This is a genomic window from Actinoallomurus sp. NPDC052274 (genome assembly GCF_040679475.1).
GTDB classification, from domain to species: Bacteria; Actinomycetota; Actinomycetes; order Streptosporangiales; family Streptosporangiaceae; genus Actinoallomurus; species Actinoallomurus liliacearum.
Window position 1 is genome coordinate 112,418 of the sequence record NZ_JBFAUT010000007.1, and the last position, 56,076, is coordinate 168,493.

Consider the following 56,076-nt stretch of genomic DNA (forward strand, 5'->3'; position numbering starts at 1 on the left):
GACCTTCAGGAGCGTGACCAGGCGCGGCGCCTCACCGCGCGGCAGGGCCGGGCCGTTCGGGGAGAACTTGTCCACGTCGACGCCCGAGGGCACCAGCGTGATCTGGCGGCGCGAGATCCCCAGCCGTACGAGCTCGGTCCGCTCGTTCTCGGTCATGGCGACGACCGTGCGAACGCTGCGGCCGATGGCTTTCTCCAGCCGTACCCGCGTGGGCGAGCAGGGCTGCCCGGACCGGCTGAGGGCCGTCCCCAGGGTGTGGAAGGACTGCACCACCGGGATGTCGAGGCCGTTCGCACCGGCGATCGCGGCCAGACCGCTCACCCAGTGGTGGGCGTGGACGACGTCGGGGCGCTTACCGTGCCAGCGCCGCGCCAGCTCCGCGCCGAAGTCGGCGAGGTAGGGCAGCAGCTCGTCCTCGGCCAGCGGGCGGACCGGCCCGACGGCCAGTTGCTCCACCGTGACCCCGGGGGCGAACCGCACCCGCTCCCGCGGGTCCCGCCCGTCCTGCCGGGTGAAGACGGTGACGCGGTGACCCTGGCGGCCGAGCTCGCGGGCGAGCTCGGCGACGTGGGCACCGAGGCCGTCCTCAAGTCCTTTGGCGGCGCCGAGGGGGCTGTCCTGAACCGAGACCATGGCGATGTTCATCATCGAGCAACCTCCAGGAAGATCAGACGACCGGGCGCGTCGGTGTCCGCGACGATCTCGACCCGTCCGGCTTCCCGACGTACGGGACGGAAGCCGTGGGAATGATCGGGGATGGGAAGTGATGCGCGCACGCACTCACGGCCAGGACCGTTGCCTGGGACCGTGGGGGAAAGAGAGAGGAACGCCGACGTCAGGCCGTTGACCGGGCCTGAGTTGTATGTACGCATGCACACCCTCCGGAGATCGAGGACGGGTATGCCGCCCTCCGGTGGTGTGCCTGCGTCTTAGGCACGAGTTCCTGGACCCAATTATTACCTCATACGGCGGCGATTAAACAGCCGACCCGGAAACTGCGGTCCGGCCGCCGGTGTCCGCGGTGACGCGCAGGGCCAACATCGACACGTCATCGCGCAGCTCACCGCCGCAGAACTCGATGAGAGCGTGCTCGACCGCCAGCGGCATGTCGGCGATCGGACCGGCGGCGTGCGCGGCGAGGATCTCGACCAGGCGCTCGTGCCCGAAGCGGTCGCGCTGCGCGTCGGAGCTCTCCACGACGCCGTCGGAGTACAGGAACAGCGTGTCGCCGGGCTCCAGGTCGAGCGACTCGACGCCGACCTCGAAGTCGTCGGCGAACAGGCCGAGCGGGATGCCGCCGCCGCTCAGCGTGCGGATCAGCCCGTCGCGCCGGATGAGCACCGCGGGCGGATGCCCCGCACTGCCGATCATGACGGCGAGGCCCTCGTCGCGCGGCTCGACGCAGGCCAGCACGGCCGTGACGAACCGCTCCTGGTCGAGCAGCGTCTCGTTGACCATCGACAGGACCTCGTCGGGCTTGGCGTTCCACCGGCCGAGGATCCGGATGCCGTGCCGCGCGCCGGCGTTCACGGCCGTGGCGTCCTCGCCCTTGCCGCAGACGTCGCCGAGGGCCACCCCCCAGCCGGCCGCGGTCGGGAACACGTCGTAGAAGTCGCCGCCGAACCCGCCGTCCCGCGTCGCCACGACGTACCGCGCGGACACCTCGGTACCGGGGATGGCCGGCAGCTCGCGGGGCAGCAGACCGGCGCGCAGCCGCTCGGTGACCTCCATGCGGCGCCGGTAGCGTCGCCCGGTCCGGATCACCAGCGCGAGGTTGCGGGCGAGCCGCTCGAGCAGCCCGAGATCCATCAGGTCGAACGGTCCCTGCTCGCCCGAGACGGTCAGCGTGAGGGTGCCCAGCGTGCGCTCGCCGTCGTCCAGCGGCACGCAGATCAGCGAGGACGCCTCGATCAGCCCGCACACGGGCAGATCGCCCTGGGTGGTCCCGAGCGTCCGCAGGTCCTCGATGTGGGCCTGCAGGACCGACTGGCCGCTGTCGTAGACCAGGGCGGGCAGCGAGCCGGAGCCCGGGTGGACGTTCTCCAGCATCCGGGCGACCTGCGTCCGTCGCTCGTCATCCGGGCCCATGACGACCTGCCGCCGCAGCGCGCCGTTCTGCTCCAGGTCGATGATGACCCAGTCGGCGAGTTCGGCGGCGATGAGCCGCGCGGAGCGGCGGACGGCGACCGACTCGGTCAGCGAGTCGTCCTCCAGCAGCATCCCCGTGGCGGTGGCGAGAACGTCCATCCGGTGCACGACCGTGGCCACCGCGTCGTCCGTCGCCGGCACCTCGGGCGCGGGCTCCTGGGTCGCCGGCTCACGCGTCGACGGGGCGGTCGCGGCGACCACGAGCGGCTCGGGCTCGCCGCTCACCCAGATCCGGGCGAGCGTCACGTCGGCGAACACGGGGCCGTGCTTGGACAGGAAGCGCACCCGCGTACGGCGCCGCTGCCCCGAGTGGAACACTCCCGCGATGTGCGAGCCGACCGCCGCCCGCGTCGCCATGTCGCAGAAGACTGGGAACGGCTTGCCGGTGAGGTAGCCGGCGGACGAACCGAGCAGCGCGCCGGCCTGGCGGTTCACCCGTCGGACCGTGCCATCGCGCTCGAGCAGGAACAGCGGGACCGGGGCGTCCTGGAACACCGTGCGCAGCATCCGGCGCTCGCTCTCGGCGGCCTCCGATCGGGCCTCCGCGGTCGCGCGGTCCTCGCCGGTGGCGCCGAGCGACGCCACGGCCAGTTCGAGTTCGACGAGGGCCGCCTCGAGGAGCGGCCCGGGGTCTGCGTCGGGCAGGGCGGCGGCACTGCGCAGCTCGCTCAGCCGGATCTTGACCTTGGCGGTCTCCTGGAGGAGGGACTGGGTCTCCTGCTGGTCGGACATATCGCCTCCCAGCGTGACGCGATCGCTGCCCGCGACCAAATCGGACGGCTGGTTCGTACTCTAACGGCCGCCCGCGGCTCCAGCGAGGCCGGACCGCCCGGTGCCGTCGGCATCGGGCCTGCTGCCTTCGACGATCCGCCGCGCCAGTGCCGTCAGCTTGACGTGCCGGGTCTGCGAGATCCGCTTGAGCTCGTTGAACGCGGTCTCGGCGTCACAGCCCATCGCGTGCATGAGCACGCCCTTCGCCTGGTCCACGACGGCCCGCGCCTCCACGGCCTGCCGCAACTGCACCGCCGTACGGTGGGCGTCCTCGTAGTGCCGGGTGTTGGACACGGCCGCACCGCCCTGCGCGGCGAGCAGGGCGCCGATCCCGAGCTCCCGCCGGTCGAGCGCGCCGGGCACCACGCCGTACATCGTCAGCGTCATCAGGATCGGCCCGGTGCGATGCACCGTCGTGGCGAAGCACCGCACTCCGCGTTGCAGCGCGATCGGGGTGAAGGTGGGCCACCGGGTCTCGACCAGCGTGTCGGAGCAGAACACCGACGTCTCGGTGCGCGCGACGTCGAAGACCGGGCCGTCCCGGCGGGTGCACTGGACGTCGACGAGGTAGGCCAGGTCCGGATGGGTGCCGGCCAGATCCCGGGGCTCGGGGTCGTCGCCGGCGGCCCATCGGATCCCGGTCGCTCCCGCGCACCCACGGACCGTGCGGACCGCCAACTCGGTCACCCGCCGCAGCGCCACGGTCTCCGACGCCTCGTGGACAAGGCCCAGACGGGCGATCTCCACGGCGAGCTCACTACTGATCTGCGGTCCCACGCCGTCCACGGTATCCCCCTAACCGGCCAGGTGTTCGCCGCCACGAGGGGCGCCGGCGATCAGGGCGTCGCCGCCGGTCGCGACGTCCCGCAGCGAGACGATGCCCACCGCCCTGTCCCCCTCCACGACGGGCAGCCGCCGCACGCCTCGCTCCAGCATGAGGCGCACGGCGGTCTCGGTCTCGTCATCGGGCCCGATCGTCACCACGCCGGCGCTGCAGACCTGATCGAGCCGCGTGCCGTGCAGGTCGCGTCCTTCCGCCACGGCGCGAACGACGATGTCGCGGTCGGTGAGCAGCCCGCACAACCGGCCCGCCTGGGTGACGAGCACTCCGCCGACTCCTTGGTCACGCATCAACCGGGCCGCCTCGGTGAGCGGCGCGTCAAGAGGGAGGGCGACCGGCTCGGGCGTCATCACGTCGCGTACCTTCTGCGCCATTGCGAACACTTCCCTTCGCCCGTCATGCGCCGACTACCCCCGGAGGCGGGTCTTATTCCGGACAAGACGCCCCATGCATGTCGGTGCCGACGGGAGAGCGAGGTGTTCGCCGACCCTCGATCGTCAGAAGTCGAAGATCGAAGCGGTCTTGGCGCGCAGCACGCAGGTGTTCGGGTACCGCTCGCTGACCTTGACCCGCTCGCCGTGCCGCTGGCCCTCCGCGCTGACCATGACCGGCGAGTAGATCATGAAGCACGCCCGCGGGTTCTTCTCGTCGGGGGCGACCGTGAGGTCGCCGCGCGCCTTGTCGAGGTCCGCGCAGGCCTGGGCGGCCTTCGGGTGGGTGCCGCCCACCGGGTCGCACTGCAACGTCACGGTACGCGGGGCGGCCGAGCCCACCGCGGTCCGCAGCGTCAGCCGGGTCGGGCCCTGCGCGGCCGCCGGCCCGGTGGCCGGGTCCGCCGACGGTGCGGGCGGTGCCGGCGGCCGCACAGGGCCACCGTGCGGCGGCGTCGAGTCGGACGCCGGAGCCCCGGTGCCCGGCGCGGGAGGCATCCGTACGGTGATCGGCGCCTGGGCGCTCGGGGCGGCGGACAGGTCGCGGATGACCGCACCGGGTGGCGCGGGCCGCACAGGTCCCTTCGGCCACATCGCCTGTTCGCCGATGTCGGCCGCCGGAGGCGCCGGTCTGGTCTGGGCCGTGGCCGCGGAGGCCGAGAGCACCGCCGGAATGGCGGCGGCGATGGAGAACGCCAGAATAATTCGCATTTGTCTTCCCCCCGGAAAGTCCGCCTGATCAGCGGAGCTCAATCGCTCACTGTAGCGCACCGAAAGCACACCGTAACGGGCTCGCATGCTCCTAGCCGGAGCCCGCCAGGGGGCCCGCGCCGATAGGATCAATAGCGTTTTCCGCCCTCATTACGCCTGGTGTGCGCCGAGAGGAGACCGGTGTCCGAACAGCCCTGGCAGGTCACCGTGCTCACCGAGCTCGGTATTCCGCTGTCCGGGCTCATGGTCTCCGATCCGAGCGGTCGTCCCCTGCCCTCATCCGTGCCGCGCGCGGTCGGCGGCCAAGTGCCGGCCGGCGGCATGTTCGAGGTCACGTCCGCTCCACCGCCCGAGCGGCGGGACGAACCGTCCCCACCCGAGGCCCCCTCACTGAACGGCGTCGCGCCGGCCCCGCCGGCCGAGCGCACCGCCGTCGATTCGTACGCCGACGAGCCTCCGGCCGACGACGGTTCGTTCGTCGCCCATCCTCTGATCGGCAGCACGGTCCTCGACCTACCCGAAGCGGAGCCGGATCGGCCGTCGCAGCGGGACCAGAACGAGGCGTCGCCGGCGGAACAGGGCCCGATGCCGACCGAGGACCGGGCCGCGCCACCCCGCGGCGAACAGGCACCGCCACAGACGGAGCGGCCATCCGCGCCCCCGGAGTCGCCGGCCCCGCCGCAGGCGGAGTGGTCCCCGCCCCAGGCGGAACTGGCTCCGCCGCCGCAGGTGGAAGAGGCTTCGCCGGCGCAGGTGGAAGAGGCGCCGCCGGCGCAGGGGGAGTGGTTCCCGCCCCAGGCGGAACAGGCTTCGCCGCCGCAGGTGGAAGAGGCTCCGCCGCCGCAGGCCGAACCGGCGCCGCCGACGAAGGGCGAACCGGCGCCGCCGCAGGGCGAACTGTTCCCGGCGCAGACGGAGCACGCTTCGCCGCAGGCCGAACAGCTGCCGCCCGCGCAGTGGGAACGATTCCCGCCGCAGGCGGAAGAGGCGCCGCCGGCGCGGGGAGAGCGGTTCTCGCCCCAGGCGGAACAGGCTCCGCCGTCCCAGGCCGAACAGTCGCCGCCCGCGCAGTGGGAACAGTTCCCCCCGGTGGCGTGGGACCAGTCCGCGCCACCCCGGGAGGAGCAGCAGGCCCCGCCGCGGCAGGACACGGGTGGGCAGCCGTCCTGGGCCGAGGGCGGCCCGGCTCGGACCGACCGGGAACAGCCACCCTCGTGGACGCCGAACGAGGCACCCCAGTGGGAGCAGAACGCTCCTGCGGCGGCGCGGCAGGAAGCTCCGGCGGAAGGGGGACAGGGTTTGTCCCCCTGGGAGCCGCCGCCGCAGGTGCGGTGGGACGACGCCGCCCAGCCGTCCTGGGGGTCTGCGGCGGCACCGCAGGACGCGCCGAGGCAGCCGGAGCAGGAAGCATGGCCCACCGGCTCCGAGGCGTGGCGGCAGGATCCCGGCGCTCCGCGGGATCGGCCGGTGGGGGGTTCGGTTCCCTCCGAACCACCGTTCGTGCCCGGTCCCACGCAGGCCGGACCGCCCGCGACGGGCGCGCCGCTCGCCGCCCGTGACCTCGTTCGCCGGTCCGCGTACGGCGATCCCCTGGTGCGCCGGATGTCCCGTGGCGTGCGCCGGGCCGTGGGGGCCTCCGCCGCGGGCGACGTCCGCAAGGCCGCCGACGTGGAGGCGGTGCTGAGCCGGCCGGTCCCGTCCTGCCGGCAGATCGCGGTCACCAGCATCCGGGGCGGCGCGGGCAAGACCACCGTGGCGGGGCTGACCGCGACCGCGATCGCGCAGTACCGGCAGGACCGCGTGCTGGCCGTGGACGCCGACTCCGGGCTCGGCTCGCTTCCGCTGCGGATGGGCGTCGGTCCGCAGCTCTCGCTGCACGACCTGATGTCGGCGCAGCCGAGGTCGTTCGAGGACGCGTCCCGGTACCTCGCCCAGACCACCGACGGCCTGTGGGTGCTGTCCGCGACCGCCGGAGGACGGATCGCGGGAGAGCTCGATCTGGCCACCTTCCGTACGGCCGCGGGCGCGATGAGCCGCTACTTCGCCGCGACGGTGATCGACTGCGGAGCCGGGCTGCTGCCGGAGCTGCAACGTGGCATCATGACCGACGCTCACGCCCAGATCATGGTGACGCCCGGCACGGTCGACGGGGCGCTCAGCGCGCACGGGGCCCTGGAGTGGCAGATGCGGAACGGCTACGACCACCTCCTGCCCCGTACGGTGATCGCGTTCGTGACGCACACCCCGCACGTGGACGCCGATCTGACGCGGGCCGCGCAGATGCTCAGCTCGGGTGGGCTGCCGGTGGTGCACATCCCCTACGACCGCCACCTGGCGGCCGGAACCGCGGTAGAGGCCGCGCGGATCGGCCACGAGACACGGGCGGCGGTCATCCGGATCGCGGTCGAGGCGTTCGCCCGGGCGGTCGCCGCGTGACCACGACCCCTCGGCAGACCCGTGATCACGCTTCCCGATAGGAGGTGAGGCTGTTGACCAGCGACATCGTCGCCTTGGTACGGCACCGGCCCGAGATCTCGACCGTCGTCGACGGCATGATCGCCTTCGGTGAGTCGCTGGAGCCGTACGACGCCGGCGACGGGGCCTTCCACCTCTATGACGCCGGTGGGCGGCTGACCGTGTCCATCGAGACACCACAGCTCGTCGAGGTCCGCGGCGAGATCGAGCGGCTGCTGGGCCCGGAGACGGCCGCCCACGTCCAGGTCCCGGTCTGGTGGGTCGAGGTGCGCGCGGCGGCGGGCGTACCGGAGGCGGCGCGGATCGCCCGGAGGTTCGCGGACGACCTGGTGCACTGGCAGGGCGGCACCATCTGGCCGCCTCCGGTCACCCCTCCGGCGAAGGAGGGCCCATGAGCGAGCGCGGCGAGCGCATCGTGGGCGCAGCGCCTTTGGTCACCCCTCCGACGAAGGAGGCTCCATGACCGGTCCTGCGGCGGACGTGCTGACTCCCAACGCCATGGTGATCCTTCAGGACCGGCCGGTCGTGGGGTTCACGAAGTGGCTGGCCGACGGGCTGCGGTTCTGCGGCGAGACGGGCCGCGGACTGCAGATCGTCACCGGACCGGGCGCGCGGATCACGGTGCCGATGCGGCTGGTGCTCACCAGCCCGAACAGTCACTGGGTGGTCCGCGCGGACGGCGGCTACTACGACGGTCTGTCGGGGGTGCCGCTGGTGTGGGACGGCGCTGGATTCGTCATCGACCCGCGGGCCCGGACGTACGCGCCCGCGTACACGACGCCCCCGACGGAACCGGTCGGCGCGCAGCTGACGGTGACGTTCCGGGTGCGGTACACGTCGGACACCGCGATCGGGACCGCCACCGAGGAGGTCTGCACGGCGCTGACCGGCGGGCCGCCCGGCGGCTGGGGGATCGCCGAGCCCGCCACCGACGTGTGGCGGCGCGAGCGGCTCAGCGAGCTGTTCTGGTCGCGGGGCGCCGTGGCGACGTGGCTGACGATCGTCGGCGCGGGCGCGGCACCGGCCGTCGGCACGCTGCTCGTGTCGAAGGCGGGTGAGGAGGTCGAGGAGGCGGTGACCCTCGTGATCGGGTACGCCGATCCCCGTACGGTGCCGGTCGCCACCCTGCCGACCCTTCTCGGCGGGATCGCCGCCGGACGGCACCTGATCTCGCTGTTCACCCAGCTGGGCAATGGCCGCGCCGACGTGACGACGGTTCCGCGCTGGCTGGGACCGTCCGCACCGATCGGCATGGCCGTGGGAGGCGCGGCGGCGGGGCCGCCGGGCGTCCCGGCGCACCGGATCGGCGACGCCCGGTCGCCGGCGACCTGGTACGCGCTGGGGGACGGCCGGCAGCAGGAGGGCTGGCAACGGTACGAGCAACTGACCCGGCAGTTGCAGGGCGGGTTCTGAAGCAACCCTGGTCTGAGCGGGTCCGGTGGCTCGCCGCGGTGGGAGCCGACGCGGGGAGGGCCGGCCCGGTCCGGGCGAGCGCGACGGTGGCCGGCCCGGGTGGGCCGGCCGGGTCAGGCGGCGCGGACCACGGCGACGCGCGGCGCGTACTGCTTGAGCTGTTCGCGCAGCTGACGGCGGCCGCGGTGCAGCCGGGACATCACCGTGCCGATGGGGGTGCCCATCATCTCGGCGATCTCCTTGTAGGGGTAGCCCTCGACGTCCGCGAGGTAGACGGCCGTGCGGAACTCGACCGGCAGGTCGCGCAGCGCCTTGATCACGTCGGAGTCGGGCAGGCGGTCGAGCGCCTCGTGCTCGGCCGAGCGCAGGCCCGTGGACGTGTGCGACTCGGCCCGGGCGAGCTGCCAGTCCTCGATCTCCTCGGTCGCGGCGCGCTGCGGCTCGCGCTGCTTCTTGCGGTAGGTGTTGATGAAGTTGTTGGTCAGGATGCGGTGCATCCAGGCCTTGAGGTTCGTGCCCTCTTTGAACTGGTGGAAGTTCACATAGGCCTTCGCGAGGGTCTCCTGGACCAGGTCCTCGGCGTCGGCCGGATTGCGCGTCATTCGCACCGCGCTGGCGTACAGCGGGTCGATGAGCGGCGTGACGTCGCGCTCGTATCGCTCGACGTCCTGGCGGGCATCGCTCGCCACAGTCGTCATTTGCTGCTCCATAGGAAATGCTGACCTGGACGGATGTCTTCGGTCTGGGGGAGCTCCCCGCGGCTGTGCGGGGCCGGTTCGAAGGCGCCGGACACGGACGATCTCCGTGCAGCTGTCGGCTATGTGTGCCCATCAGGGGAGTGACGGGCCGGATCGCCGATGCGCCACCGACGACTGTGTCGGTTCGACCGGCGAGGAGGCTCGGCGCCTCTCACGCGGGCGCCTACCGGAGTCGTCAGTTTAACGCAAGTTCGACACGCTGCGAAATGAGCTTCGTCACACTCTGTGTCCACATGGGGCCCTCTCCTCCGCTGCTCCGCCGGGCCGCGGACCGGCCCTGGCTGGACGAATAGGGTGGTTACCCCTTTTTCGGCGGACACAACGTGCTCCATGCGCGGCCTGCGTAAAACCACAGGGCGTGGCCGCACGCCCCATGGCCGCACGCCCCATGGCCGCATGCCCCATGGCCGTGCGACCCAGGGGCGTGCGACCCAGGGGCGCGTGATCGCGTCCTGCGGCGGTGGGCGCCGCCGTGGGCGGCGATGGCCTGGTGCGGTCACCGGATGTGCCGACGCCTGCGCTGAGCGACGTAATCGCGTCGAAACGCAGCGCAGTCGGGCAACCGGTTGTAACGTCGGTCACATCGCGGGTCGGGGGGCCGTGCGCCTGCATCCTCGCTGGAGAGGGGGATCATCCCGTGGTCACTCGGCAACGCCCCGCCACGCGCCTCGCAGCCGCCGGTGCGCCACCCCGGCTGCTCGACCGCCACCTGCTCGGGATCACCCCGATGGCCGTCGTCCTGCTCGACGAGCCCGGCCGCGTGACCCGCTGGAACCCCGCCGCCGAGGACGTGTTCGGCGCCCCGTACGACGCGGTGGCGGGCCGTCCGCTGCGCACGCTGCTGCGCCTGCCGCAGGAGCACCGGTCGGCGTTCGAGTTCGGCGACCGCCGGCTGCGCCACGTCTGGACCGGGGTGTGCCTGGTCTCGCGTCTCGATGACGGCGCCGTGCGGGAGATCGCCTGGTGGGTGTATCCGCTGACCGGCCCGGGCGACGCCCGGGGACTGGCCGTGGCCGCCGACGCGCAGCGCATCAAGGAGCACGGCCACGGCCTCGCGCTCGGCGACGTCCTCATCACGCCCCCGCCGCCGGCCCCGCTCACCGCCACGAGCGGCGTCCGTATCCTTCGCGTCGAGCCCACCCTCGTGCAGTCGTCCACCGTCGACTCCGCGCTGCTCCGCCGCCGGCTCGCCGAGCTGCTGCCGCCGGACCTCGACCACCGTGAGATCGGCGACCAGGTGCTCGCCCGCGGCTATCCGGCCGTGAACGTCAGCGTCACCGTGCGCCTGCCGTTCGCCGGTCACCGCGACACGGCGCCCCGGCTCGGCGGCGTCCGCCCGACCGCCACGGCGACGTACGACCCGCCGCCCCAGCAGGCGCTGGAGCACCAGGCGGCCCAAGAGCGCCTGGACTTCCTCAACCACGTCGGCGCCCGCCTCGCCGACACGCTCGACCCGGTGCAGACCGCCGACGCCCTGTGCGACGCGCTCGTGCCCTCGTTCGCCGACTTCGCCGGCGTTCAGCTGCTCGAGTCGATCGTCACCGGCCAGGAGCTGCCCCCGGCGGAGGCGGACGCCTCGCCCAGCGTCGTCCGCGTGGCCATGCGGTACGACGAGGAGGAGGGCCACTGGGACGACCTCGTCCCCCTGGGCGAGGTGATCCGGATGCCGTCCCGGACGCCGCTCGCCGACGACCTGACCACCGGGCAGAGCGTCAACGTCCCCCGGGTCAGCGAACGCGTGTGCCGCCGCATCTCCTCCCGCGTCGGAGGCCGTGACCTGCGGCCCCTCCTGCGCGGCCGGGCGCTGCTGATCACGCCGCTCATCGCGCGCGGCAAGATCTTAGGCACGATCCTCCTGCTGCGCCGACGCGACCGGCCGCCGTTCGGCGAGCGGGAGGTCGCCGTGGCGGAGGAGCTGGGCCGCCGGGCCGCGGTGTGCGTCGACAACGGCCGCCTCTACCGCCGTGAGGCGCGTGTGGCGGAGCAGTTGCAGCACAGCATGCTGCCCGACGCCCCGCCCGACGTCGCCGGCGCGCGGATCTGCTACCGCTACGTCCCCGCCGACGAGGCCGTACGGGTCGGCGGGGACTGGTTCGACGCGATCCCGCTGCCCGGTGGCAGGCTCGCCCTCGTCGTCGGCGACGTCATGGGCCACGGCCTGACCTCCGCCGCCATCATGGGGCAGCTCCGCACCGCCGTACGCACGCTCGCCCCGCAGGACCTCCCGCCCGACCAACTGCTCCGCCAGCTCGACGACCTCGCCCGGCGGCTCGGCGACGAGTGCCTGGCGACCTGCGTCTACGCCGTGTACGACCCGGTGGCCCGGCGCTGCGAGATCGCCAACGCCGGGCACCTGCCGCCCGTACTGGTCTCCCCGGCCGGCGAGTCCTGGCTGCTGGAGGTCCCGCCCGGCGCCCCGATCGGCGTGGGCGGCGTCCCGTTCGAGACGGTCGGCTTCGACGTCGAGGACGGCAGCCAGTTCGTCGTGTGCACCGACGGCCTGGTCGAACGCCGCGGCCGGCCTCTCGACGTCGGGCTCACCGCGCTGCGGGACTTCCTCTCCGGTCCGCCGCGGCCGCTGGAGGACGTCTGCGAGACGCTCATCGAGGGCTTCGGCACGGCGGGCCGGTACGACGACGACATCGCCCTGCTGGCCGTGCGCTTCGAGGGCATTCCGAAGGAGGACGTCTTCTCCTGGAACCTCACGGCGGCGCCGGCCGTGGTCCGCGAGACCCGCCGCCTCGCCCGCCAGGCCCTGAAGACCTGGGGCCTGCCCGCCCTGGTGCCCACCGTCGAGCTCCTGGTCAGCGAGCTGGTCACCAACGCCATCGTGCACGGCGCGGGCGACCTCGGGCTGCGCCTGATCCGGGCGAACTCCCTGCTCTGCGAGGTCCGCGACGACGGCTACGACCTGCCGCACCTGCGCCGGGCCGAGACCACCGACGAGAACGGCCGGGGCCTGCAGCTCGTCAGCGCCCTCGCCGAGCACTGGGGCACCCAGCGCACCCCGACCGGCAAGGTCGTCTGGTTCGAACACCCCCTGTGAGGAGGGAAGGCGGAGCCTCGCGGTCAGGCCTGGATCTGCTTGGACCGCTCGTTGTACACGCCCGCGTACTCCTGGCGCGACAACTTCTGGATCTCCTTCATGATCTCGTCCACCATCGCGCGGCGGCCCTTGGCCGGCGGCATGTCCGCGAACGCGGTGTAGTCGATCGGCTTGCCGAACTTCACGCCCGGCCGGCGCAGCCGGGGAATCGGGATCTTCGCGCCGACCGGCATGATCTTCTCGGTGCCCTTCACCGCCACCGGCACGACGCTCGCCTGGGCGTTGAGCGCGAGCCAGCCCACACCCGTGTGCCCGCGGTAGAGCCGGCCGTCCTCGGAGCGGGTGCCCTCCGGGTAGATCGCGAAGGCGTTGCCGTTGTTCAGGACACCGAGCGCGATGTCCAGCGCGGCCACGGCGGCGCGCTGCTCCGTACGCGGCACGGGGATGTGCCCCATCGCGTCCAGGAACGCGCCGAGGATCCGCGCCACGCCCTTGCCCTCGAAGTACTCGGCCTTGGCGATGAACGTGACCCGGCGCGGCACGACGAGCGGAATCAGCACGCTGTCAACGAACGACAGGTGGTTGCTGGCCAGGATGATCGCGCCATCCTCCGGGACGTTCTCCAGCCCCACGACCACCGGCCGGAACAGGATCCGGAGCAGCGGGCGGACCACCCGGTACATGAACCAGTACAGCAACTGTGCCTCCTCGACTCTCCGTCACTGTAGACCCGCCGAGGCCAGGGAACCGCCAACGTCGTCCTAGTGGATCATCCGCGGGTCGCACTGGTACTGCCGGGTCTGCCGCAGCGGCCGGAACCCCAGCCGTTCGTTGACCGCGAGCATGTGGGCGTTGTCCTCGGCGTTGTCGGTCTCGATCTCCAGCACGGCGGGCCACTCCGCGCGCAGCCACTCGAGCATGGCCGCCTTCACCCACAGCCCGAGCCCCCGTCCGCGGTGCCCGGACACGACGGCGGTGTCGTACTGGATCGCCCGCGTACCGTCGCCGACCGGGATCACCAGCTCGGTGAAGCCCGCGATCGTCTTCTCGTGCAGCGCCGCCACCGTCAGCAGCGTGTCGCCGCGCTTCTCGACGGCCTCGGCCATGTCCCGTACCCGGTCGGTGTCCCAGGTGGTCGTGCCGTAGTTCATCTTCCCCGCCGGCATGTCACCCATCGCGGCCTTGGCCTCGGCGAACGCCTCCGCCAGGTCGTCCGGAACCACCCCGAGCCAGCGGGTCAGGCGGTACCCCGGGTGCTCGGTCCCGACGATGTCCTCGACGCCGCGCGCCTCCGCGACGTTCAGCAGCAACAGGCTGAGGGACAGTGCGCAGAGGAAGCCGTTCGCCTCCAGGAAGGCCGCGCCCGACGTCTGCGAGGACGCCTCCACCACCAGGGTGCGGCGCTGCTCGTCCCGGGCGGCCCGCGCGACCGTCCGCAGCAGGGTCGTTCCGACGCCCCGGCGGCGGTGCTCGGGATGGACGTGCAGGGTGAACTCCCCGAGATGGCGCCGGCCCGTCCCCTCGAACAGCCGGAGCCGCGCGACGCCGGTCACGGTGCGGTCCGCGCGGGCGACCCACAGCAGGTGGCGGCTGCTCAGCCCGGGCGTGGTCACCTGGCCGTGCACCTGATCGAGCGTCGGCGCCGGCTCACCGGGGAAATCGTGGGCGACCGACGCCGCGACGACCTCGTGCCACGCGGCGACGTCGGCGTCGGAGACTTCGCGCAGTCGCTGAACCTTGTCCAAGGACGCTCCTCGATCGTTGGACCGTTTCCCTGAACAAGGACCGTACGCGCCCTGGACCGACCACGTCTCTGATTCCGAACAGCCGCCCACAGCCGGTACCGCATCGAGATCCGCAGGCGTCCGACCTGGCCTTCTACCCCGCCCGCAATGCGATTCATGTCGTGAATGTCGCACCGCTCGAGCCGATTCCCCCGGCGCCCGCCGCCGTCCTCGCGTCACCGTTTGCGGCTCAGGAACTGCACCCCCCGCGTCCGGTTGCCGTTCATCGTGGTGACGTCGATCCGGCGTTCGTCCACCGGTTCGAAATCCGACAGCAGGGCGCGGAGACCGGCGAGGTCGTGATGCCGGCACACCGCGCCGTCATCGGTGGCGAACACCCCGTACGGCGCGTCGAAGCGTCGCGCGTAGGAGGCATAGCGGTCCCGGTTCCGCTGGTCGTCCTGCAGGAGCACGTCGCTGACATAGAGCAGCCCGCCGGGCGCCAGGACGCGGCTCAGCTCGGCGACGAGCGCCCGCTGAGCGCCGTCGTCCGGAACGCACGTGAGCACCGCGAACAACAGGACGAGGTCGAACCCCGCCGACGGGTACTCCAGCGCCGGCGGCGCCTCCAGCACCGCGAAGCGCAGGTCCGGCCGGGACCGGCGGCCGCGCGCGATGAGAGCGGGGGACAGGTCCACGCCGGACATGTCGGTGAAGCCGTGCTCGCTCAGCTCGGCCATGACGCGGCCGTACCCACAGCCGTAGTCCAGGACCCGCGCGTCCCGGCTCACCCCCGCCAGCCAGCCGAGATCCACCGGGTGCGTGAACGTCTTGGTGGCCCCGGCCCCGTCCCAGTAGGCGATCTGACGCCCGAGATCCTCCATGCCGGCCCAGCCTAACGACCGCCTCCACCCTCGCCATGCCCGCCCCACGCACGGTGGGGACCGCGAAGTCCGAAGCGTTGAACCGCCGTGATCTCCCGGCGCGGGCGGGGAGACCCGCACCATGGGACCCATGGATGGAGCCCCGGCCCGGGACGAGAGGACGGGGAACGCATGCGTGAGGAGAGCGGCCCGCACCTGCCCTCCCTCACCATCGCGGGGTACGCGCGGTTCCGGCTCACCGCACCGCCGCGTACCGAATACGCCGCCCTCTACGCCGCCCGTACCGAAGCGCTCCATCGGGAATTCGTCCCGAACCGGGAGGCCGACGCGATCGCGAGCGGCGGCGAGCTGCGGCGTTGCCGGCCGCAGGCGACCGACGAGGGCATGCTCGAGTAGGTCGTGGGATGACCGAAGCCGGCGCGTTCCCGGCGGATCGAAGGCGCCGGCCCCCTTCCCGGCATCCGCTCCTTCAGACGGTCGTCACTCACCGAGCAGGCGACCGTCGGCCTTCCGCCTCCAGCAGGCCGAGGTCACGCAGGCTCTCGGCCGACTCCACGATCGTCGTCTCGGCGGCGCGCGGACGCCAACCGAGCTCGTCGCGGGCCCGGTCGTTGTGGATGATCGGCCGCGGCGAATCCTCCCCCGGCGCCTCCCGCGTGGGCACGCGCGCGGCGAGCGGGCCGAGCCGCCGGCGCAGGATCTCGGCCACCTCCAGGAAACTCAGCGTCGGGCCGTCGGCGACGGCCAGGAAGCGCCTGCCCGCGGCCTCGGGCGCGGCCATCGCCCGGATGTGCAGGTCGGCCACGTCGCGGACGTCGACGACGCCGAAGCGCCGGCGGGGCGCGACGCTCATCGTCCCGTCGAGCATCGCCTTGATCAGATGCATCGAGGACCGCAGGTCGGCCGTGAGGGCGGGGCCGAAGACGGCCGTCGGGTTGACGACGACGAGCTCGGTGTCACCGCCGTCCCGCTCCACCAGGTCCCAGGCGGCACGCTCGGCGATCGCCTTGGAACGCGGGTAGGGCGCCAGTCCGGGCGTGTCGGGATCGGTCCAGTCGTCCTCGGTGAACTCGGCGTCCGGCTTGGGCGTGTATCCGACCGCGGCGAAGGACGAGGTGAGCACGACGCGCCGGGCGCCCGCGTCGCGCGCGGCGCGCAGCACCCGCAGCGTGCCCTCGCGGGCGGGGACGATCAGTTCGTCGGGGTCCTCGGGCTGCGTGACCGGGATGGGCGAGGCGACGTGATGGACCTCCGCACAACCGGCCACCGCGGCGGGCCAGCCGTCGTCGGTCATCAGGTCGGCGGCGACGAGCTCCAGGCCGGCGTCGTCGGCGTCGCCGCGGCGCACCGCCGCGCGCAGGTCGGCCTCGCGGGTCGTCGTACGCACCGTGGCGCGCACCGTCCTCCCGGCCCGCAGCAGCGCGGCGATCAGCTGCGTCCCCACGTAGCCGGACCCACCGGTGACCAGAACCGTGCTCATCGCAGCACCTCCAAGCGACCGACCGCGTCCACCAGACTCTGTATCGCCCCGGCCTCCGCGGCGGCGTCACCCCGATCGCGGGCGTCCCACATCGCCGCCTTGACCCGCAGGTAGCCGAGCCGCGCGTGCTGCGCGGCGATCTCGGCCTCGACGCGCTCCGCGTGACGCAGCAGCAGATCACGCTGCTCGGCCGCCGCCGCCCGTCCGCGTGCACGGTTGGCCAGATACGTGCGCATGTCCTCGATGCCCACCCCGACCGCGCGCAGACAGGACAGCGCCTCAAGGGTGTCGAGGTCCTCGGGCCGGTACCGACGATGCCCGCTCTTCTCGTCACGCTCGATCGGCCCGACCAGCCCGACATCTTCGTAGTAGCGCAGCGTCGGCTCACTCAGCCCACTGCGCCGGGACACATCCTGGATGGTGAACGTCGTCATGCGAGGCAGCAGAACATACTTCAAGCGCTTGAGGTCAACCGCGTGCTTGATCGGGCGCGAGAGCGCCGCCGCAGCACGGCGGCTGCACGGTCCGCGAGGCCGCGGCAGTGCCCTCTTCGTGCCGCCGCCCGATGCCTGAACGGCCGGGCTCCGCGTGCGGAGCCCGGCCGTTCTGTTCGCGTCCGCGGGCATGCCCGCCCGTAGGCGATCAGCGGGAAGCGCGGCACCACGGGCGGGCGAGGCGGTCCGGTAGCCCCTTGCCGTGCGGATCCCCGCGCCGTGCCGTGCTCCTCCGCGATCGCTCTTGGCCGCGTGCCCGCTCGCGCGTCTCCACCATGAAGTTGTTGATGAAGATCGGAGTGTCGAAGGAGATGTTCGACTTCGGGTCGCCCGCGCGCCTCAGAAGCTCGTAGCGCCTGTGGTTGCCCTGCAGGATCGCGCCGGGGTACAGCCGGTGCATCGCCAGGAACTGACCGTCCAGCGGCTGGAAGACCGACCGCAGCAGTTCGGCGTCCTCCCGGCTCGTCGCACGCGCCGTCTTGCCCTTGTAGGGAGGGTTTCCCGGCCGCAGAGCGAGCAGGTCTCCCACCGTGGCGTTGGGTTCCGGCGCGCCGTTGCGGCCGCGCGCCATGATGCGGTTGTCGAACCTGGCGAGCTGGCAGGCCAGGCCGCGCACCGGGCCCAGCCTCATCCAGTGGATGAATGCCAGACCCATGTCCCGTAACGCGGCCAGGTGAGCCGCCCGGCCGGGCTTCGCTAATGCCGGATTATTTTCCATGGGATCAATCCCGATCTCTAGGCTGAGGTTGGCCGGCGACCCTTAGGTCGCCGACCGTTGACAGTCCGGAGACACCCGCCTACAGCAACCGCCGCCGACCCGCCTTGGGCGCCGCACACTCAGCCGACAAGGGAGGCGCCGGCCAGGCGCGCAGTCGCGGAAATTCGCTGGCGGGCCGGATACCCGAGGATCACCATCGCCAGAGTGAGCGACCAACCCCAACGGTGGAGCCAGGCAACCGTCTACCCCGACATGTGGACAGACCCGGATGAGGATCCCCGCGGCAACACCGGAGTCAGTCCGGAAGGCGAGCTGGCGACGCTGCGGGACTACCTGACGAACTACAGACTGACCCTGCTGATGAAACGCGAGGGTCTCGACGCGGAGCAGCTGGCCCGTCGGTCGGTCCCGCCGTCGACCATGTCGCTGCTCGGCCTGCTCCGGCACCTCGCCGAGGTAGAGCGGGACTGGCGCGGCTGGATCCTGCCCGGCGCCCCCCACCGAAGCTGTACGGCGCGGGCGACGCCGACTTCGACGGAGCGGTCGCCGACCAGGCGGTGGTCGACGCCGCGTACGCCGACCTGGCTCGTGAGCAGGCAGCCACCGACGCCGTGCTGGCCGAGCATCCAGATCTGAGCATGCGTCTGGGGAAGGACGCCATCGCCGTCCGGGAGGTGCTGGTGCACCGGATCGAGGAGTACGCCCGACACTGCGGCCACGCGGATCTGTTGCGAGAGTGCGTCGACGGTCGCGTAGGCCAGTGAGGCGTTGAGTACGACGACACGGTGGCCGCAGCTCTGCTCCGCGGGGGCGAGCGAGTGCTCCGGCTCGCGGGGGCCTGGGGGCGGCGGAGCCCCCAGCGGTGCGCGCGATCAGCCATTGACAGGAACCCAACGCCGTCACGGCTCGTCAAAGAGGTCGTACCCCTATGGCGCCCGATGATGGTTCTGCGGGAGTGACGCGAGTGACTGAGTCGATGACTACTCGAAAGATGCCCAAGGCAATGGGGGTGGCATTTCCCTCTCCCGCAATTCTCTTAGTGAGCGTCGGGTATCCGACTCCACTCTCAAGCCGGACACTGCTGATTTCGCTGATGCGCATTCCGTGCCACAACGCTGCCGGTTCGGAGCACCGAGCGTCGCCGCCGATGACACCCGTCTTCAAGCAAGGCCGGTACGTCAATATGCCTATGAACGCAGTAGCGAATGGGTAAGTACGACGCGATCGGGAAGGGGCTCTTCGAAGCCGCTGAGCCTTATTTCAAGAAGTTCGGCGGAAAAGCATCACGCGCTGCAGGTGACGCCGCCGAAAAGGCTCCATTCAAAACCATCAAACTGAAGGAAAGCTATCGAGGCGAGAACAAGCCGGGTGGGATCATAGGCCCCTGGGGCGACAGAATAGAAGTACGCTACCTCAATGATGTGGAGCGCAGAGATTACCGGCTCACGGTCGATGAGGACGGCTTGCTGCGAGACAGCAAGGGAAGACCTTTCAACAGCGTAGCAGGTGAGAACCCTGATGCCCCCGGAGCCATATTCGTCATGGACAAACACGGCAACATCTATGCGTCCAACTTCGAAGAGTATGGCAAGTTCCACCATTCGAGTCTCCTCGGTGGTGAAGATGTGGCCGGCGCGGGAACACTCTCGGTCTCCGATGGCCGGGTTAATGCGATAAGCAACTCAAGTGGCCACTACAAGCCGAGCGCTGAAATCAATCAGCAGGTTGTTGATCACCTGCGCAGCCAGGGCGTAAGGATCGACGATGATATGATCGATTTCACATGGTGACCTGATCAGTGAGTAGGGGATGGCATAATCATGCTATGGCGCGCCATCATCAATGGGATCCTGCACAACCTTCAGTTTTCGAGACAGCTTGACGACAGGGTTGTCGAGCGTGTCGCGCAAAGGATCATAAAACGTCCGCAGTTCGACCTGACGCCGGAAGAAGAGTACACGGCGCTCACCGAAGCCTTGCGGTCAGGCGACCCATTGGTCGGCGACATTCCGCTGCGCCACGACGAACCCTCTGTACGTGAGTTTCTGATCAAAGTCCAGAACCGCCTCGATGCCCTCCGACCCTGGCCTGCCCCCCCTTACCTCTATGTGGACATCGCCAACTGGAACCGGTTCGATGGCGCACGGCCGATCGCCCGAATCCACCTCTGGTACATCGACGTGCAAGGGCGCCTGCAGCGCGGGTTCAGCAAGGTGGACGCCGGCCGTGAGGCCCTGTTGCTGCGGCTGGAGTCGGGTGCCGAGGTCGCCCTGGTAACGCCCTGGTGGATCGGCAGCGACGACATCGCCCTCATGCGGATACCGTCCGCTCTTTCGGCGGAACACCTATTGGCGGAGTTCAAAGCCGCCACCGGCTTCACCGACGACGAGGTGACCGCGCTCTGAGCCGGGTCAACACTGAACCTTTTCCATCACGCGCAGACCTCATGATTCTGTAGGGCGTGAATGGCCCTGGCGAGGTGGCCCTGCGCGGTCTGGCAGCAGAGTTCGGTCTGATGCGGGTCCGACGGCGGCCCTGCGCCCGTTCTGTGAGAACGGACCGGAGCCGATGACGCTGGGGAATCCGCGGGTGGCTCGTCGTCCGGTGGCCGCCCGCTCGGCACGGCCGGAGGGACCGGCGCCCACGCTGTACGACCGCCGACGCTCGAGGGCGGCGCCGGGGCACCTGCGACCGCCCTTCGGTGCTACGAGGCCGCGACCGTTGCGGGCGGCCGATCGTCGACGACGATCTTCGGAAGCCCCCGCTAAGGGCGCGCGCCCTCGCCTCCCGAGCGGGAGGTGAGGGCGCGCGTTACTCGAAAGCGAGTGGCTTGATGTCGATTCGATGGTCGTCTGTTCGTGTAGACGGTGAAGGGCCGCCGATACGGTCCGCAGACGCGGAAGGACAGAGGATCCATGGTCGAGTATCTGCCCCCACCTCGTACGCTGCTGACCGGCCTGGCCATGGTGGAGTCCGCCCGGTGGCACGACGGTCGGCTGTGGTTCGCCCACTGGGGTGCGGGCGAGGTCGTGGCCGTCGACATGGACGGTGAAGCCGAGGTGATGGCCGAGGGCCCGTCCAGGATGGGCTGGGCGATCGACTGGCTGCCTGACGGGCGCCTGGTGACGACCGGGCCGGCCGTCACCCGTCGGGAGCCGGACGGTGCGCTGGTGACGCACTGCGAGCGGGGCGGCAACGAGATCGTGATCGATCCGCACGGCCATATGTACGTCAACGGCTTCGACTTCGACTTCATCGGTGGTGGCACGCCGACGCCGGGCTGGATCAACCTCGTCGCGTCCGACGGGACCTACCGTCAAGTGGCCGGCGACATCGAGTTCCCCAACGGCATGGTGGTGACGCCGGATGGCTCCACTCTGGTCGTCGCCGAGTCGTTCGCCGGCCGGCTCAGCGCGTTCGACATCCAGGACGACGGTGCACTCACCGGCCGCAGAGTGTGGGCCGAGGGGCAGGGCCCGGACGGCATCTGCGTGGACGCCGAATCGGCGATCTGGACCCAGACCGCCGACACGGCCGCACACACAGGTGATCCGAACGCTCCGGCAGGCGCGTGTGTCCGGGTCCTCGAGGGCGGCGAGATCACCCACCGTGTCGAGACCGAACTGCCATGCTTCGCTGTCACCCTCGGCGGTCCCGACGGCCGCCACCTGTTCCTGCTCTGCAACGAGTTCGAGGGAGTCGGCCAGATGCAGGCAGTTCAGGCCCGCCGATCCGCCACGATCTTCGTGACCGAAGCGCTGGTCCCAAGGGCGGACTGATTCCGTCGGCCACCGGTCGCCAGGCGGGTGGGGCACGGCGTGGATGTCCTGCTCAAGCTCTACGCCAGTCGCATCGACGGCGACGATCGAGCAGCCGACCAACGGCTGGATGATGCGCTCGCCGCATAGGTCTCGACCCCGGACGATCAAGTCGGGACTTCGGATCCCGCGATTCTGGCGGGGAGACAATGGCCCCATGGAAGCACCCCGCCCCGCCGTCCAGATCGAGCGGGTGGACACCACGGGCACCGATCTCCTGGCTGTCGTCGTGCGACGTCTGGAGACCACACGGGTGGGCGCACGTTTCCACGGCGTGGGCCGGCACGGACAAGCAGTCGACCTGGCACTGACGGAGATCCGGCGATATCCCCAGGTGAAGGTAACCGAGCTGCACCCGCCTCACGGCGCTCGCCTCGTCTTCACCGGTGCAGGTGCGGAAGATCTTCAGCTCAGGGCCGGGGACGTCTTCAGGGGCACTAACCCCTGCGCCTGAGCAAGCAGCAGTCCCAGGCATACGAAGAGAGCACCTGCGTCGGAGTGAACGCCGGCACCGAGTGACGCGCGATGGAGCTACGCGCCGTCGAGGTAGCCGACGCCACCTCGCACGCCTTGCAGGGGCGGTGGACGTGTACCGCCTGACGCGTAATGAATGGCGCGGCCGTCGATTCGCTGGCATTGCGCTGGCTCGGGCTTTGTCGGGCCGAAACTAACCGTCCGCCGTGGGCGATGCCTTCTGGCCGTGGAGCTCTGTGGCCGAGGCGTACGGCGTCGCAATCCCGGGATTCGGGGAGATCTTCCAGGTTTCCCAGCGCCGCTGGTCCGGGTCGAGACGAGCGAAGAGCAGCGTGATGTTCTCGCTCTCGATCAGGCGTGTCCTGGCCGCCTCTTGAAGGTCGTGGAGTGCCGCCACATCGGTGCGGAGCACGCGGATTCGGGCGCGGAGGTGCAACCGCGCCCGCCAGGGGCGCCACAGGGTGTGGAGCAAGAGTCCGGTGGCCGCTCGCTGATACTCCTCAGCGGCCCGCATCAGCACATCGACCGACTCTCCCAGGACGCCACCGGCGCGGCGGTCGATGATTCTGATCACTTCACACTCGAAGGCACGTTCGTGGGAACCGGCGGCGAAGTCCATGACCCGGCGCGGGGTTCCGGCTGCCAGCGCGGCCACTCCGAACCCGGCGAAAGCCTTATGAAGCGCGTCTTCGGCGTCGACGCCGCCGTCGAGGGTCGCCCTCAGGCCGAGCCCGCTTGTCAGGTGCGATCGTCCGCCGACCGCCCGGCGGACCGGAGCCCACCCGATCTCGATATCACGGACCCCGGCGGTTATCTCCGCGATCGTCTGCAGTCGCTGCATGACGTCGGCACGTAGCTGCCGCCGCTCATGCTGCCTGGTCAGATAGCCGGTCGCCGTCGCCCCAACGATGCCGCCGACCGTGCTGTAGGTCAGCTCCGCCAGCCCAGGCAACTGTCCTCCGCGCTGTTTCTACCGCTCCTCGGGCGGACCACATCGTGGCAGAGTCCGTCTGCCCGCACCAGACCGTAAGGACCGCCGCAGGCCGCCCACTCCGGCACGCCCTACGGGCGCGCGGCGTGGGCACCGGTCCCGCCGGCCGTGCCGATCGGGCAGCAAGCTCTACCGGCGGCTGTACTTCGCCGCGCTGCGGCCGTCTGAGGGGGTTGCGCTGTGCGAGCAGGACTGTGAACTGCCCGAGGAAGGATGGGGCAGGCTGATGCTGTCGGTGTCGGAGCCGCAGGCGGGCAAGGCATGGACCGATGACGGGTGTTACCGCCAGGAACGGGGCTTGAAGTGGCGGCCCAGGAACGAGGTTCGCGTGGTGCCGATTCCGCCGGAACTGGTCGCCGGCTCCGCGCGCACATCGAGATGTACGGCGTTGGTCCGGGCGGCCGTCTTTTCCGTACCTCCAGCGGCAGGCCGGTCGGCTCCTCGGCGTACTGGCTGGTGTGGGAGCAAGTGCGCAAGCTCGGCGTGCCGCCGTCGCGGGCCGAGTCGCCGATTGCCGGTTGCCCGTACGACCTTCGGCACGCGGGAGTCTCGCTCTGGCTCAACGCCAGGGTTCCTGGTACCGAGGTCGCTAGGCGGACGGGGCACAGCGTTGACGTCCTGCTCAAGATCTACGCCAGTTGCATCGACGGCGATGAGCGAACAGCCAACCAACGGATAGATGATGCGCTCGCCGCGTAGATCTCGACCCCTGACGATCAAGTCGGGGGCCGTTCCCGTTGGGTGCGGAAGCCTCCGGCGCGCTAGTCTGTCTCGCGGGCCAGCACGGGCCAACCGGAGATCGCGGGCCATAGGCGGGCCAGCAGCGGTAAGCGACTCCGGCGGGCTAAGCTTCGTCGCAGGTCAAGCCCTCGTAGCTCAGGGGATAGAGCAACGGTTTCCTAAACCGTGTGCCGCAGGTTCGAATCCTGCCGGGGGCACCCACCTGATCAAGGAAAACCCCGGCTGACCAGCACCAAGGCGGCGGGTCCGCGCAGGTCGTGCTCGACAACCTGATCTCCACGGTCACCGCCGACGGCGTCGTGAAGAGCGAGGTATCGCTCTATGACATCCTGCGGACGGACGCCGAGCTTCGACGGCTGATCGACGCGGCGGTTCAGCGGCGCGGCGCCGCGTTCCGGTCCCGTGGGTGGCCGGTCCCGGGCGACGACGTCCCGGAGGCGGTGGTCGCCGAGACCCGCGCGATCCTGCGGACGGGGATGGGGACCCACGACGGCGAGCGGCGCCGCGCTCTGCGACTCCTCCGCGCTCTCCCGGGATCGCCGTGCGACGTCCTGCACACCAACACCATCGAAGTGCTGCCGGCCCACCCCGCCGGTCTCTGGTCGCAGGGTGACCTGCTGGTCTGCATGCGGGAACTCGACGCCGTCGCCGTGATCGGCCGTGCCGACGGCCGGGTGAGATGGTGGTGGGGGCCCGGCGAACTGTCGGGGCCGCATCAGCCCACCGTGCTCCCGGACGGGCGGCTCCTGATCTTCGACAACGGCAGGGGAGCGCAACGCTCGCGCCTGGTCGTCATGGACCCGGCCACCGGCGAGATCGTGTGGAGTTGGACGGCCTCCCCACCGGAGTCGTTCTTCTGCCCGCTCGCCGGCGGCGCCGAGCCACTGCCGGGCGGCAATCTCCTGGTCACGAACTCCACCGCGGGAGGCGCCTTCGAGCTGACCCCCGAGGGTCGGGTCGTCTGGGAACTGTTCCTGCCCGTCGAGGTGTACGGGGCCGACCGCGGCCGGGTCTCCATCTACCGGATGTCGGCCGTACCCACCGGTGCCCTCGTGCGGAGGGCGGCAGGCCGTACGGCGGCGGTGGTCGGGTCGACGGGAGAAGGCGGACGAACGCAGCCATGAAGACCTTGATGATCATGAGGAGCCAGACGAGCGTCCCCGGTCGCGCCGGCGTGCCCGGCGGCCAGATCGGCATGATCCAGATCGCTCGTGCGCTGCCCTCCCTCGGAGCCCAGGTGAACCTGTTCGTCGGTGGGCCGCGGATGGCCTACTTCGCGGGCCTCGACGACCTCGATCCGAGCTACCTGCGCTGGCCGGCCTGGCTCGACACCGCCATCACGGCCGCGCCCCGCGGCGTACGCACGGTCGGCCGGCGCCTGCGCCGCCGCCGGTGGCTGTCCACGGTGACGAAGCTCCCGGGATTCGCGGACGCGGACGTGATCCACGTCCAGGGCCTGGACGACGCCGAAGCGCTGCTCGAGCGGGTCGGCGGGCCGATCGTCGTCACCCACTGGGGACGGGTCGGTAAATGGACGCCCACCGGCACCGACGCGCGCGCCGACGAGGCGCTGGCCCGGCGCGTCGACCGAATCCGCGCCAACGCCGAGATCGTGGCGATCGGCCACGCGCAGGCCAAGGCGCTGGCGGACGCGAATCTGCCGGCTTCGGCCGTCATCCCACCGGGCATCGACCTGCGGCACTTCACGCCGGGCGACCGCGACGGCGCGCGCGACGCGCTGGGGTTGCCCTCCGACGAACGTATCGTGCTGTACGTGGGCCGCCTCGCCGCCGACAAGAACGTGGAGACCCTGCTGACGGCCTTCGCCGGCGTCAGCCGGCGGATCGAGAACAGCCGGCTGCTCATCGTGGGCGACGGCCCCACCCGCGAGGACCTGCAACACGCGGCCACCCGGCTCGGCATCGACGCGTCCGTGACGTTCCTGAGCTTCGTCCCGCACGACCGGCTGCCCGCGTACTACCAGGCCGCCGACGTCGCGGTCGTGCCGTCGAACCTGCTGGAGACCTTCTGCATGGTCGCTCTGGAGGCCATCGCCTGCGGCTGCCCGTTGATCGTCACCGACCAGGTGCCCGAGATCCTGCACGACTTCCCCGACGTCCCCGCGGTTCTCTCCGTACGACGTCGAGGGCTTCCAGGAACAGATGGCCGCGGCGCTGCACGGCCGGCTACGGCCGGCCGACAACACGCGCATCACCGACTACGCGTGGAGCGGAATCGCCCGCAAGTACGCCGACCTCTACCGGACCGCCCACCGCCGCGGCGGCGGTGCGGTCTCAAGCCGATAGACACGCGAGGAGCGACGAATGCACTCTGCACTGCACGAAGGGACTTCCCCCGACGTTCTCCGGGAGCGGTTGCGTCACGTCTACTGGATCGGCGGCGGCAGCGGATCCGGGAAGTCCACCATCGCCCGGCGCCTCGCCGACCGGTACGGGCTGCGCCTGTACGACACCGATGCGGTCATGCCCGACCACGCCCGCCGCATGCCCGTGGAACAGGCCCCGTACCTGGGCAGGTTCGCCGCCATGGACATGGACGAACGGTGGGTGACCCGGAGCCCGCGCGAGATGCTCGACACCTTCCACTGGTACCGGGGTGAAGGGTTCGCCCTGATCGTCGAGGACCTTCTCGCCCTCTCGGCCGACGGGCCGGTGATCGCCGAGGGGTTCCGGTTGCTGCCCGACCTCGTCCGGCCCCTGCTCGCCGAGACCGGCCACGCCGTGTGGCTGCTGCCGACGAACGAGTTCCGCCAACAGGTCTTCGAGGGCCGTGGCGGCCCGGCCTGGGGGTTCATCGCCAAGACCGGTGACCCCCAGCGCGCGCTGCGGAATCTGCTTCAGCGCGACGCGATGTTCACCGACCGGCTCACCGAGCAGACCCGGCAACTGGACCTGAACGGGCTCACGGTGGAGCCCACGGTCACCGAGGAGGATTCCGTACGGCGGGTCGCCGCGGTGTTCGGCCTTGAGAAGTAGGTCGTCACGCCGTGGCCCCTCCAGGTCGGGTGCGCCCGTCCAGCAGGCGTTCGAGGTAGACGCCGACGCCGTCCCGCACGTTGGTCAGGGTCACCTCTTCGGCCGCGGCCCGTACCTCCGGGTGCGCGTTGGCCACGGCCACCGACCGCCCCGCCCACCGCATCATCGGCACGTCATTCGGCATGTCGCCGAAGACGAGGACGTCCTCGGCCGGGATCGCCAGCTCGTCGGCGACGGCCGCGAGGGCGCTGCCCTTCGTCACCCCGCGCCGGCTCATCTCGATCAGGCCGCGGTATCCCTGCCGAGTCACCTCCACCAGATCGCCGACGGTTTCGGCGACCAGCGCGGTGAACGCTTCCGGCTCGTGCCCCGGGGCCCGGGCCTGCAGCTTCACCACCGGCCCGCCGGCCAGATCCACCGGCCCGCCGGCCAGATCCACCGGCCCGCCGGCCGGATTCGGCGACCTGTCGGCCGGATTCGGCGGCCCGGCCGGCGGACGGCCGTCTCCGGGCTCGCCGTACCCCGGCCAGCCCGGCTCGTACAGCGCCCGGCCACCGCATTCCACGTGCGCGGCGAACACCACCTCGGGCACCCGCTCGCGGAGCCGCAGGCGTACCTGGCGAACGTCTTCGGGAGCGATCGGCCGGCAGACGAGCACGCGCTCCTCGACCGGGTCGTACAGCACGCCGCCGTTGGCGCAGATCGCGAGGTACCGGGCGCCGAGTTGGGAGTAGACCTCCCGGAGCCTGGGCTGTGACCGTCCGGTCACCAGCACGACCGTGGCGCCCGCGCCCGCCGCCCGGCGCAGTGCGACGGCGTTGCGCGTGCTGACGGCGCCCCCGGCTCCCAGCAGCGTTCCATCGAGGTCGGTCGCGATCAGCCTCGGAAGTGCCGGCAGGGGGAGTGGAGGCAGGGGGGAATGCGTCACGCCGCGACGTTAACCCGAGGCGCGCCGCGTGAGGTGGCTCGACGCGCGCGAGGCGAACGCGACCGCCGGGGCACATCGTGACCGCGACGTCCTTCCGCCCCCGAGAACTCACCAGCGAGGCGTCGCTGAATCACGTCGTCCTGGGGCCGGCCGGCGGGATCGGCGGGATCGGCGTCGAAGGATGGCTCGCGGAAGACGCGTGCTCGCTGAACGCCCTGTACACCCTGGCCACCGGGCGTGGCCTGCGCGGCCTGCGGCGGGACCACCTGGCGGACGACCTCGCCGCCGCCGTGGCGTCACCGGACGCGGAGGCGGCTCGCTCGGCCGCCGGAGTACTGCACACTTTCGGGATGCGCCTCGGAGCGCTGATCGCGACACTGCGCGATCCGGCGACCGCCGACCGGCAGGGGACCACCTCGTACCACCGGGCCTTCCTCGCCCGTTGGACGACCGTCGGCGGCATTTGGCTCGCCGGCGGTCTGCTGGCGGGCAGGTGCGGACCGCTCGTCCTGGAAGGCGTGGAGGCGGCCGCCGCCCTCGCGCCGGGCATCGGCCCCGTGGCCGTGCCGTCCCGGCCGGAACTCGCCCCGCTCATCGGCGCGGCCCGGCACGCGTCCACGGACTCCGGAGAAGAGACCGCGGTGGTGGCCGACCTCGGCCATACCCGCATCAAGACCGCGGTCGCCGAGCGCCACGGCCGCACCTTGCGGCGACTCCACCGCGTTCGTGCCCGGCCCACGCCCCGACGGCCCGACGGCGACGGTGTCGAAGCGGCCGTCGGTGCCGCGCTGGCCCAGGCGGTCCGGGACGCCGCGGGCTCGACATCGGACCGGGTCCGAGTCGTCGTCAGCGTCGCCTCGTTCGTACGGGACGGACTGCCCGCCGACGACGGACAGGGGATCTACGGGCATCTCACGGAGCGGGCGCCGGCGCTACGGCGCAGGATCCGCAGCGCCACCGGCGTCAGCGCGGATCTGCGATACCTGCACGACGGGACCGCCGCGGCCGCGGCGGCGGGCGCCGCGGACAGCGCCACCATCACGGCGGGAACGTGGCTGGGCGCGGGATTCCTCCCCGAGGGCGGGCCGCCACTGCTCACCGTGCCGCACCACCTGTCCATCGCCTGGGCAGACGACACCGACACATCGCCGACCACGCTCAGGTGAGGATGGATCGAAGGGGATGGCCGACCAAGGGGCAAACGGAGACCGTCGCGACGCCATGAACGGCGATTCGGCAGGCGCCGGCGGGGAGGCGGCGGGACTGTTGTCCGGTACGGCACGGACCAATGGTGCGTACCGGCCGACCCTGGTCGTCGTGAGCGGACCGCCCGGCTCGGGCAAGACCACCCTGGCAGGTCTGCTCGCGCGGGCGCTGCCGTGCCCTCTGGTCTCGCGCGACGCCATCAACGAGGGCATCTTCCACACCTTCGGCCATGATCTCGCCGTCGCCGACAAGGAGTCCGTCGCGCGCCTGACCTTCGACGCCTTCTTCCAGACGATCGATCTGCTGCTCTCGTCGAAGGTGACGGTCGTGGCCGAAGCCGCCTTCCAGCACCCGAGGTGGCGCCTGGGGCTGGACTCGCTCAGGGCCGAAGCGGACATCAAGGTCGTCCATTGCGTGATCGATCTCGAGCTGGCGCGCCGGCGCGTGACCGAACGGCGCCGCGAACAGCCCGACGGTCCGAGTTCCCGGCGGGCGGAGCTCGCCCGGCGCGCGGGAACCGGTGCACGGACCGTCAGCCGCTTCGAGGAGGTGTCACTCGCGGTTCCCACGCTTCGCGTCGCCACGGCGGAGGGCTACGACCCGGGCATCGAGGCGATCATCGACTTCATTCGTTCACAGCGCGGATTCGGCACTCAGTGGAGGGGGACGTAGTTGAATGAATCGTCGAGAGTGGTAGTCATCGGGGGAAGCGGCTTCATCGGATCACATCTGTGCGAGCTGCTATTGGATAGGCAGTGCCGGGTCTACTGCGTGGACAACTTCGCCACCAGTACCGCCCGCAATTTGGCGCACCTCGCAGAGCGGCGTGGATTCGCACTGGTCGAACACGACATCAACGAGCCTCTCGACCTGCCGGGCCGAGTCGAGCTCGTGATAAATCTCGCCTCACTGCCCAGTCCGGTCGACTATCTCGCGCGGCCAGTGGAGACGCTTCGTGTCGGCTCCCTTGGCGCGCTCAACGCGTTGGATTTCGCCCGCGCAAAAGGGGCCCGCTGTGTGTACGCGTCGAGCAGTGAGGTCTATGGCGACCCGTCCATCCACCCTCAGGTCGAGTCGTACCACGGCAATGTGAATCCCATGGGGCCGCGTTCCTGTTACGACGAGGCCAAGCGGTTCGGTGAGGCGGCGTGCGAGGCGTATCGGAACGTGTACGGCCTGGACACCGTGGTCCTGCGCATCTTCAACACTTACGGCCCCCGCATGCGGGCGCAGGACGGCCGGCTCGTCCCCACCTTCATTCAGCAGGCGTTGGCCGGACGGCCCATCACCGTCCACGGTGACGGGCGGCAGACGCGTTCGCTGTGCCATGTGAACGACACCGCCCGCGCGCTAATTAAGGCCGCCTTCGCGGGCCATTTCGGGCCGTTGAATATCGGAAACCCCGAGGAGCTGACGGTCGTGGCCATCGCCGAGCTCATCCGGGAACTGTGCGACTCGCAGTCCCCGATCCAGCACGTCGGCGCACGGGACGAGGACCCCACCAGGCGATGTCCGGACATCGGCCTGGCCCGCCGGGCGCTCGACTGGGAACCACGAGTGGGCCTACGGGCCGGACTGGCCGAGACGATCGCCTGGTTCGCGAGCCGCTCGGCACTGGCCACCGTGAATCCCTGACGTGCGGCTCCGTGGGGTGAGCACGTCTCGACCAGGGGTTTTCACGGCCCGTGACTCGCTGTTTGCGGAAGGGTTAATGGCCGAATCCGGCCACGATTTGGGTTGCCGATCGATGCTTGACTCCGTGTGCCAGTCGTATGAAACCACTGACAGCTCGTTGCCGCCCCGGATTGACCTGGGAAAACGACGGCCCGGTCCTGCCTCACAAAAGGAGATTTCTCCAACGCAGAGCCGGGTCGCCGTCTCCCGTGCGCCCCTGCCGACGGGTGAACAGTCCGCCGCGATAAATGAGGGGCTTGCACGCCGAAAAGATTACCACTCTCTGTCGGGGCCATGTGTTAGCGTGATTCGCGCAACTCCACAAACGGGGATTAATCCCGGTTCTCGAGTTGCATCCGTTCAACGGGTGCAGCGAGGCGGACCGGGCTTGAACAACCCGGGACCTCTTCGTGAGCACCCCTCACAGAAGGAGGGGTTCCGTCGGTAAATTCCACGAGGCTCGGTCAGCTGCTCGGCGATACCTCTTCGAGGTGCCGTGGCGGCTGGTGAGTGCTCCCGTCAAGAAATCCGGGCAGTGGTTGGTCGGCGAGGTCGGCGGCCCCGTCACGCGGCGGCGGCCGGCGCTCGGCTGGCTCATGGCCGTCGTGGCCATGACGTGCGCACGGGCAACAACATCCTGCTGGTGAAGTCCGGGGCCACGGGCATGCCCGCCCTGGTCACGAGCTTCCTCACGGATGTCACGGCGTCGCTGACGCTGTGGCTGGTGGTGCGTCCCAAGCTCCGCCAGGTCGAGTGGCCCGTGTGGCGTGCCGCACTGATCTTCGGCTGCACCAGCAGCCTGTCGATCTGGTCGGGCCAGGAGGCCGTCCACCACATGCCCCCGGCCATGAGCAGCGTCCTGACGCTGATCATCGGCCCGATGATGGCAGCGCTCGCCAGCGGTCGGCGGGACTGGCGGATCGTCAGCTGGGTCGCCGTCTCGGTGATCGGTGCCGTTCTCCTCTACGGGGGAGCGGCGCGGCACCTGTCTCCCATGGGCATCGTGGCCGTTCTCATCAACGGCGCGTGCTACTGGGTGATGGCTCGCATCTTCACCGGTCTCGGTCGGCGTGAAGAGGGTGCGGGGCGCAACGAGGCCGTGTTCACGGCCTCCGCGCTGTCCGGACTGGTCACCGTGCCGGTCACCTTCATCGCCTTCATGTCGGCGCACGGCCCGACGGTCGTGACGCACCACGACGTGTGGGCGACGCTCGGTGGCCTGGGGGTCGGTTGCCTGGCGACGATCTCGTCGACCTGCATGAGCGGTGCGTGGAAGCGTGGCCTCACGATCTCCGCGCACGCCGAACTGCAGCCGGCCAAGCCCGTCCTGTCGCTCGGGTGGAGCCTCGTCGCCGGTCTCAAGACGGCGACGATGAGCCTCGACTCGGTCGCGGGATACATCCTCGTCCTGCTGGGGGCGGGGTCAGTGGGCCGCTTCTTCGTCGAGGCGAAGAAGGAGGCCGCGGCGAAGCCGCACCTCCTCGAAGCGGCCGACAAGGCCGCGTGACGGCGGCAACCGTCACGCGGCCCACGGCGAGAGCGGCCTGAACACCGCTCAAGCCCCCACGGCCGGGGTGGTCACCTGAACACCGCTCGGGCCTGAACGGAACGGCGGGAAGCCTCGCGCTTCCCGCCGTTCTGGCCGCCGGCGATGCCTTTTCTCCGCTGATGACACTTTAGTAAGCTATAAGTAATGAGCCCCGCTAACGAGTACGGTGAACTCACGGACCACAAGTCGGGCCGGATCGACGGAGGAAGCGCGCATCTCGCGGATGCGGCCGGCCCGGCGGCCGGGGAAGTCGCCCGTGGCCGGGTGTCAGATCCTGCGCGCGGCGGCGCCGATCCCGGAGGCGCCGACCGGAGCGGAGGCGGATCGCGGCTGATCCGGGCGCTGGCGGCGCCGATGTTCCGGTCGCTGCGCAACCGCAACTTCCGGTTGTTCACGGCCGGCTCGCTGGTGTCCAACACCGGAACCTGGATGCAGCGGGTGGCCCAGGACTGGCTGATGCTGGAGTTGAGTCACAACAACGGCACGGCGCTGGGCATCACCACCGGGTTGCAGTTCCTGCCGATGATGCTGTTCGGGCTGTGGGGCGGTGTGGTCGCCGACCGCTATTCCAAGCGGCGCGTTCTGGTGATCACTCAGGCGGCGATGGGCCTGCTCGCGCTGATCCTCGGGCTGCTGGCCCTCACCGGCAGCGCCCGGCTGTGGCAGGTGTACCTGCTCGCGTTCGGCCTGGGCGTCGCCACGGTGGTGGACAACCCGGCCCGGCAGACCTTCGTGGTGGAGATGGTCGGTAAGACCGATCTGCCTAATGCGATCGCGTTGGGCGGCGCCTGCTTCAACATCGGCCGGGTGCTCGGCCCGGCGGTGGCCGGACTGCTGATCGCGGCGATCGGCACTGGTCCGGTCTTCCTGGTCAACGCGGCGTCGTTCGTCGCGGTGCTGGTCTCTCTGGCGTTCATGCGGGCCGACGAACTGCGGACCGCCGAACCGGTGGCCCGTGCCAAGGGCCAGCTGCGGGAGGGACTGCGGTACGTGCGGGCCCGCCGCGAGTTGGTCATGGTGCTGGTGGTGATGGGGTTCGTGGCGACGTTCGGGATGAACCTCGGAATCATCACCCCGCTGATCGCCAAGAAGGTCTTCCACAGCGGGGCGTCCTCGTTCGGGCTGGCCTCCGCCATGCAGGCCGTCGGCGCGTTGATCGGTGCGCTGGTGGCGGCCCGTCGGGTAGGCCCGAACCGCAGGCTGCTGATCGGTTCGGCGGTGCTGTTCGGGGTGCTGGAGATGGCGGCGTCGTTGATGCCGTCGTACTGGCTGTTCCTGGTGCTGCTGGTGCCCACCGGCGTCGCGATGTTGACCTTCACCACGACCACCAACGCCACCATGCAGCTCGGCGTCACCGCGGCCATGCGCGGCCGGGTGATGGCGCTGTACATGCTGGTCCTCCTCGGCACCAACCCGCTCGGCGCCCCGTTGATCGGCAAACTGGCCGAACTGGTCGGGCCGCGCTACACGATGACGCTCGGCGGCGCGGTGGCCGCCCTCGTCCCCCTCCTGGTGGCGGCCGTGATGCTGCCCCGGGAAACCCGCGCCGAGGCCGCGGCGGACCTGGCCGATCACTCCGGCTGACCGACCGCGGATCGAGGGAACGGGACCCGCCGTACCGACGTCCGAGACTGAGGGACGGTTCCGAGCTCGGGCGCGCCGGCGATGGCCGGCGGCCGAGTCCGGTCGGCCGACTGGCGACATCAGGGCCCATACGGTGATCAGTCGCCTCAGTGACGAAAGGCAAGGAAGATGCTGTTCTCGATCTTCCAGTTCGGCTGGTCGCTGATCGCGGTCGGGGCGACCGTGTGCTCCACGTTCGGTTTGCGGGCGATGTTCGTCGGGGCGAGGCTTCCGGAGGAACTCCGGAGCGGGGAGGAGCAGCAGAGCGGGCGGGGGATGTGGGCGATGACCCTTGTCACTCTCGTCTCGCCGGGGCCGTCCTGGCGACGAACCTCCTCCGTTCCGGAACGACATCGCCGATCCTGTTCCTGTACAGCGTCGCGTTCATCTCCGTTCCGGTCGCCTTGTACCCCGTCCGCGGCCGACTGCTCAAGGCCGTCGTGGCCCAGCAGCGGAACCCCGATGTCACGGCCAAGCCGGACAGGTTGGCGACGGCCTGGACCGTGGGCTTCGTGTCCGTGGTGATCCTGGTGGCCGTGATCGCGCTGATGACGACGCCGTACGGCATGCAGAGCTACCGCTAGTGCCGCGTCAACCAACGTTGGTCGTTTGACCGTGTTGGTCGATCCGAGAGGGCCCCGGCTGACGCGGGGGCCCTTTCGGCCCGCCGCTACGGAGAGGTCGGCCGGTGCCGGCCGTGGGCGGCGACCAGTCGCTTCGGGGCCTGGTGGCGCCAAGCCTCCTCGATGAGCCGCCGGGCCTGCTCCTCGGAGACGCCGCCGAGTCGGACCCGCAGCCCGAGGAAGCTTTTTCTGGCGTCCGGGCGGCGAACGGCCTCGTAGGTGGCGGGGTCGGCCAGCGCCGCGGTGTTCGCCTGCTCCTCGCCGACGCAGAAGACCGCCGTCGTCTCGTCCTCTCCCATGCCGCAGAAGGTGCGGCCGCGGACCTTGAAGACGGGGACGCGGAACCGGAAATGGCTGGTCTCTTCGGCTTCGGGCAGCTCGGTGGCCCAGCGACGGACGTCGCCCGTGGTGATCATTGACCGACTACCTCATCGACGGATGATGGCTTGTTCGAGCAGATCCTGCAGGGTCCGCTGCTGCCCGGGGGTGAGGCCGGCCAGCGGTGAGTCCTGTGCGAGGAGCTCGAGGAGGCGTCCGCGAAGGGTGTCGCCCTCCGGGGTGAGGACCAACTGCCTGGCACGGCGGTCGGTGGGGTGCGCGCGGCGCTCGATCAGACCCAGCTTCTCGAGCTTGTCGACGACGAAGGTCGCGTTGGAGGGCTCGCAGCTCATGCGTTCGGCCAGCTCCCGCATGGTCATCGGTCCGGTCATCTCCCGCAGCGCGGTCGCCTGGGCCGCGGTCAGGCCCAGGGACACGGCGCGCTCGCGTACGTGATCGGTGATCTGCTGGGCCAGTCCGTTCACCAGACCGCACAGCTCTCGCTCGGCGGTCGCCTGCGGTTCCGGGGGCGTCGTCATGCGTCCCATCCTAGCCACTCCATCAAGTCAGTACATTTAAAGCTTGAATGTTTCTAGCTTGATGTTTATGGTTGCGTCAGCGCCACCCGGGGAGGCGGCGCCGACTGATGGCGAGGAAGGGGCTGGACCATGGCGAACTCCACGGTCGAGTGGGATGAGCGGCTGCGGCGGCCGGCGAGGATCCGTTCGGTGCGGCTGGGCGACACGAGGGTGTCCTACGTGCCGGACGGGGTCGTGCAGCTCCGGCCGCGCCGCTGGCTCCCGGACACCACCGACGAGGTCTGGGCCGCGCATCCGCAGTATCTCGACGCCTCCGGGGATCTCGTGGCGAGTCTCGGCGGCCTCCTGGTCGAGAAGGGCGAGCGCGCGATGCTGATCGACGCGGGGTTCGGTCCGCAGGCGTGGCCGGCCGAGCCGGAGAACGCGTTCGGCGCCATCTCCGGCGGCGCGCTGCTGAAGAACCTGGCCGAGCTCGGCCGCGGGCCCGCGGACATCGAGGCGGTGGCCTTCACCCACCTGCACATCGATCATCTCGGCTGGGCCTGGCAGCCCGCGCCCGGCGGCGACCGGCCCGCCCTCGCCCATGCCGACTACCTGGTCGCCGAGCCGGAATGGGCGCAGCGGGAGCTCGCCGAGGCCGAGGGCACGACCAGGGAGATCATCGCCGCGCTGGAACCGCGCGTCCGTACGGTGACGGACGGCGAGGAGATCTTCCCCGGGGTACGGGTCGAGATCACCGGTGGTCACACGGCCGGGCACGCGCAGTACGTGATCACGGCCGGCGGCAAGCGGCTCATCGCCTTCGGGGACATTCTGCACTCGCCCCTCCAGGTCGACCATCCCGATTGGTCCGCCGGCAACGACCACGACCGTGGCCGGTCCGCCGAACACCGCCGTCGCCTCGTCGCCGAACTGGAGGACCCGGACACGATCGGCTTCGGCGTCCACTTCGCCGACGTCGTGTTCGGGCAGGTACGCCGGGACGGCGATGGTCCCGCCTGGCGCCCCCTCGGCGACTGACCGCCACGATCATGACGACGACGCTCACCTGCGGCCTGCCCATCCGCACGCCCGTACGGCACTGGCCGGCGGTCGTCGCGGCGGCGCTGGCCACGACCGTCACGGTGATGCCCGGCTTCGCCGTCGGCGCCCTCGCCCCGGCGATCGAGGCGGACCTGCACGTCTCCCGTACGGCCGTCGGGCTGGTGATCAGCGCCTTCTACGCCGCGACGGCGGTGGGCTCGCCCATCACCAAGCGCGTGGCGGCACGCCTGCCCGCGCCGGCGGTGTTCGCCGTCGCGGCGGTCATCGCCTGCGCCGTGATGCTCGCCGTCTCCCAGGCGGACGACCTGGCCACGATGACGACCGTCCTGGTGGTCGGCGGGCTGAGCAACGGACTCGTCCAGCCCGCGGCCGGCCGGCTGATCGCCGCCCGCGTCCCCGAACACCGCCGCGCGCTGGCCGCGGGCGCGGTCGGCGCGGCGCTGGGCGCGGCGACGCTCGTGCCCGGGCTGCTCGTCGCCCTGGTCCTGCCCGGCTACGGATGGCGTACGGCCATGCTGATCGCCGGGCTGATCGCGCTGGTCCCGGTCGTGCTGACCCCGCTGACCGGGGTCCCGCGCGGCGCGGGCCCGGCGCACGCCGGGCAGGTCGCCACCCGCCGCGGGATCAACGGCGTGCTGGTGCTGTGGGCATTGGCCGCAGCCCTGTCGGCGACCGGCAACAACGCGGTGGCCACGTACTTCATTCAGCTCGGCACCCGCTCCGGGCTGCCCGCCACCGTCGCCGGCGACCTGTTGTCGCTCAGCGCCCTGCTCGCCGTCGCCGTCCGGCTCGGCGCCGGCGCCCTCACCGATCGCGCGCCCCGCCGCAACTCCGCGGTGATCACCACGATGATGCTCACCGGGGGTCTCGGGCTCGTGCTCATCGCGATCGGCACACCGGTGACCTTCGTCTTCGGCTCCGTGCTGGCCTTCTCCGCCGGATGGGGCTGGACGGGACTCCTCCTCGCCACCACCTTGCGGCTGGTCGCCCGTAAGGCCGAGAACGCCGGCCATACCGTCCAGATCGGCATTTACACCGGCGCGACCGTCGCTCCGTACGCCTTCGCCGGCCTGGCCGGCGCCTACGGCTTCACCGGCGCCGCGCTCATCGCGGCGATCGCGGCCTTCGCCGGAGCGGCGGCGATGACCGCCGGAGCGCTCCTGGCCCGCCGCATCGAGTAGCCGCCGTCCGAGCCGCGCGGCCGCCGTCCTGCCGACCTGGAGACGCGCCGGGTCAACGGTGCTTAACCTGTCGTAATCCCTTGTCGGGTTCGGTGCGCGTGTCGGCCGTGCCGCGCGGCCGGGCCGGTGCACGGTGTGGATCGGGCGGAGACCTCGTTCGGGGGAGCGGCATGACGTGGCTGACCGGGGGCTGGCCGCACGTGGGGGCGGTCGCGGGGAAGGCCGCGTTGATGTACGGGACGGCGCTGGTCGCACTGCGGCTGGGCGAGAGGCGCACATTGGCCCAGTGGACGATCGTCGACTTCGTGGCCGCGGTGGCCGTCGGAGCGATCGTGGGCCGGACGGCGATCGCGTCGAGGCAGTCGTTCGTCACCGGGGCCGTGGCCCTCGTCACCTTGATCGTCATGCACCACGTGGTGAGCAGGCTGCGATTCCACCCGATCTTCCGCCGGCTCACCGACCACCGGATCCGGGTGCTCGTCGCGCACGGCCGGATTCGCCGCCGCCAGTTGAGGATCTGCGGCCTGACGGAGAGCGATCTAGTGGCGCAGCTTCGGCAGCGGGGAGTGTTCGGACTGTCCGGCGTGCGGTTCGTTCTCTATGAGGCGAAGGGCGGCCTGACGGTCGTTCCGGAGAGCGTGGCGACCTCTGAGGCGATCGATCTCGTCCAGGCGGGACTGCGCGAGGCGGTCGACCTCCCGGGGCGGTCACCGGCCGACGACTGAGGTCATGGTCGCCGTTCGTCCGGGTAGGGCGGACGTAGGTGGGCATGGCCGGTGAACCGGTGGCTCATCCGGTGCGGGATCAAGGAGGCGATGTGACCGGACAGCGCAGCCGCCGACGGGCCTATCTGGTCATGATGTCCGTCTGCATGGTGTTGTTCCTGCTGTCCTGGACGGTGGTCGTCCGCTTCTCGGCGACGGCGGCCGCGGCGCTCACGATCGTCGCGTTCGCCATCCCGCCGGTCGCGGTGATCGTGGCCAACCGCGGCGATGACCGCGACGAACGGCGGTGACCGATCGAACCCGGACCGCGTCGCGCCGCGACAATGCGCTCAGCGATGCCGGACCAGGAGCATCGCGGCGTCGTCGGCGATCGGTCCTCCGGTGTGACGGATGAGGTCGGCCTGGAGGTCGCTCAGCGCCTCTTCGGCTCCGGCGGCCCTGAGCAGCACGGCCCGGTCGATGAGCGGGTAGAACTGTCCGGCGCCGTTGCGGGCCTCGATGACGCCGTCGGTGTACAGCAGCATCTGGTCGCCGGGGGAGAAGGGGAGCAGGTACGGGCGCGGCGGCGCGTCGATCAGGTCGGTCATGCCGAGCGGTGGTGACGGGTCCTCGGGTTCGGCGACGCGGACGTCGCCGGTGCGGCCGATGATCAGCGGCGGCGGATGGCCGCAGTTGACGAGCCGTACGTGAGCGTCGCCGAACTGGGCGAGAGCGGCGGTGACGAAACGCTCGCCGGACAGCATGCGGCTCAGCGACTTCTCCAGCCGCTTGACCACGCCCGGCAGATCGGCCTCGTCGTACGCCGCCTCCCGGAAGGCGCCGAGCACGCCGGCGGCCGTCTCGACGGCCTCCAGCCCCTTCCCCTGGACGTCGCCGATCAGGATGCGGACCCCGAACGGCGTGATGACGACCTCGTACAGGTCACCGCCGATCCGCGCCTCGGCCGCGGCGGAGGTGTAATTCACCGCGATGCGCAGCGGTCCGGCCGACCGCGGCACCGGGCGCAGCAGGACCCGCTGGGCGGCTTCCGCCACCGTGCGCACGGTGGCCAGCTCTCGCTCACGCTCCTGCCGCCGGCGGCTGGCCAGCACGCTCGCCGAGGTCACACCGATGATCGAGGCCAGTGTGAGGTTGTCCTGCCGTTGGCCCAGGACGTTGTCGTAGGCCGCCAGGACGACGCAGAGGGTGAAGGCGATCAGGCCGATCAGCACGGTGTGACGTGCCCCGTAGTGCAGGGTCGCGAACGCCGGCCCCAGCGCGAGCAGGGGCAGATAGCCGAACTCCGGGCCCGCCATCAGGTCGACGATCGCCACGGCGCCCATCATCGCGAACGGCAGCCAGCGTGCGATCGGGTCGGCCCTGCCGGTCCTGGCCTCCTCGGCGATGAGCCTCACCTCCGCGATCGGACAGACCTGCCCGATATCCGTCGGATCGAATGATCGTTGCATTAGGCGGGAATCACCGTCCAGTCTACCGGACCACCCCTGAACGCCACCGGGACCGAGGGACCGCGCCCGGCGTCGGCCTGGTATCACCCGTTGAATCGGGGGAAAGGCCACCTGGCAGGCGTTTTCCGAGCAGAACCGCTGCGGGCACGACCGTGGACCAGAGCGGACGGGGCGACCGGCGATCGCGAGGAGGCAGACGGGGCAGGCCGACCATGCGCGAGGGAGCCGGCTGGGGCCCGGCCGGGCGCGAGTACGGCGGCCAGGGGGGCGATGACACATTTCGATCGGGGGGGCGGAATGATCTTTCTTATCGGGCTGGCGGCCGCCGGCCTGCTGGGGCTGGGCTTCGTGGCCCAGCAGCACGCGGCGTACCGAGAGCCGCTCGGGCGGATGCTGCACCCGTCCTTGTTGCTGGATCTCATCCACAAACCGCTCTGGCTGGCGGGACTCGCCGCGATGGTGGGCGGCCAGATCCTCGGCGCGCTGGCCCTGTCCGGAGCGGACGTGGCCAAGGTCGAGCCGCTGCTGGCGACCAACCTGCTGTTCGCCCTGGTCATCGGGCGGATCGTCTGTAAGGAGAACCTGCACTGGAACGAGTGGCTGGGCGGGCTGATGGCGTCCGGCGGGATCGCGCTGTTCCTGGTGCTGGGCGAGCCGACGGGCGAGCACCCCACCGGGCCGGAGTCCGAGCGCTGGCTGGCGGCGGCCGGGATCGTGTTCCTGGCGCTGATCCTCGTGTCGATCGGACGGCGCTCCCCGCTCCAGACCCGGGCCATGCTGCTCGCCGCGGCCGCCGGGATGCTCTTCGGCCTGCAGGACGCCGTCACCCGTGGCCTGCTGCTGAGACTCGGCCACGGACTCTGGGCGATCGTCACGAGCTGGCAGCCGTACGCCCTGGTCATCGTCGCGATCTGCGGTCTGCTGCTGGCCCAGTCGGCCTTCGACGCCGCGCCGCTTCGTGTCTCCCTGCCCGCGGCGACCGCGGCGGAGCCGATCACGGGGATCCTGCTGGGAGTCCTGGTCTTCACCGAGCGGCTGCGGCTGGGCCCCGGACCGCTGGCCGGACAGATCATCGGCTTGGTCATGATGGTCTCCGGGATCGTCATCCTCGGCCGCTCGCCGTACCTCGCCAAACGGGAGAACAACGTCTCCGAGTGCCCGGAGGCGAGGCTGCCGTGACCGCCGTTCTCTTCGCGTTGCTCGCCGCGGCGAGCAACGCCCTGGCATCGGTGCTGCAGCGCCGCGCCGCGCGGTCGGCCCCCGAGGAGTCCGCCTTCCGCCCGGCCCTGCTGTGGGCGCTGATCCGCCGGCCGGTATGGCTGGGCGGCATCGGCGCGCTCATCGCGGGATTCCTCCTGCAGGCGCTGGCGTTGTCCCGAGGAGGGCTGGCCCTGGTCCAGCCTCTCTTGGTCGCGGAGCTGCCGCTGACCATGATCTTCCTCGGTCGGCTGTCCCAGGTCCACCTCGGCCGGCGCGTCTGGCTGGCCGTCGGCGCGATGACGGCCGGCCTGGCGGGATTCCTCGGCGCGGCGTCCCCCACGCCCGGCCGGCGCCCCCCGGGCGTGCTGATCTGGGTGATCGCCGCGGTGGTCACGGTCGGCGCGATCGTCGGGGTCGTGTTCCTGGCGAGGTCGACCTCCGGCCCGGCACGCGTCGCGCTGCTGGGAGTGACCGCCGGGCTCGGATTCGCCTTCACCGCCACGTTCATGAAGGCGACCACCGACCTGGTCGGCAAGGGCCTCGCCGTCCTGCTGACCTCGTGGGAGCCGTACGCGATGGTCGCGGCCGGGTTCGGCAGCCTGTTCCTCCTGCAGAACGCGCTGCAGAGCGGCACCCTCGTCGCCGCGCAGCCGGCGCTGACGATCACCGACCCGGTGGCCAGCATCCTGTACGGGGTCACGATGTTCGGGGAGGGAGTCCGGACGGGAGGCTGGGTGATCGCCGAGATCGCCGGGTTCGCGTTGATCTTTTACGGCACCCTCCGGCTCAGCCAGTCCCGCATCATCCAGCTGCGATCCGAGGCCGCCTGACGGCCCTTCGGACGCCGCCGAGGCCATCGCGCACGGACCATCTCGCGGGACGGACGGCCCGGTCTCGGCTCCGGTCCCGGTCCCGGTCCCGGCATGACGTCAGGGCGCGACGTAGGCCCGTTGCCGGATCCGGCAGAGACGGTGCTTCTTGCAAATCGCGGAATTTCTGCTGACCCGCGTCGCCGCGTTGGCGTCGGCGACGTTCTGTACGCCGCTGAGGTTCGCCGGACTCCGGATGGACACGACGCTGACGTTCCCCTCGCCGTTCCCGATCTTGTTGTGGTCGGTCGCCAGGCCCATGGCCGGGATCTCCTGGCGTACCGACGCCGCCGCGCCGGTACGCACCGACGCCGCGAGCGACACGAACATCACGACGCCGAAGAAGGCGATGAGGCGACCGGGAACGGTTCTTCTCATCCAGGACTTCCTTTCTCGGAACGGCCACCGCGACGTCCTCGCCGGACCGCTCGATGGGCGGAGGGCGGGGCGCCCGCGACACCCAGCGCGTCGGCTTGCATACCCGGTGCCCGTCCGCGCATCGCGCCTCGCGCGGCATGGAGGCAGATGATTACCCGCGCTTGTCCTCGCCCGGCCCCGCCGGCAGTCGCTCGACCGCGATCATGGCGGTGTCGTCGCCCAGGCGACCGCCCACATGGTCGAGCAGATCCTTGCGCAGCCGCTCGATGAGGGTGTCGACGTCATCGCCGGCCCGTTTCGCCAGACACGCCGTCAGGTCGAAGAAGGCGCCGGTACGGTTGCGAGCCTCCACCACGCCGTCGGTGTACAGCAGAAGGATGTCACCGGGTTCGAACGGGAAGGTCGTCGGCTGCGGTCCGGCGGACTTGACGAGGTCCAGTCCGAGCGGAGGAACCACCTCGTCCGGCTCCAGGGTGAGTACCCGGTTCCCGCGGAGAAGGAGCGGCGGCGGGTGACCGCAGAGGACCACGTCCACCTTCGCCTGGGCGTCGGGGATATCGAGGATGGACGCGGTGACGAAGCATTCGGAGGGGTTCGAGGCGGTGTCGATGAGCTCCGCGACGTCCCGGCAGACGCTGGACTCCAGACGCGGCACCAGCGCCCAGAGGGGCAGGTGCTGATGATGTGACGCCTCGCGGAAGGCACAGAGCAGCGCCGACGCCTCACCGACCGAGTCCAGTCCCTTGCCCCGAACGTCACCGATCAGCAGACGGGTGCCGTCGCCCGTGCGGGTGGCCGCGTACAGATCCCCGCCGATCCTCGCCTCCTCGGCTGCGGCCAGGTACATCGACGCGATGCGCAGGGGCCCGGACTGCCGAGGCAGCGGCCGGAGCAGGACCCGCTGAGTGATCTCGGAGACCGACCGGACGCGATGCAGGACCTTCTCGTGCCGCTCCTGGATCGCCCGGAAGAGCACGACGAACGCCGATACGGCGAATATTGCCAGCATCTCCATCCACTGGTCGGGTTTTGTCAGGCTGTGCCCTTCCACGCCTTCCAGCGCCCCGGCGGCCAGGGCCAGCGCTCCGATCAGCGCAGTGGCCCGCGGGCCGGCGAACGAGGCGGTGAGCGCGGGCGCCACCACGAGGAGCGGCCTCAGGTGGACGGTCGACGGTGTCAGGAAGTCGACGACCGAGATGATCGCAATGAGCGCAAGCGGGACGGCCACCAGGACATGGGCCAGATGGAGATCCTGGCGAAGGTCGGTGAGGCGCCGCGCGACCGCCACCCTCCCTGGTTATCACGCCATGGCCACCGGGCCGGATACGGGGTTCGCGGATTCGAGGCTCAGCGGGCGTGGCCGCACTGAGCTCGGTCCGCACCGCGCGGGCCCCGCGACGTGCTCAGGCGTCCGCGCGGCATCCCCTCACTGGGCACCGGCCTCCACCCCGATCGGCATGGACGGGTCGTCGTGGTCCTGCTGGGTGGTCTCCACGTCATCGCTCTCCGGCGGCGGGACCGGCTCCGCCTGCACCCAACCGTCGCGGTCCAGCGCGGTGAGGAAGGCGTCGACCAGCACGGGATCGAACTGCGTGCCGGCGAAGCGCCGCAGCTCCTCGATGGCGGTCTCGGCCGGCAGGCCGGGGCGGTAGGACCGTGTCGAGGTCATCGCGTCGAACGTGTCGGCCACCGCGAGGATGCGCGCGAACTCGGGGATCTCCTCGCCGGTCAGGCCCATCGGGTATCCGGTGCCGTCCACCCGCTCGTGGTGGTGCATGATGCCGCCGAGCGCCTCGTCGAGGAAGTCGATGCCGCGCACGATCTCCTCCCCGCGCATCGGGTGCAGTTGGACGGCGGCGTTCTCCTCCTCGGTGAGGCGGCCCGGCTTCTGCAGCACCTTCGTCGGCACGCCGAGCTTGCCGACGTCGTGCAGCATGCCGGCGTACCGGAGCCGGTTGATCCGGTCGGGGCGCATGCCGATCTGCCGGGCGATCATCACGGAGCCGTACGCCACGCGCTCGCTGTGGCCGCGGGTGTAGTAGTCCTTGGTCTCGACGGCCTGGCACAGCGCGGCGACGGTGGCGGCGTGCGCTCGCTGCTGGGCGACGATCTGAGTGAACGCCCAGCGGGCGATGAACACCGGCATCAGCACCAGCACCGCGGACAGCGGACCGGCGGCCGGCCAGATGCCCGCGATGAGCAACCCGATCATCCCGAAGCCGAGGCAGCCGGGGACGACCAGGCGCCCGAGCGCCAGGACCTCCCGCCAGGTCGCCTGCCGGCTGACGAGCAGGACGGTGGCCAGCAGCGCGAGGTTGACGGTGACGAAGGTGACCAGCGCGCCGACGAAAGGCCCCAGGACCTGGCCGGTCCAGTTGGCGTCGCCCCAGCGGTACGGATGGCCGCCGAGCGCTTGGAAGACCGCGCCCGCCGCGTACCCGCTCAGGGCGTACTGCGCGGCGTTGAACAGGCGCTTGATCAGGCCGATGTCGCGCCGGCCGGTGAGGATCGCGGTCACGCCGATCAGCGTGGCGCCGACCGGGCCGGCCAGCACCACGGCGGCCAGGCCCGCCGCGAAGCTCATGGACACGCGGGCGCGTTTGATCGTGAGGGTCGCCGCCGACGACTCGGTGATCACGAACAGGGCGGCGAGGACGGCGAGTCTCGGCCAGCACAGGCCCGTTAACGAGGACGTCGCGATGACGCCGATGGCCAGTGCGATGACGCCGCCGGCGTAGGCCCGGGCGGCGAGAGGCAGTCCACGCATACCGCTCTCCCTGGGGGACTGTGATCTGGGGGACTGTGACCGTAGTCACTCTGTCACAGATCGTGATCGTTGGCGAGAGTCGCGCGGGCACAACCTCCTCGACCCCGCGTCACCCCGGTCCGGCCGGCTGACGGCGGGGGGCCGTGATCGCTCCGGCGGGCCGGAGTACCGTCGGCGCATAAGTCCAGTTCAATCCTCTAAGTCCAGTTCAGCGCCTAAGTCCCCGTTCAACCTCCGAGCCAAGCGCAACACCCCCAAGCCCCAGTTCAACCCCCCGCCGGCACCGCCGGCCTGCCCGACCCTCTGGAGGTCAGGCCTTGGTCCCCCTCACCCCCCTCGCCGACGCGGCACCCCCGCCGATCACCTCGGCCGGGCACGCTCAACTACTGATCGCCGTCCTCGCGGGCATCGCCGTGATCGTCGTGCTGATCACGGCGTTCAAGATGCACGCCTTCCTCTCCCTCACGATCGGCTCGCTGGTGCTCGGAGCGGTCGCGGCCGCCCCTCTGGACAAGGTGGTCGACAGCTTCACCAAGGGGCTCGGCAGCACCGTCGCCAGCGTGGGCGTGCTGATCGCCCTCGGCTCCATCCTCGGCAAGCTGCTGGCCGACTCGGGCGGCGCCGACCAGATCGTCGACACCATCCTCGCCAGGGCGAGCGGCCGGGCCATGCCCTGGGCGATGGTCCTGATCGCCGGTGTCGTCGGGCTGCCGCTGTTCTTCGAGGTCGGCATCGTCCTGCTGATCCCGGTGGTGCTGCTCGTCGCCAAGCGCGGGAACCACTCGCTGATGCGCATCGGCGTCCCGGCCCTCGCCGGCCTGTCGGTCATGCACGGCCTGATCCCCCCGCACCCCGGGCCGCTCGCCGCGATCGGCGCCGTCCACGCCGACCTGGGCGTCACGCTGGCGCTGGGCATCCTGGTCGCCATCCCGACGGTGGTGATCTCGGGCCCGCTCTTCTCCAGGTACGCGGCGCGGTGGGTCGACGTCCCGGCCCCCGACCGGATGGTGCCGCAGCCGAACGCGGAGGAGACGGGGCGGCGCCCCGGCTTCGGCGCGACCCTCGTCACGGTGCTGCTGCCGGTCGCGCTCATGTTGGTCAAGGCGCTGGTCGACATCGTGATCGACGACCCGAAGAACATGACCCAGCGGGTCGCCGACGTGATCGGCACTCCGGTGATCGCCCTGCTGGCCGCCGTCATCCTCGCTCTGTTCACGCTGGGCCGCCCCGCCGGCTTCACCCGTGAACGCCTCTCGTCCGTCGTCGACAGCTCCCTCGCGCCGATCGCGGGCGTGCTCCTGATCGTCGCCGCGGGTGGCGGTTTCAAGCAGACGCTCGTCGACATCGGCGTGGGTCAGATGATCGTCGACTTCTCCAAGCACTGGTCGATCCCGGCGCTGGTCCTCGGCTGGCTGATCGCCGTCGCCATCCGGCTCGCCACCGGTTCGGCGACCGTCGCGACGGTCTCGGCGGCCGGCCTGGTCGCCCCGCTGGCGAGCGGGATGTCGAGCTCGCACACGGCGCTGCTCGTGCTGGCGGTCGGCGCGGGCTCGCTGTTCTTCAGCCACGTCAACGACGCCGGATTCTGGCTGGTCAAGGAGTACTTCGGGCTGAACGTCGGCCAGACCGTCAAGACCTGGTCGCTGATGGAGACGATCATCTCCGTCGTCGCCTTCGTCCTCGTGCTCCTCCTGTCGCTCATCGTCTAGCCCGCCGATCGGCGCCGCCGCCCCGTGGTCCCGAGGGGCGGCGGCGCCCGCGCGGTTTCACGGCCCGGGCGGCCCGCGTTGCTTTTGTGGGGAGTAGTTGCCGTCGGCGCTGACTGATCGATATCGGGATGAAATTCGTCGCTTGTGGCGAATGCGGTCGTACGCTCCGCTATGGTCTGGCCGGTACGGGGGCTGCCGATACGGAGGAAATGTGCGCCGTTCCCTGTTGGTCACCGGTCTGACGATGCTCGCGATCACCGCCTCGGCCTGTGGAGGCAAGGCCGGTGACGGCAAGAAGGACGTGGCGGCGGTCGCGCCGCGCGACGCGGCGGTGAAGCCGACGGCGACACCGGTCAAGGTCGTCGTCCTCGTCGACCGCAAGAAGAAGGCCGAGACGATGACGACGGCGGCGACCGTCCGCGACGTCCTCGCCCAGGTGGGCATTCAGCTGGGCAAGTACGACCTGGTCACGCCCGCCGCGGACGCCGCTCCGGCCGCGACGATCAAGGTGCTGCGGCTGTTGTCCGCGCCCAAGACCACCAAGGTCGTGATCCCGGCGTCCACGATCGAGAAGAAGGACGGCAAGCTCCCCGCCTTCAGCCGGAAGGTGACCCGGACGGGCCGATCCGGCTACAAGATGGTCACCACCGCGTACGTCCGGCGGCACGGCAAGAAGGTCAAGGCCGTCATCGACCAGAAGATCAAGCGCAAGCCGGTGTCGCAGATCATCGCGCTCGGCCCGCAGCCGAGCGGCGTCGGCTCGGCCGCCCGCCTCAACTGGGCGGCGCTGGCCAAGTGCGAGTCGGGCGGCAACCCGCGGGCGGTGAACTCGGCCGGGTACTACGGGCTATACCAGTTCAACCGGCAGTCCTGGGCGACGGTCGGCGGATCGGGACTGCCGAGTGACGCGCCGGCGGCCGAGCAGACCTACCGCGCGCAACTTCTCTACAACCGGGTGAACGGCCGCTGGCAGGGCCAGTGGCCGAACTGCGGCCACTACCTGTTCAGCTGAGGAGGTCGTACGGGCGGGGCGCCGGGGGAGCGCCCCGCCCGTGATGGGGGAATGGGGGCTTTCTGTGGGCGGGGCGCCGGGGGAGCACCCCGCCCGTGATGGGGGAATGGGGGCTTTCTATGGGCGGGGCGCCGGGGGAGCGCCCCGCCCATAACGGGGGATGGGGGTTTCATGGGCGAGGTACGGGGCAGTACCTCCCCATACCCGGGGGAAGGGGACTTCCTCCGGGCGGGGTGCGGGGGAGCACCCCGCCCGTAACGGGGGAAGGGGCAAGCCTGGGCCGCGACCGTACGCAGGGCGAGAGGGAACGACCCGATACGGGTCTGAGATTCTTGCCACCTGCGTGGGCGGGCGCCGGAGCCGGCCGTCGGAAAGACCGCCGGCGTCTTCACGACGCGTAAATGAAGGTATTCGGCGTATCAGGACACGTCAACATGGGTCTGTCGACAATGTCGAACAGATTCGCCCAGGTCAGCGAGGTGCCGGGACCGAGGCCACGTACAGCAGCCGGTCGAGGTCGACCAGGCGCATGAGGCGGCGCAGCCGATGACTCGGCCGGGCGAGCGTCAACCGGCCCCCCGTCCGGCCGGCCTCATTGGCGCACCGCACGAGAGCGCCCAGCCCCCGCGCGTCGCAGAACGCCAGACCGGCGGCGTCGATCACCACGTCGGGTCCGCGGCGGAGGATCACGTTGAGCACCAGTTCCTCGAAGGCGTCCGCGCCCGCGAGGTCGAGTTCGCCGCACAGTGACACCACCGGCGCCGCTCCCGGGCCCACCTGAACGATCGCCTCCAGCAGCGGGCCGAGGCTCTCCCGCTCCTCCCGTACGGCTCTGGCCCGGCCAAACGCGGACGAACTCATGAGCAACCCTTCCCCCATGGGATTCTCCCGCTCACGGATCGGCGGAGCCTGGCGCGCCCTGCCTTCGGGCGCGGGCGCCGGATCGCCGTCGCACGGTGCTCCGCCTGAATAAGAGCATGCTCGCCGAGCGGAGACGGGAGGCGCTAGGGCCGAAGGTCCCACGAAGTGCGATCGGCGAATGATGCCCCTACGCTGGCCGCCGTGCCGGAAATGATCGATTATCGGCGGTTCGCCGAGCGGCTGCGGCGGGTGATGCCGCGGTGGGATGACCGCGACCGCATGACGCCCGCCGAGTTCGCCGAGCATCTGGCGGACACCGGCCCGCGGTGGGAGCTGCTGCGCGCCTTCCAGGAGCAGTGGGGATACGAGCCGCCCGGCGGCGAACCCCGCTGGCCGCGCTGGTCGGAGTCCGAGCACCACGCGTACGTGCGCCGTCTCAAGGGCGAGTGGACCGGCGAGGAGGACGACGAGTTCGCCGGCGTCGACCTGACGCTGCCGATCCCGGCGGCCCTGGACGAGTGGTGGGACCTGCCGTTCAACTCCTTCACCTACCGGCCCCGGCTGTACTGGACGAACCCGGAATGGCCGCCGACGGTGCGCCCGGACCCCACCGGATACGGCGTCTCCGACGGGCTGCCGCCGGGCAACCCGTTCGTCGGGCCGGACGACGACCATCGGCTCTGCGTGTTCAAGGCGGAGTACCAGTACTGCAACGAGTGGGGCTACCTCGCCGCCGAGGCTGCGCTTCCCGACCCGAAGGTGCTGGTCAGCGTCGGGGAGGGCTGGGCCGTGCAGGCGCGGTCGATCTCGGAGTTCTTCCTGCAACTGGCCGTCATGCGACTGCCCGGGCACTACGGCTGGAGTGTGTGGCCGGACGACCCGGAGCCCGGCCTGGTGGACCGGATCCGGCGCGACTTCCCGGAGCTCGGCCTGCTGCCCTGGCGCGAGCTCGGCGCCAACACCGTCGCCTACGGCGCACCCGACGCGATCATCTACCTCGACGACGGGGACGCCGACTTCACCCTCCTCGTGCACGGCCGGACCCGTACGGCCCTTGAGGACCTGGCCCGTACGCTCGGCGTCGACTGGTCCGACGACATCCAGTCCCCGCAGGCCGACCGGCCGGACCCGGCCGACCAGGCCGAGCCGGCGGGGCCCGAGCCGCTGTCCCTGCGCGCCGGCGAGACCGACGCCGACGGACGGTGGACCGTCGAGACCGTCTCCGACCAGCCGTTCGCCGCTCCGGAGCTCGAGCCCCCGGCGGTGCTGAGCGGCGCCGACCGGCCGGCCGGGCTGACGGTCTGGGCCGCCGACCCGGACGTCGGCGTCGTCGCGGGCGATCAGGCCGGCGGCCTGCAGTTCTGGCCGGTCCCCCGGCCGGACGATCCGGCGAACGCGGAGACCTCAGCGGATGTGGGGACCTCAGCGGATGTGGGGATCCCGGCGGACGCGGAGACCTCAGCGGACGTGGGGATCCCGGCGGATGCGGGGATCCCGGCGGACGTGGGGGCCTCGGCGGTTCCGCTCGGCCCTACCGCGCATGACGCGCCGGTGACCGCGATCGCCTGCCGGCACTTCGACGGACCGGGTGGCACGGTGGTGAGCGGGGACGCGTCCGGTGTGGTGAACGTGTGCGCGCCCGGTGTCGAGGACCCGGAGGTGGTCGGCCTCTGGCGGCGCGGCGGCACGGTGGTCGCGGTCGGCCTCGAGTGCCTGGAGACGGGGCCGGCGATCGTCGCCGCCTGGAGCACGGGAACCGTCCGGGTGTGGGACTACGGCTCGGGTCTGACCGCGACCCTCGAGCTCAGGCCGGGCATCGAGGCGCTCACGCTGAACCCGGAGGGGACCCTGACCGTCGGCGGAGCCGGCGGGACCGCCACCCTGCGCCTCGACCTCGAACGTCTGTGGCCGAAGCGGGAGCTCAACGCGTACCTGCTCCGGCTGGACTGGGAGGAGATCGAGGGCGCGCGCGGTCCGGCCACCGAGCTCCCGGAACGGATCCTCGCGGCGGCGTCCGCCGACGCCAAGACCGCCGTGGTGGCGCTGGCGGACCTGCGCACGGCCCTGATCAAGGACGGCAGGGTCTTCCCGGCGACCGTGATGGCCGTTCCCTTCCTCGTCCTGATGGCCACCGACCCGGAGAACCGCGTCCGGATTCCCCTGCTGTCCCTGGTGACGGATCTCGCGCGGGCCGTTCCCGGACCGGTCGCCGCGGGAGAGCGGCCCGAAGAGTGGCCCGAACACGTTCGGTCCACAATCGTGACCCTTCTTCCCGTCGTGGCCGAGCTGCTGGACGGCTCCGATCCGGGCGTGCGGAAGGCGGCCGAACGGCTGCTGTCGGAGTTCCCCGACCAGGAGCCTGATTCATCGCGTTAGGGCGCGATTCTCCGAGAAGTAACGAACAGGTGAACCGGAAGATCACGTCCGGCGTCCTCTTCGAGACAGCGAAAGGGCGAGAATGCGACGAATGATCGTGGGGGCCGGCGCGGCTGCGCTGGCTCTCGGAATCGGCGCCGGCACGGCGCACGCGGCCACTCCGACGTGGCGGGTCACCCAGACGACGAAACTGCCGGGCGACGACGTCCTGAGCGACGTCACCGTCACGCCGACCGGGAGCACCTGGGCGGTGGGCAAGCGGTACGTCAGCGGCAAGACGCGGCCGGTCGTCCAGCACCTGTCCGGGACGACCTGGAAGGACGTGAAGCTCCCCGCCAGTTGGTCGATGGCGCTGACCGTCGTCGACGCCTCGTCGAGCAAGAGCGTCTGGGCGTTCGGCGGCGAGGACGGCTCGGTCGTGCACTGGAACGGCACGAAGTGGACGTCCGCGAAGTTCGCCGGTGGCTTCCGCGCGACCGACGCCGACGTGGTCAGCGCCTCCGACGTGTGGGCGGTGAACGGCGGTACCACCGCCCGCCACTGGAACGGCAAGAAGTGGACGAGCGTCAAGCTCCCCGCCCACATCGCCACCGTGCACGCGGTGTCCGCCAAGAACATCTGGGCGGGCGGCTCGAGCGGCGACAAGGCCGTGGTGGCCCACTGGAACGGCAAGTCCTGGAAGGTCGTCAAGACCGTCTCCCTGGCCAAGCCGGAATCCGACGCGACCACGTCCTTCGCCGACATCACCGTGTCGGGGAAGAACGTCTGGGCGGTCGGCTCGCAGTCGTGGTCCTGCGGTGAGGACGGCGACGACACCTGCTACAAGCCCCTGGCGCTGCGGCTGACCGGCACGAAGTCCAAGTCCTTCGTCGCCACGAAGGGTGTGGGGTACACCAAGGCCGCGGCCGACGGGTCGGGCGGCCTGTGGATCCTGCAGGGCGCGTGGAACCCGGCGCTCGTCCACGTCACGGGTGACGCGTTCGCCTCCTCGGCCGCGCCGCGTCCGGTAGGGCACGACGTCAGCCTGACCGCGCTGGCGAACCGGGCGGGCACGAAGACCGTCTGGTCGGTCGGCGGTTCGTTCCCCCAGGGCGACCCGGACGACCCGACCGGCGACGGCGTCTTCCTCCGCGCCGGCTGAGCCTCTCCACCCTCCGTACGGGCCCGGGACCCACGTCCCGGGCCCGTACGGCTTTCCGGGGCCTACGACGTCCGGGGCCTGCGGGATGGGCGGTTCAGCGGTCGGCCAGGCGGGCCAGGAGGGCGACCGCGCGGGCCAGCTCCCGCCGCTCCTCGGGGCTGAGCTCACTCGCCATCGCCTCGGCCAGCCAGCCGGCCCGCCTGGTCCGCTGGCTCCGCAGTTCGGCGCGGCCCGCGTCGGTGATGGTGAGCAGGGTCTTGCGGGCGTCGCTCGGGTGCGGGCCGGGGGCGATCAGGCCGAGGGCGGTGAGCTGCCCGACCGTACGGGCCATCGACTGGTGCCGCACCCGCTGGCGGTCGGCCAGCTCGGCGGTGGTCATGGCGCCTTCCCGATCGAGATGGCCCAGAACGGCGGCCTGGGGCGTGGGCAGGTCCTCCGGGCGGCGGGCCCGGCGCACCAGCCGCCCGACGACCAGTCGCAGCTCATGGGCGACCTCGTTGACGTCCACCTCGTCCACACCGAAGACTCTACAGCCGTGCTGTATATTCGGCATTGATATACAGCGTTGCTGTACAAATCCGGAACGGAGGGAGGTCGGCCCATGCGACTGACGAAGCTGGGGCACGCCTGCATCAGGATCGAGAAGGACGGCACGACGCTGGTGGTGGACCCCGGCGGGCTGACCGGGCCGGGCGCGCTGGACGGCGCCGACGCGGTGCTCATCACCCATGAGCACTTCGACCACTTCGACGAGGGCGCGCTGCGCGCCGCGCTCGACGCGTCGCCGGGCCTGCGGGTCTGGACCAACGGTGCCACCGCCGCCAAGCTCGAGGGCCTGGGCGGCCGGGTCACTGCCGTCGGCCACGGCGACGCCTTCGACATCGACGGCATCGGCGTCGAGGTGTACGGCGAGTGGCACGCGGTCATCCACCCGGACATCCCCCGTATCGGGAACGTCGGGTTCCTCGTCGACGGGCGCGTCTTCCACCCGGGCGACGCCTTCACCCTGCCGGAGCGGCCGGTCGACAACCTCATGGTGCCGATCAGCGGCCCCTGGCAGAAGGCCGCCGAGGTCGTCGACTACGTCCGCGCGGTCAAGCCGAACCGCGCGTTCTCCGTGCACGACGAGGTCCTCAGCGAGATCGGCAAGACGGTCGTGAACGGCCTGCTCGGGGAGAACGGCCCGGGGACCGGAACGGCGTACGACCGGCTCTCCCCGGGCGACGCGGTCGAGCTCTGATCCGCCGGGCGGGAGGCCGGAGATCTGCCGGGCGGGGAGGCGGGGATCTGCCGGGCGGGGAGGCGGGGATCTGCCGGGTGGGAGGCGGCGGGCCCCGCCTCCCGTACCGGTCTTCGCGTCATCGTCGCCGTCTCCCGGCTCGGGTGTTCCGAACGGTTCACGGCGTGTTCAGCGGGTGAACCTACGCTTCGCTGGGTACGTGGGCCGCCGACAGAAGGCGGGATCGAATGGGCGACTGGTCGTTCCTCGTAGTGGCCGTGGTGCTCACGGCCTTGGCTTTCGACTTCACCAATGGCTTTCACGACACCGCGAACGCGATGGCGACCTCCATCGCGACCGGCGCGCTGCCTCCCCGGATCGCGGTGGCGATCTCCGGCGCGCTCAACCTGGTCGGCGCGTTCCTGTCGACCGAGGTGGCCAAGACCATCTCCGGCGGCATCGTGGACGACTCGCTCGTCACGCCCGCGATGATCTTCGCGGGCCTCGTGGGCGCCATCGTGTGGAACCTCGTGACCTGGGTGTTCGGCCTGCCGTCGAGCTCCTCCCACGCGCTGTTCGGGGGACTCATCGGGGCCGTCTGGGTGGGCGCCGGCGTGAAGGGCGTCCACTTCTCCGTGGTCACGGAGAAGATCCTCATCCCCGCCCTCGCCTCACCGCTGATCGCGGGCGTGGTCGCGGTGACGGGGACCTACCTGGCGTACGTGATCACGCGGCGTGGCCGGCAGGGGGAGGTCACGCGGGGCTTCCGGGTCGGGCAGATCGCCTCCGCCTCGCTGGTGTCGCTGGCGCACGGCACGAACGACGCCCAGAAGACGATGGGCGTCATCACCCTCACGTTGATCTCCGCCGGCGTGCTCTCCCACGGCTCCGGGCCGCCCTGGTGGGTGGTCACGGTGGCCGGGCTGGCGATCGCGCTCGGCACGTACATCGGCGGTTGGCGGATCATCCGCACGATGGGCCGGGGGCTGGCCGACATCCAGTCTCCGCAGGGATTCGCGGCCGAGACCTCCGCGACGACCGTGATCCTGGCCTCCTCCCACCTGGGGTTCGCGCTGTCGACGACGCAGGTCTGCTCCGGCGCGATCCTCGGCGCGGGCATCGGCCGCCGGCTCGCGGAGGTGCGCTGGAGCGTCGCGGGCCGGATGCTCCTGGCCTGGGTGTTCACCCTGCCCGCGGCCGCGACGGTCGGCGGGCTGGCCGCGGCGGTGGCGCAGCAGGGCACCGCGGGGATCGTGGTCGTCCTAGTCGCGGCCATCGCCGTCGCCACCGCGATCTACGTGGGGTCCCGCCGGAATCCGGTGCACGCCGCGAACGTCAACGACCAGCCGACCACGGCGGTCATGTCACCCTCCGCCGTGTGAGAGGCAGCGCGATGAACATCAAGTGGAGCGCCCTCGGAGAGGTGGCCCTCGTCGCCCTCGCCGTCGGGGTGTCGATCGTCGCGATCTTCGCGGTCGGCGTCCTCGCCTGGTCGGTGCGCCCGGCCGCGAGCACCGGCCGCGGCCGGGACGGCGCGCTCAGCGCCGTCGCCGCCGGGCTGTGCTTCCTGGCGTGCGCACTGATCGTCTGCTACGGCATCTACCTGATCGTCCCGCAGTTCCACTGACCGGGTCCGGCCGGCGGCCGCCGTCGCCTCGGCCCGGAACCGGCGGGGCGGGAGGCCGCCCTTTCCCGGTCCGGGACCGCCCTACCGTGACCGGCGGGACCGCCCCCGCCTGAGCCGTGCGGAGTGGAGCGCCACGGCCACGGCGCCCCCCAGGCCGATCAGGCCGAGGATCACCGCCAGGTGGACCCCGTACGCCTGGGGGAGCCGCGACGGGTCCCCGGCCCGGCGGCCGAGCCCCAGCACCATCGGCAGAGCCACGGCCGAGACGGACGCCGCGAGCACCAGCGACACGCGGATCGGCCGGCGGTACGACGCCGGCAGCCGCCCGGTGAGCAGCACCACGCACAGGACGAGCGGAACCAGCAGCAGGTCGTGAACGAGCGCCGCGCCCGCGAACCAGACCAGCCAGCCCGCCGGGTGGGTGTCGGCGGCGTCGCGCAGCAGCCCGACGCCGCCGACGCCGATCAGCGTCGCGCCGGCAGCGTAAGGGATGAGGCGTCCTCTCATGACGTGTGCACCACCAGCCGGGCGATCCACTTGGTCTGCAGCACGCCGGGGCGGTCCGGAGCGATCAGCCGGCAGGGGTACCCGTGGTCGAGCGACAAGGGCTCGCCGTTCAGCTCCAGGGCGAGGAGCGTGAGCCCGTCGTGCCAGTGCGGCGGGTCGACCTCCGAGACGCGATACCGCCCGCCCGCCTCCATCGACTCCACCCGGACTCGCGCGTCCGCGTCGACGCCCGCCGCGTGGAGGACGTCGCGGAGCCGTACCCCGGCCCAGGTCGCCTCCGCGCTCCACCCCTCGACGCACGCGATCGGCAGTCGTACGACGTGCCGTGGCATCGCCTCCAGCTCGGCGAGGGAGAGGGACAGTTCGCGGGCCACGTCGCCGGTGACGGCGAGTCGCCAGGCCCGGTCCCGGGTGACGCCGGCGGCCGCCGCCGTCTTGTTCACCGGCAGCCGCTGCGGCCCGACACCCGGTCGGCGCGGGGCCAGCAGCGCGAGCCCGCCGAGCGGGGTGAACGTCTCCCCGACGGTCGTCAACCCGACCAGCCCGCACGCTCCCGCGACGGTGGCGAGGAACCCTCGGCGCGAGGGCCCCACGGGACGCGCCCCCGGACCGCCCCGTGACGCGGCCGGGCGCAGGCC

The 56,076-nt window shown here is 71.1% G+C and carries 54 protein-coding genes, 1 tRNA gene and 3 pseudogenes (2 of these 58 only partly in view); 34 read left to right on the plus strand and 24 right to left on the minus strand.

Going from position 1 to position 56,076, the window contains the following annotated elements; translation table 11 throughout:
• The 5 genes from AB0K82_RS08685 to AB0K82_RS08705 all read right to left on the minus strand — a co-directional run.
• A protein-coding gene (locus AB0K82_RS08685) for a glycosyltransferase (RefSeq protein WP_364394447.1) crosses the window boundary here: on the minus strand, positions 1-648 show its 5' portion. Its footprint begins 591 nt before the window's first position; only the first 648 of its 1,239 coding nucleotides appear in the window; the start codon lies at positions 646-648; its stop codon lies off the left edge, out of view.
• A gap of 327 nt (positions 649-975) precedes the next feature.
• Positions 976-2,880: a SpoIIE family protein phosphatase gene (locus tag AB0K82_RS08690; RefSeq protein ID WP_364394449.1), complete on the minus strand. Its 1,905-nt coding sequence runs from the start codon at positions 2,878-2,880 to the stop codon at positions 976-978.
• A gap of 60 nt (positions 2,881-2,940) precedes the next feature.
• Positions 2,941-3,696, minus strand: coding sequence for a GAF and ANTAR domain-containing protein (locus AB0K82_RS08695; RefSeq protein WP_364394451.1), 756 nt, complete (start codon positions 3,694-3,696; stop codon positions 2,941-2,943).
• A gap of 18 nt (positions 3,697-3,714) precedes the next feature.
• Positions 3,715-4,134: a CBS domain-containing protein gene (locus AB0K82_RS08700; RefSeq protein ID WP_364394453.1), complete on the minus strand. Its 420-nt coding sequence runs from the start codon at positions 4,132-4,134 to the stop codon at positions 3,715-3,717.
• 123 nt (positions 4,135-4,257) lie between these two features.
• Positions 4,258-4,902 carry an SSI family serine proteinase inhibitor gene (locus tag AB0K82_RS08705; RefSeq protein ID WP_364394455.1) on the minus strand — a complete coding sequence of 215 codons (645 nt, stop codon included), beginning with the start codon at positions 4,900-4,902 and terminating at the stop codon, positions 4,258-4,260.
• Between the two features lie 180 nt (positions 4,903-5,082).
• Between AB0K82_RS08705 and AB0K82_RS08710 the strand changes: the two genes are divergently transcribed.
• The 3 genes from AB0K82_RS08710 to AB0K82_RS08720 all read left to right on the plus strand — a co-directional run bounded on the left by AB0K82_RS08710 (position 5,083) and on the right by AB0K82_RS08720 (position 8,790).
• Complete coding sequence (locus AB0K82_RS08710) at positions 5,083-7,338, plus strand: hypothetical protein (RefSeq protein ID WP_364394457.1); 2,256 nt, start codon at positions 5,083-5,085, stop codon at positions 7,336-7,338.
• 53 nt (positions 7,339-7,391) lie between these two features.
• On the plus strand, positions 7,392-7,772 hold the full coding sequence (locus tag AB0K82_RS08715; protein WP_364394459.1) for a hypothetical protein: 381 nt from the start codon (positions 7,392-7,394) through the stop codon (positions 7,770-7,772).
• A 64-nt stretch (positions 7,773-7,836) separates the two neighbouring features.
• A complete protein-coding gene (locus tag AB0K82_RS08720; RefSeq protein WP_364394461.1) occupies positions 7,837-8,790 on the plus strand; it encodes a DUF6177 family protein in 954 nt (317 codons plus the stop codon).
• Between the two features lie 113 nt (positions 8,791-8,903).
• Here the strand turns inward: AB0K82_RS08720 and AB0K82_RS08725 are convergent, their stop codons facing one another.
• Entirely contained in the window at positions 8,904-9,488 is a 585-nt protein-coding gene (locus AB0K82_RS08725; RefSeq protein ID WP_345354920.1) for a sigma-70 family RNA polymerase sigma factor, read from the minus strand.
• A gap of 697 nt (positions 9,489-10,185) precedes the next feature.
• On the opposite strand from AB0K82_RS08725, the gene AB0K82_RS08730 reads away from it, so the two are divergent.
• A complete protein-coding gene (locus AB0K82_RS08730; protein ID WP_364394463.1) occupies positions 10,186-12,594 on the plus strand; it encodes a SpoIIE family protein phosphatase in 2,409 nt (802 codons plus the stop codon).
• Positions 12,595-12,617: 23 nt separating this feature from the next.
• Here the strand turns inward: AB0K82_RS08730 and AB0K82_RS08735 are convergent, their stop codons facing one another.
• The 3 genes from AB0K82_RS08735 to AB0K82_RS08745 form a co-directional block, all read right to left on the minus strand.
• Positions 12,618-13,292: a lysophospholipid acyltransferase family protein gene (locus AB0K82_RS08735; protein WP_364394465.1), complete on the minus strand. Its 675-nt coding sequence runs from the start codon at positions 13,290-13,292 to the stop codon at positions 12,618-12,620.
• Between the two features lie 63 nt (positions 13,293-13,355).
• On the minus strand, positions 13,356-14,339 hold the full coding sequence (locus AB0K82_RS08740; protein WP_364394467.1) for a GNAT family N-acetyltransferase: 984 nt from the start codon (positions 14,337-14,339) through the stop codon (positions 13,356-13,358).
• A gap of 215 nt (positions 14,340-14,554) precedes the next feature.
• On the minus strand, positions 14,555-15,202 hold the full coding sequence (locus AB0K82_RS08745; RefSeq protein ID WP_364394469.1) for a class I SAM-dependent methyltransferase: 648 nt from the start codon (positions 15,200-15,202) through the stop codon (positions 14,555-14,557).
• A 171-nt stretch (positions 15,203-15,373) separates the two neighbouring features.
• On the opposite strand from AB0K82_RS08745, the gene AB0K82_RS08750 reads away from it, so the two are divergent.
• Entirely contained in the window at positions 15,374-15,598 is a 225-nt protein-coding gene (locus AB0K82_RS08750; RefSeq protein WP_364394471.1) for a hypothetical protein, read from the plus strand.
• A gap of 88 nt (positions 15,599-15,686) precedes the next feature.
• Here the strand turns inward: AB0K82_RS08750 and AB0K82_RS08755 are convergent, their stop codons facing one another.
• The 3 genes from AB0K82_RS08755 to AB0K82_RS08765 all read right to left on the minus strand — a co-directional run bounded on the left by AB0K82_RS08755 (position 15,687) and on the right by AB0K82_RS08765 (position 17,831).
• Positions 15,687-16,682: an NAD-dependent epimerase/dehydratase family protein gene (locus tag AB0K82_RS08755; RefSeq protein WP_364394473.1), complete on the minus strand. Its 996-nt coding sequence runs from the start codon at positions 16,680-16,682 to the stop codon at positions 15,687-15,689.
• Entirely contained in the window at positions 16,679-17,116 is a 438-nt protein-coding gene (locus AB0K82_RS08760) for a MerR family transcriptional regulator (RefSeq protein ID WP_364394475.1), read from the minus strand. Before AB0K82_RS08760 ends, AB0K82_RS08755 begins: the two co-directional genes overlap by 4 nt.
• 208 nt (positions 17,117-17,324) lie before the next feature.
• Positions 17,325-17,831, minus strand: coding sequence for a hypothetical protein (locus tag AB0K82_RS08765; protein ID WP_364394477.1), 507 nt, complete (start codon positions 17,829-17,831; stop codon positions 17,325-17,327).
• A 423-nt stretch (positions 17,832-18,254) separates the two neighbouring features.
• Between AB0K82_RS08765 and AB0K82_RS08770 the strand changes: the two are divergent.
• The 5 genes and pseudogenes from AB0K82_RS08770 (at position 18,255) to AB0K82_RS08790 (ending at position 22,166) form a co-directional block, all read left to right on the plus strand.
• Positions 18,255-18,658: pseudogene (locus tag AB0K82_RS08770) on the plus strand (DUF664 domain-containing protein).
• A 441-nt stretch (positions 18,659-19,099) separates the two neighbouring features.
• A complete protein-coding gene (locus AB0K82_RS08775; protein WP_364394479.1) occupies positions 19,100-19,684 on the plus strand; it encodes a hypothetical protein in 585 nt (194 codons plus the stop codon).
• A 30-nt stretch (positions 19,685-19,714) separates the two neighbouring features.
• Positions 19,715-20,299 (plus strand): hypothetical protein, encoded by a 585-nt coding sequence (locus AB0K82_RS08780; protein ID WP_364394481.1) that lies wholly within the window; start codon positions 19,715-19,717, stop codon positions 20,297-20,299.
• 510 nt (positions 20,300-20,809) lie between these two features.
• Entirely contained in the window at positions 20,810-21,673 is an 864-nt protein-coding gene (locus AB0K82_RS08785; RefSeq protein WP_364394483.1) for an SMP-30/gluconolactonase/LRE family protein, read from the plus strand.
• A gap of 196 nt (positions 21,674-21,869) precedes the next feature.
• Complete coding sequence (locus AB0K82_RS08790) at positions 21,870-22,166, plus strand: hypothetical protein (RefSeq protein WP_364394485.1); 297 nt, start codon at positions 21,870-21,872, stop codon at positions 22,164-22,166.
• A 213-nt stretch (positions 22,167-22,379) separates the two neighbouring features.
• On the opposite strand, the gene AB0K82_RS08795 is transcribed toward AB0K82_RS08790, so the two are convergent.
• Positions 22,380-23,138 (minus strand): hypothetical protein, encoded by a 759-nt coding sequence (locus tag AB0K82_RS08795; protein WP_364394487.1) that lies wholly within the window; start codon positions 23,136-23,138, stop codon positions 22,380-22,382.
• A gap of 904 nt (positions 23,139-24,042) precedes the next feature.
• Between AB0K82_RS08795 and AB0K82_RS08800 the strand changes: the two genes are divergently transcribed.
• The 5 genes and pseudogenes from AB0K82_RS08800 to AB0K82_RS08820 all read left to right on the plus strand — a co-directional run bounded on the left by AB0K82_RS08800 (position 24,043) and on the right by AB0K82_RS08820 (position 26,914).
• Positions 24,043-24,115, plus strand: a tRNA-Arg gene (locus AB0K82_RS08800).
• A 60-nt stretch (positions 24,116-24,175) separates the two neighbouring features.
• Positions 24,176-25,042 (plus strand): arylsulfotransferase family protein, encoded by an 867-nt coding sequence (locus AB0K82_RS08805; protein WP_364394488.1) that lies wholly within the window; start codon positions 24,176-24,178, stop codon positions 25,040-25,042.
• Between the two features lie 140 nt (positions 25,043-25,182).
• A pseudogene (locus tag AB0K82_RS08810) lies at positions 25,183-26,007 on the plus strand (glycosyltransferase); the annotation flags it as partial.
• 235 nt (positions 26,008-26,242) lie between these two features.
• Positions 26,243-26,383: pseudogene (locus tag AB0K82_RS08815) on the plus strand (hypothetical protein); the annotation flags it as partial.
• 123 nt (positions 26,384-26,506) lie between these two features.
• Entirely contained in the window at positions 26,507-26,914 is a 408-nt protein-coding gene (locus AB0K82_RS08820) for a hypothetical protein (RefSeq protein WP_364394657.1), read from the plus strand.
• A gap of 4 nt (positions 26,915-26,918) precedes the next feature.
• Here the strand turns inward: AB0K82_RS08820 and AB0K82_RS08825 are convergent, their stop codons facing one another.
• The gene (locus tag AB0K82_RS08825) at positions 26,919-27,842 is read right to left on the minus strand and encodes an HAD family hydrolase (protein WP_364394490.1); all 924 of its coding nucleotides are present in this window, start codon (positions 27,840-27,842) and stop codon (positions 26,919-26,921) included.
• A gap of 77 nt (positions 27,843-27,919) precedes the next feature.
• Between AB0K82_RS08825 and AB0K82_RS08830 the strand changes: the two genes are divergently transcribed.
• From AB0K82_RS08830 to AB0K82_RS08855, 6 genes are all read left to right on the plus strand, one after another.
• The gene (locus AB0K82_RS08830; RefSeq protein WP_364394492.1) at positions 27,920-29,008 is read left to right on the plus strand and encodes a hypothetical protein; all 1,089 of its coding nucleotides are present in this window, start codon (positions 27,920-27,922) and stop codon (positions 29,006-29,008) included.
• A gap of 55 nt (positions 29,009-29,063) precedes the next feature.
• Entirely contained in the window at positions 29,064-29,720 is a 657-nt protein-coding gene (locus AB0K82_RS08835; RefSeq protein WP_364394494.1) for an AAA family ATPase, read from the plus strand.
• A gap of 18 nt (positions 29,721-29,738) precedes the next feature.
• A complete protein-coding gene (locus AB0K82_RS08840) occupies positions 29,739-30,683 on the plus strand; it encodes an NAD-dependent epimerase/dehydratase family protein (RefSeq protein WP_364394496.1) in 945 nt (314 codons plus the stop codon).
• 655 nt (positions 30,684-31,338) lie between these two features.
• Positions 31,339-32,229, plus strand: a complete 891-nt coding sequence (locus AB0K82_RS08845; RefSeq protein WP_364394498.1) for a hypothetical protein — start codon at positions 31,339-31,341, stop codon at positions 32,227-32,229.
• A gap of 306 nt (positions 32,230-32,535) precedes the next feature.
• Positions 32,536-33,855, plus strand: coding sequence for an MFS transporter (locus AB0K82_RS08850; RefSeq protein ID WP_364394500.1), 1,320 nt, complete (start codon positions 32,536-32,538; stop codon positions 33,853-33,855).
• A 317-nt stretch (positions 33,856-34,172) separates the two neighbouring features.
• Positions 34,173-34,478 carry a hypothetical protein gene (locus tag AB0K82_RS08855; RefSeq protein ID WP_364394502.1) on the plus strand — a complete coding sequence of 102 codons (306 nt, stop codon included), beginning with the start codon at positions 34,173-34,175 and terminating at the stop codon, positions 34,476-34,478.
• Between the two features lie 86 nt (positions 34,479-34,564).
• Here the strand turns inward: AB0K82_RS08855 and AB0K82_RS08860 are convergent, their stop codons facing one another.
• Together AB0K82_RS08860 and AB0K82_RS08865 are read right to left on the minus strand one after the other, a co-directional pair.
• Positions 34,565-34,933: an MmcQ/YjbR family DNA-binding protein gene (locus tag AB0K82_RS08860; protein WP_364394504.1), complete on the minus strand. Its 369-nt coding sequence runs from the start codon at positions 34,931-34,933 to the stop codon at positions 34,565-34,567.
• Between the two features lie 12 nt (positions 34,934-34,945).
• Positions 34,946-35,374 (minus strand): MarR family transcriptional regulator, encoded by a 429-nt coding sequence (locus tag AB0K82_RS08865; protein ID WP_364394506.1) that lies wholly within the window; start codon positions 35,372-35,374, stop codon positions 34,946-34,948.
• Positions 35,375-35,503: 129 nt separating this feature from the next.
• On the opposite strand from AB0K82_RS08865, the gene AB0K82_RS08870 reads away from it, so the two are divergent.
• From AB0K82_RS08870 to AB0K82_RS08885, 4 genes are all read left to right on the plus strand, one after another.
• Positions 35,504-36,394, plus strand: coding sequence for an MBL fold metallo-hydrolase (locus AB0K82_RS08870; protein WP_364394508.1), 891 nt, complete (start codon positions 35,504-35,506; stop codon positions 36,392-36,394).
• 11 nt (positions 36,395-36,405) lie between these two features.
• On the plus strand, positions 36,406-37,599 hold the full coding sequence (locus tag AB0K82_RS08875) for an MFS transporter (RefSeq protein ID WP_364394510.1): 1,194 nt from the start codon (positions 36,406-36,408) through the stop codon (positions 37,597-37,599).
• A gap of 170 nt (positions 37,600-37,769) precedes the next feature.
• Positions 37,770-38,324, plus strand: a complete 555-nt coding sequence (locus AB0K82_RS08880; protein ID WP_364394512.1) for a YetF domain-containing protein — start codon at positions 37,770-37,772, stop codon at positions 38,322-38,324.
• A gap of 92 nt (positions 38,325-38,416) precedes the next feature.
• Positions 38,417-38,614, plus strand: coding sequence for a DUF3099 domain-containing protein (locus AB0K82_RS08885; protein WP_364394514.1), 198 nt, complete (start codon positions 38,417-38,419; stop codon positions 38,612-38,614).
• A gap of 39 nt (positions 38,615-38,653) precedes the next feature.
• On the opposite strand, the gene AB0K82_RS08890 is transcribed toward AB0K82_RS08885, so the two are convergent.
• Positions 38,654-39,718 (minus strand): PP2C family protein-serine/threonine phosphatase, encoded by a 1,065-nt coding sequence (locus AB0K82_RS08890; RefSeq protein ID WP_364394516.1) that lies wholly within the window; start codon positions 39,716-39,718, stop codon positions 38,654-38,656.
• A gap of 351 nt (positions 39,719-40,069) precedes the next feature.
• Here AB0K82_RS08890 and AB0K82_RS08895 point away from each other — a divergent pair, with 351 nt between their 5' ends.
• Complete coding sequence (locus tag AB0K82_RS08895; RefSeq protein WP_364394518.1) at positions 40,070-40,951, plus strand: DMT family transporter; 882 nt, start codon at positions 40,070-40,072, stop codon at positions 40,949-40,951.
• Complete coding sequence (locus tag AB0K82_RS08900) at positions 40,948-41,802, plus strand: DMT family transporter (protein WP_364394520.1); 855 nt, start codon at positions 40,948-40,950, stop codon at positions 41,800-41,802. Before AB0K82_RS08895 ends, AB0K82_RS08900 begins: the two co-directional genes overlap by 4 nt.
• A 99-nt stretch (positions 41,803-41,901) precedes the next feature.
• Here AB0K82_RS08900 and AB0K82_RS08905 read toward each other — a convergent pair whose 3' ends face one another.
• The 3 genes from AB0K82_RS08905 to AB0K82_RS08915 all read right to left on the minus strand — a co-directional run bounded on the left by AB0K82_RS08905 (position 41,902) and on the right by AB0K82_RS08915 (position 44,986).
• Complete coding sequence (locus AB0K82_RS08905) at positions 41,902-42,219, minus strand: hypothetical protein (RefSeq protein ID WP_364394522.1); 318 nt, start codon at positions 42,217-42,219, stop codon at positions 41,902-41,904.
• A gap of 151 nt (positions 42,220-42,370) precedes the next feature.
• Positions 42,371-43,507, minus strand: coding sequence for a PP2C family protein-serine/threonine phosphatase (locus AB0K82_RS08910; RefSeq protein ID WP_364394524.1), 1,137 nt, complete (start codon positions 43,505-43,507; stop codon positions 42,371-42,373).
• A gap of 138 nt (positions 43,508-43,645) precedes the next feature.
• Positions 43,646-44,986 (minus strand): HD-GYP domain-containing protein, encoded by a 1,341-nt coding sequence (locus AB0K82_RS08915; RefSeq protein ID WP_364394526.1) that lies wholly within the window; start codon positions 44,984-44,986, stop codon positions 43,646-43,648.
• Between the two features lie 317 nt (positions 44,987-45,303).
• Between AB0K82_RS08915 and AB0K82_RS08920 the strand changes: the two genes are divergently transcribed.
• Together AB0K82_RS08920 and AB0K82_RS08925 are read left to right on the plus strand one after the other, a co-directional pair.
• Entirely contained in the window at positions 45,304-46,695 is a 1,392-nt protein-coding gene (locus AB0K82_RS08920) for a gluconate:H+ symporter (RefSeq protein ID WP_364394528.1), read from the plus strand.
• Positions 46,696-46,906: 211 nt separating this feature from the next.
• On the plus strand, positions 46,907-47,707 hold the full coding sequence (locus AB0K82_RS08925) for a transglycosylase family protein (protein WP_364394530.1): 801 nt from the start codon (positions 46,907-46,909) through the stop codon (positions 47,705-47,707).
• Positions 47,708-48,178: 471 nt separating this feature from the next.
• Here the strand turns inward: AB0K82_RS08925 and AB0K82_RS08930 are convergent, their stop codons facing one another.
• The gene (locus tag AB0K82_RS08930) at positions 48,179-48,568 is read right to left on the minus strand and encodes an STAS domain-containing protein (protein WP_364394532.1); all 390 of its coding nucleotides are present in this window, start codon (positions 48,566-48,568) and stop codon (positions 48,179-48,181) included.
• A 201-nt stretch (positions 48,569-48,769) separates the two neighbouring features.
• Here AB0K82_RS08930 and AB0K82_RS08935 point away from each other — a divergent pair, with 201 nt between their 5' ends.
• Together AB0K82_RS08935 and AB0K82_RS08940 are read left to right on the plus strand one after the other, a co-directional pair.
• Positions 48,770-50,944 carry a hypothetical protein gene (locus tag AB0K82_RS08935; RefSeq protein ID WP_364394534.1) on the plus strand — a complete coding sequence of 725 codons (2,175 nt, stop codon included), beginning with the start codon at positions 48,770-48,772 and terminating at the stop codon, positions 50,942-50,944.
• A 91-nt stretch (positions 50,945-51,035) separates the two neighbouring features.
• On the plus strand, positions 51,036-52,085 hold the full coding sequence (locus tag AB0K82_RS08940) for a hypothetical protein (RefSeq protein WP_364394536.1): 1,050 nt from the start codon (positions 51,036-51,038) through the stop codon (positions 52,083-52,085).
• Between the two features lie 94 nt (positions 52,086-52,179).
• Here the strand turns inward: AB0K82_RS08940 and AB0K82_RS08945 are convergent, their stop codons facing one another.
• The gene (locus tag AB0K82_RS08945) at positions 52,180-52,602 is read right to left on the minus strand and encodes a MarR family transcriptional regulator (RefSeq protein ID WP_364394538.1); all 423 of its coding nucleotides are present in this window, start codon (positions 52,600-52,602) and stop codon (positions 52,180-52,182) included.
• 84 nt (positions 52,603-52,686) lie between these two features.
• Here AB0K82_RS08945 and AB0K82_RS08950 point away from each other — a divergent pair, with 84 nt between their 5' ends.
• The 3 genes from AB0K82_RS08950 (at position 52,687) to AB0K82_RS08960 (ending at position 54,931) form a co-directional block, all read left to right on the plus strand.
• Positions 52,687-53,325 (plus strand): MBL fold metallo-hydrolase, encoded by a 639-nt coding sequence (locus tag AB0K82_RS08950; RefSeq protein ID WP_364394540.1) that lies wholly within the window; start codon positions 52,687-52,689, stop codon positions 53,323-53,325.
• Between the two features lie 227 nt (positions 53,326-53,552).
• A complete protein-coding gene (locus AB0K82_RS08955) occupies positions 53,553-54,686 on the plus strand; it encodes an inorganic phosphate transporter (protein ID WP_364394542.1) in 1,134 nt (377 codons plus the stop codon).
• Positions 54,683-54,931 carry a hypothetical protein gene (locus AB0K82_RS08960; RefSeq protein WP_364394543.1) on the plus strand — a complete coding sequence of 83 codons (249 nt, stop codon included), beginning with the start codon at positions 54,683-54,685 and terminating at the stop codon, positions 54,929-54,931. Before AB0K82_RS08955 ends, AB0K82_RS08960 begins: the two co-directional genes overlap by 4 nt.
• A gap of 81 nt (positions 54,932-55,012) precedes the next feature.
• Here AB0K82_RS08960 and AB0K82_RS08965 read toward each other — a convergent pair whose 3' ends face one another.
• Both AB0K82_RS08965 and AB0K82_RS08970 read right to left on the minus strand, forming a co-directional pair.
• A complete protein-coding gene (locus AB0K82_RS08965; RefSeq protein WP_364394544.1) occupies positions 55,013-55,438 on the minus strand; it encodes a hypothetical protein in 426 nt (141 codons plus the stop codon).
• Positions 55,435-56,076: the 3' portion of a molybdopterin-dependent oxidoreductase gene (locus AB0K82_RS08970; protein WP_364394546.1), read on the minus strand. 519 nt of this gene lie beyond the right edge of the window; only the last 642 of its 1,161 coding nucleotides appear in the window; the start codon falls outside the window, past its right edge — the gene reads right to left on this strand; its stop codon occupies positions 55,435-55,437. Before AB0K82_RS08970 ends, AB0K82_RS08965 begins: the two co-directional genes overlap by 4 nt.

Bases quoted from the DNA above. Each gene is read 5' to 3' on its own strand.
- AB0K82_RS08965 (WP_364394544.1), bottom strand. From the start codon at position 55,438: ATGAGAGGACGCCTCATCCCTTACGCTGCCGGCGCGACGCTGATCGGC.
- AB0K82_RS08725 (WP_345354920.1), bottom strand. From the start codon at position 9,488: ATGACGACTGTGGCGAGCGATGCCCGCCAGGACGTCGAGCGATACGAG.
- AB0K82_RS08950 (WP_364394540.1), top strand. From the start codon at position 52,687: ATGCGACTGACGAAGCTGGGGCACGCCTGCATCAGGATCGAGAAGGAC.
- AB0K82_RS08905 (WP_364394522.1), bottom strand. From the start codon at position 42,219: ATGAGAAGAACCGTTCCCGGTCGCCTCATCGCCTTCTTCGGCGTCGTG.
- AB0K82_RS08870 (WP_364394508.1), top strand. From the start codon at position 35,504: ATGGCGAACTCCACGGTCGAGTGGGATGAGCGGCTGCGGCGGCCGGCG.
- AB0K82_RS08750 (WP_364394471.1), top strand. From the start codon at position 15,374: ATGCGTGAGGAGAGCGGCCCGCACCTGCCCTCCCTCACCATCGCGGGG.
- AB0K82_RS08940 (WP_364394536.1), top strand. From the start codon at position 51,036: ATGATCGTGGGGGCCGGCGCGGCTGCGCTGGCTCTCGGAATCGGCGCC.
- AB0K82_RS08760 (WP_364394475.1), bottom strand. From the start codon at position 17,116: ATGACGACGTTCACCATCCAGGATGTGTCCCGGCGCAGTGGGCTGAGT.
- AB0K82_RS08745 (WP_364394469.1), bottom strand. From the start codon at position 15,202: ATGGAGGATCTCGGGCGTCAGATCGCCTACTGGGACGGGGCCGGGGCC.
- AB0K82_RS08915 (WP_364394526.1), bottom strand. From the start codon at position 44,986: ATGCGTGGACTGCCTCTCGCCGCCCGGGCCTACGCCGGCGGCGTCATC.
- AB0K82_RS08860 (WP_364394504.1), bottom strand. From the start codon at position 34,933: ATGATCACCACGGGCGACGTCCGTCGCTGGGCCACCGAGCTGCCCGAA.
- AB0K82_RS08930 (WP_364394532.1), bottom strand. From the start codon at position 48,568: ATGAGTTCGTCCGCGTTTGGCCGGGCCAGAGCCGTACGGGAGGAGCGG.
- AB0K82_RS08820 (WP_364394657.1), top strand. From the start codon at position 26,507: ATGCTCGACACCTTCCACTGGTACCGGGGTGAAGGGTTCGCCCTGATC.
- AB0K82_RS08780 (WP_364394481.1), top strand. From the start codon at position 19,715: ATGCTATGGCGCGCCATCATCAATGGGATCCTGCACAACCTTCAGTTT.
- AB0K82_RS08765 (WP_364394477.1), bottom strand. From the start codon at position 17,831: ATGGGTCTGGCATTCATCCACTGGATGAGGCTGGGCCCGGTGCGCGGC.
- AB0K82_RS08690 (WP_364394449.1), bottom strand. From the start codon at position 2,880: ATGTCCGACCAGCAGGAGACCCAGTCCCTCCTCCAGGAGACCGCCAAG.
- AB0K82_RS08895 (WP_364394518.1), top strand. From the start codon at position 40,070: ATGATCTTTCTTATCGGGCTGGCGGCCGCCGGCCTGCTGGGGCTGGGC.
- AB0K82_RS08880 (WP_364394512.1), top strand. From the start codon at position 37,770: ATGACGTGGCTGACCGGGGGCTGGCCGCACGTGGGGGCGGTCGCGGGG.
- AB0K82_RS08755 (WP_364394473.1), bottom strand. From the start codon at position 16,682: ATGAGCACGGTTCTGGTCACCGGTGGGTCCGGCTACGTGGGGACGCAG.
- AB0K82_RS08720 (WP_364394461.1), top strand. From the start codon at position 7,837: ATGACCGGTCCTGCGGCGGACGTGCTGACTCCCAACGCCATGGTGATC.
- AB0K82_RS08865 (WP_364394506.1), bottom strand. From the start codon at position 35,374: ATGACGACGCCCCCGGAACCGCAGGCGACCGCCGAGCGAGAGCTGTGC.
- AB0K82_RS08790 (WP_364394485.1), top strand. From the start codon at position 21,870: ATGGAAGCACCCCGCCCCGCCGTCCAGATCGAGCGGGTGGACACCACG.
- AB0K82_RS08955 (WP_364394542.1), top strand. From the start codon at position 53,553: ATGGGCGACTGGTCGTTCCTCGTAGTGGCCGTGGTGCTCACGGCCTTG.
- AB0K82_RS08775 (WP_364394479.1), top strand. From the start codon at position 19,100: ATGGGTAAGTACGACGCGATCGGGAAGGGGCTCTTCGAAGCCGCTGAG.
- AB0K82_RS08875 (WP_364394510.1), top strand. From the start codon at position 36,406: ATGACGACGACGCTCACCTGCGGCCTGCCCATCCGCACGCCCGTACGG.
- AB0K82_RS08835 (WP_364394494.1), top strand. From the start codon at position 29,064: ATGAACGGCGATTCGGCAGGCGCCGGCGGGGAGGCGGCGGGACTGTTG.
- AB0K82_RS08705 (WP_364394455.1), bottom strand. From the start codon at position 4,902: ATGCGAATTATTCTGGCGTTCTCCATCGCCGCCGCCATTCCGGCGGTG.
- AB0K82_RS08785 (WP_364394483.1), top strand. From the start codon at position 20,810: ATGGTCGAGTATCTGCCCCCACCTCGTACGCTGCTGACCGGCCTGGCC.
- AB0K82_RS08700 (WP_364394453.1), bottom strand. From the start codon at position 4,134: ATGGCGCAGAAGGTACGCGACGTGATGACGCCCGAGCCGGTCGCCCTC.